General features: G+C 61.9%; 58 protein-coding genes and 3 pseudogenes (1 of these 61 cut by a window edge). 28 read left to right on the plus strand and 33 right to left on the minus strand.

The features are described from left to right. Positions 1–511, plus strand: a pseudogene (locus AC1ECN_RS01310) (hypothetical protein); the annotation flags it as partial. A 127-nt stretch (positions 512–638) separates the two neighbouring features. Here AC1ECN_RS01310 and AC1ECN_RS01315 read toward each other — a convergent pair. After that, entirely contained in the window at positions 639–884 is a 246-nt protein-coding gene (locus AC1ECN_RS01315) for a hypothetical protein (RefSeq protein WP_018069953.1), read from the minus strand. A 341-nt stretch (positions 885–1,225) separates the two neighbouring features. Here AC1ECN_RS01315 and xseA point away from each other — a divergent pair, with 341 nt between their 5' ends. Both xseA and AC1ECN_RS01325 read left to right on the plus strand, forming a co-directional pair. Then, positions 1,226–2,806, plus strand: a complete 1,581-nt coding sequence (gene xseA, locus AC1ECN_RS01320) for an exodeoxyribonuclease VII large subunit (protein WP_130665377.1) — start codon at positions 1,226–1,228, stop codon at positions 2,804–2,806. A 2-nt stretch (positions 2,807–2,808) separates the two neighbouring features. Next, positions 2,809–3,402 carry an NAD(P)H-dependent oxidoreductase gene (locus AC1ECN_RS01325; RefSeq protein WP_130673431.1) on the plus strand — a complete coding sequence of 198 codons (594 nt, stop codon included), beginning with the start codon at positions 2,809–2,811 and terminating at the stop codon, positions 3,400–3,402. Between the two features lie 245 nt (positions 3,403–3,647). On the opposite strand, the gene AC1ECN_RS01330 is transcribed toward AC1ECN_RS01325, so the two are convergent. Further along, positions 3,648–4,901: an aminopeptidase gene (locus AC1ECN_RS01330; RefSeq protein ID WP_075225603.1), complete on the minus strand. Its 1,254-nt coding sequence runs from the start codon at positions 4,899–4,901 to the stop codon at positions 3,648–3,650. A gap of 131 nt (positions 4,902–5,032) precedes the next feature. Further along, complete coding sequence (locus AC1ECN_RS01335) at positions 5,033–5,716, minus strand: glutathione S-transferase family protein (RefSeq protein WP_130725935.1); 684 nt, start codon at positions 5,714–5,716, stop codon at positions 5,033–5,035. 83 nt (positions 5,717–5,799) lie between these two features. Between AC1ECN_RS01335 and AC1ECN_RS01340 the strand changes: the two genes are divergently transcribed. Further along, positions 5,800–6,243: a MarR family winged helix-turn-helix transcriptional regulator gene (locus AC1ECN_RS01340; RefSeq protein WP_075225605.1), complete on the plus strand. Its 444-nt coding sequence runs from the start codon at positions 5,800–5,802 to the stop codon at positions 6,241–6,243. Positions 6,244–6,319: 76 nt separating this feature from the next. Here the strand turns inward: AC1ECN_RS01340 and ybaK are convergent, their stop codons facing one another. The 4 genes from ybaK to AC1ECN_RS01360 all read right to left on the minus strand — a co-directional run bounded on the left by ybaK (position 6,320) and on the right by AC1ECN_RS01360 (position 9,049). Continuing rightward, entirely contained in the window at positions 6,320–6,793 is a 474-nt protein-coding gene (gene ybaK / locus AC1ECN_RS01345) for a Cys-tRNA(Pro) deacylase (RefSeq protein ID WP_130673433.1), read from the minus strand. Between the two features lie 32 nt (positions 6,794–6,825). After that, positions 6,826–7,176 carry an ArsC family reductase gene (locus AC1ECN_RS01350; protein WP_130656803.1) on the minus strand — a complete coding sequence of 117 codons (351 nt, stop codon included), beginning with the start codon at positions 7,174–7,176 and terminating at the stop codon, positions 6,826–6,828. A 120-nt stretch (positions 7,177–7,296) separates the two neighbouring features. Further along, positions 7,297–8,358 (minus strand): succinylglutamate desuccinylase/aspartoacylase family protein, encoded by a 1,062-nt coding sequence (locus AC1ECN_RS01355; protein ID WP_075225608.1) that lies wholly within the window; start codon positions 8,356–8,358, stop codon positions 7,297–7,299. 91 nt (positions 8,359–8,449) lie between these two features. Continuing rightward, on the minus strand, positions 8,450–9,049 hold the full coding sequence (locus AC1ECN_RS01360; protein ID WP_075225609.1) for a 2'-5' RNA ligase family protein: 600 nt from the start codon (positions 9,047–9,049) through the stop codon (positions 8,450–8,452). A gap of 282 nt (positions 9,050–9,331) precedes the next feature. Between AC1ECN_RS01360 and AC1ECN_RS01365 the strand changes: the two genes are divergently transcribed. Further along, a complete protein-coding gene (locus AC1ECN_RS01365) occupies positions 9,332–9,895 on the plus strand; it encodes a methylated-DNA--[protein]-cysteine S-methyltransferase (protein ID WP_130673434.1) in 564 nt (187 codons plus the stop codon). Between the two features lie 112 nt (positions 9,896–10,007). Here the strand turns inward: AC1ECN_RS01365 and AC1ECN_RS01370 are convergent, their stop codons facing one another. From AC1ECN_RS01370 to AC1ECN_RS01380, 3 genes are read right to left on the minus strand one after another with little or no spacing between them, the layout of a single operon-like run. Continuing rightward, positions 10,008–10,742, minus strand: a complete 735-nt coding sequence (locus AC1ECN_RS01370; RefSeq protein WP_024322259.1) for an SDR family oxidoreductase — start codon at positions 10,740–10,742, stop codon at positions 10,008–10,010. Between the two features lie 57 nt (positions 10,743–10,799). Continuing rightward, a complete protein-coding gene (locus AC1ECN_RS01375) occupies positions 10,800–11,651 on the minus strand; it encodes an oxidoreductase (RefSeq protein ID WP_477951944.1) in 852 nt (283 codons plus the stop codon). A 58-nt stretch (positions 11,652–11,709) separates the two neighbouring features. After that, a complete protein-coding gene (locus tag AC1ECN_RS01380; protein ID WP_075225611.1) occupies positions 11,710–12,081 on the minus strand; it encodes an Atu4866 domain-containing protein in 372 nt (123 codons plus the stop codon). A gap of 107 nt (positions 12,082–12,188) precedes the next feature. On the opposite strand from AC1ECN_RS01380, the gene AC1ECN_RS01385 reads away from it, so the two are divergent. Continuing rightward, positions 12,189–13,091, plus strand: a complete 903-nt coding sequence (locus tag AC1ECN_RS01385; RefSeq protein ID WP_130673437.1) for a LysR family transcriptional regulator — start codon at positions 12,189–12,191, stop codon at positions 13,089–13,091. 145 nt (positions 13,092–13,236) lie between these two features. Here the strand turns inward: AC1ECN_RS01385 and AC1ECN_RS01390 are convergent, their stop codons facing one another. Beyond that, the gene (locus tag AC1ECN_RS01390) at positions 13,237–13,761 is read right to left on the minus strand and encodes a hypothetical protein (protein WP_130656811.1); all 525 of its coding nucleotides are present in this window, start codon (positions 13,759–13,761) and stop codon (positions 13,237–13,239) included. Positions 13,762–13,839: 78 nt separating this feature from the next. Between AC1ECN_RS01390 and AC1ECN_RS01395 the strand changes: the two genes are divergently transcribed. From AC1ECN_RS01395 to AC1ECN_RS01405, 3 genes are all read left to right on the plus strand, one after another. After that, a complete protein-coding gene (locus AC1ECN_RS01395; RefSeq protein ID WP_130673438.1) occupies positions 13,840–14,811 on the plus strand; it encodes a LysR family transcriptional regulator in 972 nt (323 codons plus the stop codon). 276 nt (positions 14,812–15,087) lie between these two features. After that, a complete protein-coding gene (locus AC1ECN_RS01400) occupies positions 15,088–15,942 on the plus strand; it encodes a helix-turn-helix domain-containing protein (protein WP_477951947.1) in 855 nt (284 codons plus the stop codon). Between the two features lie 38 nt (positions 15,943–15,980). Next, on the plus strand, positions 15,981–16,526 hold the full coding sequence (locus AC1ECN_RS01405) for a YbhB/YbcL family Raf kinase inhibitor-like protein (protein ID WP_130673440.1): 546 nt from the start codon (positions 15,981–15,983) through the stop codon (positions 16,524–16,526). A 105-nt stretch (positions 16,527–16,631) separates the two neighbouring features. Here the strand turns inward: AC1ECN_RS01405 and AC1ECN_RS01410 are convergent, their stop codons facing one another. Beyond that, the gene (locus AC1ECN_RS01410) at positions 16,632–17,123 is read right to left on the minus strand and encodes a GNAT family N-acetyltransferase (protein WP_130656813.1); all 492 of its coding nucleotides are present in this window, start codon (positions 17,121–17,123) and stop codon (positions 16,632–16,634) included. A gap of 288 nt (positions 17,124–17,411) precedes the next feature. Between AC1ECN_RS01410 and AC1ECN_RS01415 the strand changes: the two genes are divergently transcribed. Together AC1ECN_RS01415 and AC1ECN_RS01420 are read left to right on the plus strand one after the other, a co-directional pair. Next, positions 17,412–18,293, plus strand: coding sequence for an AraC family transcriptional regulator (locus AC1ECN_RS01415; RefSeq protein WP_130673441.1), 882 nt, complete (start codon positions 17,412–17,414; stop codon positions 18,291–18,293). Between the two features lie 204 nt (positions 18,294–18,497). Then, entirely contained in the window at positions 18,498–19,028 is a 531-nt protein-coding gene (locus tag AC1ECN_RS01420) for a dihydrofolate reductase family protein (protein WP_130673442.1), read from the plus strand. A 79-nt stretch (positions 19,029–19,107) separates the two neighbouring features. Here AC1ECN_RS01420 and AC1ECN_RS01425 read toward each other — a convergent pair. Next, a pseudogene (locus AC1ECN_RS01425) lies at positions 19,108–19,829 on the minus strand (LysR family transcriptional regulator). Between the two features lie 274 nt (positions 19,830–20,103). Here AC1ECN_RS01425 and AC1ECN_RS01430 point away from each other — a divergent pair. Both AC1ECN_RS01430 and AC1ECN_RS01435 read left to right on the plus strand, forming a co-directional pair. Next, positions 20,104–20,775 (plus strand): NADPH-dependent F420 reductase, encoded by a 672-nt coding sequence (locus tag AC1ECN_RS01430; RefSeq protein WP_130673443.1) that lies wholly within the window; start codon positions 20,104–20,106, stop codon positions 20,773–20,775. A 755-nt stretch (positions 20,776–21,530) separates the two neighbouring features. Continuing rightward, a complete protein-coding gene (locus AC1ECN_RS01435) occupies positions 21,531–21,935 on the plus strand; it encodes a GFA family protein (protein WP_018069976.1) in 405 nt (134 codons plus the stop codon). Positions 21,936–21,979: 44 nt separating this feature from the next. On the opposite strand, the gene guaA is transcribed toward AC1ECN_RS01435, so the two are convergent. Further along, positions 21,980–23,542, minus strand: a complete 1,563-nt coding sequence (gene guaA, locus AC1ECN_RS01440) for a glutamine-hydrolyzing GMP synthase (protein WP_477951950.1) — start codon at positions 23,540–23,542, stop codon at positions 21,980–21,982. Positions 23,543–23,826: 284 nt separating this feature from the next. On the opposite strand from guaA, the gene AC1ECN_RS01445 reads away from it, so the two are divergent. The 6 genes and pseudogenes from AC1ECN_RS01445 to AC1ECN_RS01470 all read left to right on the plus strand — a co-directional run. Further along, entirely contained in the window at positions 23,827–24,909 is a 1,083-nt protein-coding gene (locus tag AC1ECN_RS01445; RefSeq protein ID WP_018069978.1) for a substrate-binding domain-containing protein, read from the plus strand. Positions 24,910–24,993: 84 nt separating this feature from the next. Next, on the plus strand, positions 24,994–27,249 hold the full coding sequence (locus tag AC1ECN_RS01450) for an ABC transporter permease (RefSeq protein WP_018069979.1): 2,256 nt from the start codon (positions 24,994–24,996) through the stop codon (positions 27,247–27,249). Then, complete coding sequence (locus AC1ECN_RS01455) at positions 27,242–28,024, plus strand: ATP-binding cassette domain-containing protein (RefSeq protein WP_018069980.1); 783 nt, start codon at positions 27,242–27,244, stop codon at positions 28,022–28,024. The genes AC1ECN_RS01450 and AC1ECN_RS01455 overlap by 8 nt, the downstream gene beginning before the upstream one ends. Before the next feature lie 500 nt (positions 28,025–28,524). Further along, positions 28,525–28,842, plus strand: a complete 318-nt coding sequence (locus AC1ECN_RS01460) for a TetR/AcrR family transcriptional regulator (protein WP_245484734.1) — start codon at positions 28,525–28,527, stop codon at positions 28,840–28,842. Further along, the gene (locus AC1ECN_RS01465; RefSeq protein WP_245484735.1) at positions 28,797–29,051 is read left to right on the plus strand and encodes a TetR/AcrR family transcriptional regulator C-terminal domain-containing protein; all 255 of its coding nucleotides are present in this window, start codon (positions 28,797–28,799) and stop codon (positions 29,049–29,051) included. Before AC1ECN_RS01460 ends, AC1ECN_RS01465 begins: the two co-directional genes overlap by 46 nt. Before the next feature lie 118 nt (positions 29,052–29,169). Continuing rightward, positions 29,170–29,313: pseudogene (locus AC1ECN_RS01470) on the plus strand (transposase); the annotation flags it as partial. A gap of 73 nt (positions 29,314–29,386) precedes the next feature. On the opposite strand, the gene AC1ECN_RS01475 reads toward AC1ECN_RS01470, so the two are convergent. Then, a complete protein-coding gene (locus AC1ECN_RS01475) occupies positions 29,387–30,025 on the minus strand; it encodes a 5'-methylthioadenosine/S-adenosylhomocysteine nucleosidase (protein WP_003544703.1) in 639 nt (212 codons plus the stop codon). Continuing rightward, the gene (locus tag AC1ECN_RS01480) at positions 30,022–30,471 is read right to left on the minus strand and encodes a PaaI family thioesterase (RefSeq protein ID WP_003544704.1); all 450 of its coding nucleotides are present in this window, start codon (positions 30,469–30,471) and stop codon (positions 30,022–30,024) included. Before AC1ECN_RS01480 ends, AC1ECN_RS01475 begins: the two co-directional genes overlap by 4 nt. Before the next feature lie 279 nt (positions 30,472–30,750). Between AC1ECN_RS01480 and AC1ECN_RS01485 the strand changes: the two genes are divergently transcribed. Continuing rightward, positions 30,751–31,842, plus strand: coding sequence for a DUF2252 family protein (locus tag AC1ECN_RS01485; RefSeq protein WP_477951953.1), 1,092 nt, complete (start codon positions 30,751–30,753; stop codon positions 31,840–31,842). Here AC1ECN_RS01485 and AC1ECN_RS01490 read toward each other — a convergent pair whose 3' ends face one another. From AC1ECN_RS01490 to AC1ECN_RS01515, 6 genes are all read right to left on the minus strand, one after another. Then, positions 31,843–32,922, minus strand: coding sequence for a DUF1513 domain-containing protein (locus AC1ECN_RS01490; protein ID WP_130662690.1), 1,080 nt, complete (start codon positions 32,920–32,922; stop codon positions 31,843–31,845). Positions 32,923–32,926: 4 nt separating this feature from the next. Continuing rightward, on the minus strand, positions 32,927–34,027 hold the full coding sequence (locus tag AC1ECN_RS01495; protein WP_024322243.1) for an imelysin family protein: 1,101 nt from the start codon (positions 34,025–34,027) through the stop codon (positions 32,927–32,929). Continuing rightward, positions 34,027–35,565 carry a di-heme oxidoreductase family protein gene (locus AC1ECN_RS01500; RefSeq protein WP_027689506.1) on the minus strand — a complete coding sequence of 513 codons (1,539 nt, stop codon included), beginning with the start codon at positions 35,563–35,565 and terminating at the stop codon, positions 34,027–34,029. Before AC1ECN_RS01500 ends, AC1ECN_RS01495 begins: the two co-directional genes overlap by 1 nt. Before the next feature lie 47 nt (positions 35,566–35,612). Beyond that, positions 35,613–36,887, minus strand: coding sequence for an imelysin family protein (locus tag AC1ECN_RS01505; RefSeq protein ID WP_024322241.1), 1,275 nt, complete (start codon positions 36,885–36,887; stop codon positions 35,613–35,615). Between the two features lie 285 nt (positions 36,888–37,172). After that, a complete protein-coding gene (locus AC1ECN_RS01510; protein ID WP_130673446.1) occupies positions 37,173–38,462 on the minus strand; it encodes an RsmB/NOP family class I SAM-dependent RNA methyltransferase in 1,290 nt (429 codons plus the stop codon). A 143-nt stretch (positions 38,463–38,605) separates the two neighbouring features. Continuing rightward, positions 38,606–38,911 (minus strand): septal ring lytic transglycosylase RlpA family protein, encoded by a 306-nt coding sequence (locus tag AC1ECN_RS01515; protein ID WP_205931220.1) that lies wholly within the window; start codon positions 38,909–38,911, stop codon positions 38,606–38,608. Between AC1ECN_RS01515 and AC1ECN_RS01520 the strand changes: the two genes are divergently transcribed. Then, positions 38,811–39,146, plus strand: coding sequence for a hypothetical protein (locus AC1ECN_RS01520; RefSeq protein WP_245484752.1), 336 nt, complete (start codon positions 38,811–38,813; stop codon positions 39,144–39,146). The two genes, AC1ECN_RS01515 and AC1ECN_RS01520, sit on opposite strands and share 101 nt — an antisense overlap. 228 nt (positions 39,147–39,374) lie before the next feature. Here AC1ECN_RS01520 and AC1ECN_RS01525 read toward each other — a convergent pair whose 3' ends face one another. The 3 genes from AC1ECN_RS01525 to AC1ECN_RS01535 are packed head-to-tail and all read right to left on the minus strand — an operon-like array spanning position 39,375 to position 42,109. Continuing rightward, entirely contained in the window at positions 39,375–40,247 is an 873-nt protein-coding gene (locus tag AC1ECN_RS01525; protein ID WP_130673447.1) for an SDR family oxidoreductase, read from the minus strand. Then, a complete protein-coding gene (queG, locus tag AC1ECN_RS01530) occupies positions 40,247–41,404 on the minus strand; it encodes a tRNA epoxyqueuosine(34) reductase QueG (RefSeq protein WP_477951957.1) in 1,158 nt (385 codons plus the stop codon). The genes AC1ECN_RS01525 and queG overlap by 1 nt, the downstream gene beginning before the upstream one ends. 12 nt (positions 41,405–41,416) lie before the next feature. Further along, positions 41,417–42,109 (minus strand): glutathione S-transferase family protein, encoded by a 693-nt coding sequence (locus AC1ECN_RS01535; protein ID WP_477951959.1) that lies wholly within the window; start codon positions 42,107–42,109, stop codon positions 41,417–41,419. A gap of 232 nt (positions 42,110–42,341) precedes the next feature. Here AC1ECN_RS01535 and AC1ECN_RS01540 point away from each other — a divergent pair, with 232 nt between their 5' ends. Then, on the plus strand, positions 42,342–43,139 hold the full coding sequence (locus AC1ECN_RS01540; protein ID WP_024322236.1) for an undecaprenyl-diphosphate phosphatase: 798 nt from the start codon (positions 42,342–42,344) through the stop codon (positions 43,137–43,139). A gap of 642 nt (positions 43,140–43,781) precedes the next feature. On the opposite strand, the gene AC1ECN_RS01545 is transcribed toward AC1ECN_RS01540, so the two are convergent. The 7 genes from AC1ECN_RS01545 to dnaN all read right to left on the minus strand — a co-directional run bounded on the left by AC1ECN_RS01545 (position 43,782) and on the right by dnaN (position 49,268). Continuing rightward, complete coding sequence (locus AC1ECN_RS01545; protein ID WP_024322235.1) at positions 43,782–44,762, minus strand: complex I NDUFA9 subunit family protein; 981 nt, start codon at positions 44,760–44,762, stop codon at positions 43,782–43,784. Positions 44,763–44,874: 112 nt separating this feature from the next. Then, positions 44,875–45,162, minus strand: a complete 288-nt coding sequence (locus AC1ECN_RS01550) for a DUF1330 domain-containing protein (RefSeq protein WP_027689511.1) — start codon at positions 45,160–45,162, stop codon at positions 44,875–44,877. 29 nt (positions 45,163–45,191) lie between these two features. Further along, entirely contained in the window at positions 45,192–45,899 is a 708-nt protein-coding gene (gene pyrF, locus AC1ECN_RS01555) for an orotidine-5'-phosphate decarboxylase (RefSeq protein WP_027689512.1), read from the minus strand. 6 nt (positions 45,900–45,905) lie between these two features. Then, a complete protein-coding gene (locus AC1ECN_RS01560; protein ID WP_130673448.1) occupies positions 45,906–46,487 on the minus strand; it encodes a histidine phosphatase family protein in 582 nt (193 codons plus the stop codon). A 1-nt stretch (position 46,488) separates the two neighbouring features. Then, on the minus strand, positions 46,489–47,088 hold the full coding sequence (gene pmtA / locus AC1ECN_RS01565) for a phospholipid N-methyltransferase PmtA (RefSeq protein WP_017990040.1): 600 nt from the start codon (positions 47,086–47,088) through the stop codon (positions 46,489–46,491). Between the two features lie 95 nt (positions 47,089–47,183). Continuing rightward, positions 47,184–48,095 carry a DUF72 domain-containing protein gene (locus AC1ECN_RS01570; RefSeq protein WP_024322232.1) on the minus strand — a complete coding sequence of 304 codons (912 nt, stop codon included), beginning with the start codon at positions 48,093–48,095 and terminating at the stop codon, positions 47,184–47,186. A gap of 54 nt (positions 48,096–48,149) precedes the next feature. Next, the gene (gene dnaN / locus AC1ECN_RS01575) at positions 48,150–49,268 is read right to left on the minus strand and encodes a DNA polymerase III subunit beta (protein ID WP_018069998.1); all 1,119 of its coding nucleotides are present in this window, start codon (positions 49,266–49,268) and stop codon (positions 48,150–48,152) included. 93 nt (positions 49,269–49,361) lie between these two features. Between dnaN and AC1ECN_RS01580 the strand changes: the two genes are divergently transcribed. The 4 genes from AC1ECN_RS01580 (at position 49,362) to AC1ECN_RS01595 (ending at position 51,426) form a co-directional block, all read left to right on the plus strand. Then, positions 49,362–49,532 (plus strand): hypothetical protein, encoded by a 171-nt coding sequence (locus tag AC1ECN_RS01580; protein ID WP_165406142.1) that lies wholly within the window; start codon positions 49,362–49,364, stop codon positions 49,530–49,532. Beyond that, entirely contained in the window at positions 49,529–50,446 is a 918-nt protein-coding gene (rsmI, locus tag AC1ECN_RS01585; RefSeq protein WP_024322231.1) for a 16S rRNA (cytidine(1402)-2'-O)-methyltransferase, read from the plus strand. The genes AC1ECN_RS01580 and rsmI overlap by 4 nt, the downstream gene beginning before the upstream one ends. Next, positions 50,436–50,804 carry a YraN family protein gene (locus AC1ECN_RS01590; RefSeq protein ID WP_130673450.1) on the plus strand — a complete coding sequence of 123 codons (369 nt, stop codon included), beginning with the start codon at positions 50,436–50,438 and terminating at the stop codon, positions 50,802–50,804. The genes rsmI and AC1ECN_RS01590 overlap by 11 nt, the downstream gene beginning before the upstream one ends. 118 nt (positions 50,805–50,922) lie before the next feature. Continuing rightward, positions 50,923–51,426 carry a cupin domain-containing protein gene (locus AC1ECN_RS01595; protein ID WP_018070002.1) on the plus strand — a complete coding sequence of 168 codons (504 nt, stop codon included), beginning with the start codon at positions 50,923–50,925 and terminating at the stop codon, positions 51,424–51,426. 29 nt (positions 51,427–51,455) lie between these two features. Here the strand turns inward: AC1ECN_RS01595 and AC1ECN_RS01600 are convergent, their stop codons facing one another. Then, positions 51,456–52,466, minus strand: coding sequence for a LacI family DNA-binding transcriptional regulator (locus AC1ECN_RS01600; protein ID WP_130673451.1), 1,011 nt, complete (start codon positions 52,464–52,466; stop codon positions 51,456–51,458). Between the two features lie 335 nt (positions 52,467–52,801). Here AC1ECN_RS01600 and AC1ECN_RS01605 point away from each other — a divergent pair, with 335 nt between their 5' ends. Together AC1ECN_RS01605 and AC1ECN_RS01610 are read left to right on the plus strand one after the other, a co-directional pair. Beyond that, the gene (locus tag AC1ECN_RS01605; RefSeq protein WP_477951964.1) at positions 52,802–53,788 is read left to right on the plus strand and encodes a substrate-binding domain-containing protein; all 987 of its coding nucleotides are present in this window, start codon (positions 52,802–52,804) and stop codon (positions 53,786–53,788) included. Between the two features lie 179 nt (positions 53,789–53,967). Then, on the plus strand, positions 53,968–54,163 hold the beginning of the coding sequence (locus AC1ECN_RS01610; protein WP_130673453.1) for a sugar ABC transporter ATP-binding protein. It continues 1,325 nt past the right edge of the window; only the first 196 of its 1,521 coding nucleotides appear in the window; it begins with the start codon at positions 53,968–53,970; its stop codon lies off the right edge, out of view.

Below are 54,163 nucleotides of genomic sequence, written 5' to 3' on the forward strand. Positions count from 1 at the left end.
CGTCTATATCGTGACCGTGCTCGCCAGTGCTCCGGCCGCCTGGGCCGTCGGTGGCGGGTTTATCTCGTTGCAGATGGAGAATGCTGCGCAGAAGAAGGCGGCGAAGCCGGCAAAGGAAATTTCCTGCACATCGCAAGCGGCGCTGGCGCCGCTCGCCGGGCTACCGGCCGGACTGATCTCCGCGCCATCGGAAATGGGCGTGCCGATCCTCCGCTTCACGCAGAACCGGGTTCTCTCCGCGCCCTATCATCGCAATCAGGGCGGCATGCTGACTGAACTGCATATCGGCATGGCGGAGCCACAGGAGGCGGAAGCCTTCCTGAAGGGGACTGGCGTGACGGCGCTTGGCTTCTGCCCCGGCGACCTGCAGACGCGCGAGATCGCCAAGCTGAAGCCGGATGGCCTCTATGCGCAGCTCGGCAAGGGGAATATTCCGCCCTATCTGGAACCGCTTCCGAAGGCGGCGGACGTGGGCGTGCAGTTCTTTCGCTATCGGCCGGCGACGAATTGACGCCGGCTAATTTCAAGATGGAATAAAGCATGTCGCGCAAAACTATGCGGCGGTTTGGCGATAACGGCATGCGTTTGAGATAAGGACCTAAAGCGCGAGGAGCGATCTGAAAGATCGCGACGCGCTATCAGTGCGAGACACGCGTGGCGCGACGAAGGCGCTGATTGGCATAGAGCCCGATCACGAAGAGCATGAGGCCGCCATTATAGCCGAGCACGGCATAGACGAATGCCAGAAGGGACACCGGGCCGGGCGAGGTTATCGCCGCCAGCGCGAATGTCATTCCGATCAACGCGGCGACCAACGCGATCACGCCAGCCGAGCGCATTTGCCCGGCGCTGATGCCCAATGCTGCTGCTGTGAGAATAATCATTTCAGCACCTTCCCAGAGATAACGAGGGGAAGCATAGGAAGCGCCAACTAACAAAGATTTACCGGCGGTCCTCGCCGAAAAGCCTTTGTATTGCGGTGGTTAGCAATCCCTTTCGGGTAAAACGCACAATCTAACTATCCGTTCCGCAACAAAACGGATTTACTCGATTTTGTTGTTTGTTCGCCCGGCTGCAACGAGTGCATGTGCAGGATGCGTTGAGACGAGCGCGCTTGATGCAGTGGCGACGAACGCCTCCCACAACGATTTCAACGGCTGGGAAAACCGATCCCAAAGCCCCTGCCACCCTTCCTGTTTCCAGCGGATGGACATAGAAAGAGGGGATGAGCAACGTCTTCGACGGCGATTCGCCGACCAACCTTGCCGAATATTCGGTTTCGGAGCTTTCCGGCTCGATCAAGCGCACCGTCGAAACCGCCTTCGACCAGGTTCGCGTGCGCGGTGAGATCTCCGGTTACCGCGGGCCGCACTCCTCGGGCCATGCCTATTTCGCGCTGAAGGACGATCGCGCCCGCATCGATGCCGTCATCTGGAAGGGCACCTTCTCGCGGCTGAAGTTCCGTCCGGAAGAGGGCATGGAAGTCATCGCCACCGGCAAGGTCACCACCTTTCCAGGCTCTTCGAAATATCAGATCGTCATCGAGACGCTGGAGCCGGCCGGCGCCGGCGCGCTGATGGCGCTGATCGAGGAGCGCAAGCGCAAGCTCGGCGCCGAGGGCCTGTTCGATCCCGCCCGCAAGAAGCGGCTGCCCTTCATGCCGAGCGTCATCGGCGTCGTCACCTCGCCGACCGGCGCCGTGATCCGCGATATCCTTCACCGCATCTCCGATCGTTTTCCCGTGCATGTCCTCGTCTGGCCGGTGAAGGTTCAAGGCGAAGGGTCCGGTGAGGAGGTGGCAAACGCCATCCGCGGCTTCAACGCGCTGGAACCTTCAGGCGCCATCCCACGCCCGGATGTGCTGATCGTCGCGCGCGGTGGCGGCAGCCTGGAAGATCTCTGGAGCTTCAACGACGAAATCGTCGTGCGTGCCGCGGCCGAAAGCGAAATACCGCTGATCTCGGCCGTCGGTCATGAAACCGACTGGACACTGATCGATTATGCCGCCGATGTCCGCGCGCCGACGCCGACAGGGGCTGCCGAAATGGCGGTGCCCGTCAAGGCGGAGCTCGAGGCGCAGGCCGCCGCTCTTGCGGCACGCCTGCAGGGCTGCATGAACCGGCAGATGGATCAGCGGCGCCAGTCGGTGCGTGCTCTGATGCGGGCATTGCCGTCGCTCGATCAGCTTCTCGCCTTGCCGCGCCGGCGTTTCGACGAGGCGGCGACCGGTCTCGGCCGCGGGCTGGAGCTCAACACCATCAATAAGCGTCGCGGCTTCGAGCGCGTCGCCGCGCATCTGCGCCCGGATCTGCTGTCCGGCCGCATTGCCGAGCGCCGCCAGACGCTGAACGAGCGCATGGCCCGGGCCGAGCGCATGGTCGAACGGCTGATCGACCGATCGAAATCGCGCGTCGACCGCGCCGAGGCAATCCTCGCCTCGCTGCCTGCCCGGCTGAAGACGCAGACCGACCGCGGCCGCGAACGCCTTGGCAATCTTTCGCGCCATGCCGATACGGCGATCCGCCACCAGCTGACCCGTGCGCGCGCCGAACTTTCTTCGCAGGACCGCGTGCTGCAGTCGCTCTCCTATAAGAATGTGCTGAAGCGCGGTTACGCCGTCATTCGCGATGAGGATAACAGGCCGGTCTCGCAGGCTGCCCAGCTCTCCGCCGGCACGGGCATCGCCATCGAATTCGCCGACGGTCGTGTCGGCGCCATGACCACGGAAGGCGGCGCACCGCCGGCCGGTGCCAAGAAGCGCGGCGCAAAATCCGCAGAACCGCCGAAGCAGGGAAGCCTGTTCTGACGATGCGGATCCTGCTGGTGCTTGCCCATCCGCTGGAGGATAGTTTCGCCGCTGCCGTGGCAAGGACCGCACGTGACGCGCTGGAAGCGGCAGGCCACGTGGTCGACCTGCTTGATCTCTACCGCGAAGATTTCGATCCGCGTCTTTCGAAGGCTGAGCGCGGCGGCTATTTCGACCACCCCTACGATACCTCAGCCGTTGCCGATATCGTCGCCCGCCTGAAGGCTGCCGATGGCCTCATTCTCGTCTTTCCGCAATGGTGGTTCAATTTCCCCGCCATCCTCAAGGGCTTCTTCGACCGTGTCTTCGCCCCCGGCGTTGCCTTCAGCCATGATGCTGCCGCCGGCCGTATCGTGCCGCAATTGACCCATATCAGGCTGTTCTATGCGCTGACGACGACAGGCTCGCCCTGGTGGCTGGTGCGTCTCTATATGGGCGATCCGGTGCGCCGGCTCTTGAAGCGCGGCATCGCCGCCTTCTGCTCGAAGGGATTGAATTTCCGCATGCTCAGCCTGCACGACATGGACCGGGCCACCGATGCAAAGCGCAGGGCGCATCTCGATCGCGTGCGCAAGCTGCTATCGGCGATCCGCTAAAGCAATTCCAGCAAAAGTGTGCAGCGGGTTTGCGTTCAACAGAGCATGCTGCCGGGCTGCGCGATTTTGTTCTGAGGCGTGATCCACATCGCCTCGAAGGATCACCTGAGGCACGCGCACGCGCCAGCCTCATCCTGGAGGCGCCCCGCGGGGGTCTCGAAGAACGGGGCTGGCCGCCGCGCCGCTTCCAGCAATGGCCATGGTGCTTTTCGGCAGTTGGCTCAGTCAGCGCACGAGGATGCTGCTCAGGCCCATTCGCCCTGCCGCATCACCGGAACCCGCGAGCCATCCGGCTTGATGCCGTCGATATCGACCTTGTCAGAGCCGATCATCCAGTCGATATGGATCAGGCTGGAATTGCCGCCCTGCGCCTTGATCTGCTCCTGGCTCAGTGTCGCGCCATCGAGGAAACATTTGGAATAGCACTGGCCGAGCGCGATGTGGCAGGAGGCGTTTTCGTCGAACAGCGTGTTGTAGAACAGGATGCCGCTGGCCGAGATCGGCGAGGAATGCGGCACGAGCGCCACCTCGCCGAGCCGGCGCGCGCCCTCATCGGTATCGAGCACCTTGTTCAAGACCTCTTCGCCGCGCGAGGCCTTGGCCTCGACGATGCGCCCGCCTTCGAAGCGCACCTGGATATTGTCGATCAGCGTGCCCTGGTGCGAAAGCGGCTTGGTGCTCGAAACATGGCCTTCGACGCGCATCGCATGCGGCGTGGTGAACACTTCCTCGGTCGGAATATTCGGATTGCAGGTGATGCCGTTCTTGGCGGTGGACGCGCCGCCATGCCATTCATGCCCGTCGGCGAGGCCGATCGTCAGGTCGGTGCCCGGTCCCTGGAAATGCAGCGAGGCGAAGCGCTCGTCGTTTAACCAGGCGGAGCGCTTGGCAAGATTGGCATTGTGCTCGGCCCAGGCGGCGACGGGATCGCTGACATCGACGCGCGAGGCGGCAAAGATCGCCTTGGCGAGCTTGGCGATGGCGATCGGTTCCGGATCGTCGGGGAAGACCACCTTGGCCCAGGACGGGTTGGGATAGGAGACGATGTTCCAGTTGATGTCGAAATTCGAGATCTTCTCCAGCGCCGGCTTATAGGCGGTGGAGTTGGCGCGATTGGCGCGGCCGACCTTGCCGGCATCCTGCTCGGACAGCAGCATCGGATTGTCGCCGGCGATCGCAAGACGGGCCGCCCCATTGGCATAGGCCTTGGCCATGCCCTCGTAGAGCCAGCCGGAGGCGCGGTCGAAGCTCTCGTCGCTGCCATATTGATAGCGCGCCAGCGTCGTTTCCTCGTCGGAATAGAAGGCGCTCACCAGCCCGGCGCCGGCTTTATAAGCGTGCTTGGTGATTAGGCGAACGAGCGGCAGCGCCACGACAGGCGACGTGATCACCAGATCTTGACCCTTCTGCAGCTGCAGCCCGACCTTGACGGCAACTTCCGCAAGCTTTTCCAGCTTGACGGGATCAACGGTGTTCTGGCTCTGGGGCATGAAAGTCATGGTTCAACCTGCCTTCTGTCATCGACGGTGGGAGGCTGGAAGACTTAGACCCGTTTGCGGCGAAAATGAAGCGCTCCACTGCCGAATTGAAGCGGCCGGATTAGATGTCCGGCCGGCTGGGTGGGCGGGCTTTAAGCGGCGGCAGGCAGCCTGAGCAGGATCGAGTTATGTTTTTCGAGGAATTCCATCAGCCGCTGCGGGTAGTCTTCGCCAACGGCGGCCTTGACGCTTGCCCGCTCGGAGAGAGCCTTGCGCCAGCGCGTCACTCGCTCAAGCCCTTCGAAGATGTCGCTGTCGCCGAGCGTGTCGAAGAGATCGAAATACCGAAAGACCGGTGCAAAGACAGCGTCGACGAGGCTGAAGTCGTTGCCGGCGAAATACGGCCCATCCGTTAGCACGTTCTCGACAGTCGCGAACTTGGAGATAAGCGACTTGCGCTTGGCCTCGAGTTGCGCGGCATCCTGCGCCGTCTCGTAACCCCAGAGATCGGAAAGCACGGATGAGCCGAATTCCATCCAGCCGCGATGGCGGGCACGCGTCAGCGCGTCTTTCGGATGCAGCGCGACGCCCGGCTGCGTTTCCTCCAGATATTCGCAGATGACGCTGCTTTCGAACAGCACGGCCTGGCTGCCGTCTTCCTCCTCGATCCGCAGCAGCGGCACCTTGCCGAGCGGCGAGATCTGCAGGAACCAGTCGGGCTTGTCGGCAAGATCGATGTTGATGCGCTCGAAGGGCACGCCCTTTTCGAGCAGCGCGATCGCGGCGCGCTGCACATAGGGGCAGAGATGATGGCTGACGAGGGTAAGCTTGCTCATGGGGGTCTCCTTGGCAAGGATGATAGATGTAGGTGCATCTAATAGCGCTTGCGGCGAAATTCAAGATAGATGTAACTGCATTTATGTCTGAAAAACCGTCGAATCCGAGCGAAGCGGTCACCTCTGCCTGGACGAGCATCATGCGCGCCCGAGAGCGGTTGCTCGGCGCCATCGAAGCCGACCTGAAAATGGCCGGCATGCCGCCGCTTGCCTGGTATGACGTGCTGTGGGAATTGGCGCGCTCGCAAGACGGCAAGCTGCGCCCCTACGAGATCGAGGAGCGGACGTTGCTGGCGCAGTATAATCTTTCCCGCCTGCTCGACCGGCTGGAACGGGAGGGCCTGGTCCGGCGCGAGGTCTTCGCCGAGGATGGACGTGGCCGCTGGGTGGTGCTGTCAGATGCCGGCCGAAAGCTTCGCGAGCGCATGTGGATCGTCTATGCCAAATCGATCGACACTCATATCGGCTGCAAGCTTGCCGAAAACGAGGCGAAGGCGATCGCCGGCCTGCTCGACCGCTTTCTCTGAATCCTGTTCTCAATTGAAGAGTGAGAGCATGATGTCGTCGGAAAAACCGCTCAGACTTTTCGGCATCATGCTCTGATTAGGCAATCAGCGGCGCGGCGACAGCCTTCAGCGCCTTCAACGCATCCTTCGGATCGAGCCGCACCTGCAGCCCGCGCTGCCCGCCATTGATATAGACGAGCGGTTCGCCAAGCGCGGCCTCCTCGATCGCCGTCGGCACGGTCTTCTTCTGGCCGAAAGGGCTGATGCCGCCGACATGATAGCCCGTCAGCCGTTCGGCATCGGCAGGCTTCATCATGTTGGCCGATTTGCCGTGAAAGGCGCTGGCGAGCTTCTTCATGCTGACCTCGCGATCCGACGGCACGACGACGCAGACCGGTTTGCCGTCCACCTCCGCCATCAGCGTCTTCAGCACGCGATGCGGCGCTTCGCCCAGCGCTTCTGCCGCCTGCAGCCCGACGCGCTCGGCATTGGGGTCGTAGTCATAGGTATAGACCGTGAAGGCGATGCCCGCCTGCGAAAGAACCTGTGTCGCGCGCGTGGTCTTGGACATCTCTTTCCCTCGTGAATTCACTCGGCCGCCTGTCAGCCGCCGAAGGTACCGGCGTAAATCTCCGGCTTGAAGCCGATCAGCAATTTCCCCTTTGCCTCCAGCACCGGCCGCTTGATCATCGACGGTTGGTCGAGCATCAGCGCGATCGCTTTCTCCCGGGTGAGGTTCTCGCGCTCCGCATCGGGCAATTTGCGGAAGGTGGTGCCGGCGCGGTTGAGCACGGTGTCGAGGCCGGCCTGGTCGATCCAGGCTTCGAGATGGGTGCGGTCGATACCGAGCGCCTTGTAATCATGAAACTCATAGGCGACGCCGTGTTCTTCCAGCCAGTTGCGGGCCTTCTTCATCGTGTCGCAATTCTTGATGCCATAGATGGTGATGGCCATGCCCGATCGATCTCCCTGTGATGGCGCGAGATAACATGCACGAAGGCCGGCGCAAACGCCGTGCGACGTTTTATCCCCCGAGCGCGTCGACCATCGAGGCAGACAAAGCCGGCCTGTGGCTCAATTCTCCAGCGTGCCGGCCTTGCGCGAAGCCTTGCTGGGTTCGTCGCAGGCGATCTTCATCAGGTCGCCGCGCCGTCGCACCAGCCGGTCGGATGTTCGCGTCAGGATCAGCCCATCCTGCGGTGCGGTGAGCTCGATGCTGCCGCCCGGCTGTCCTGGCCGGGTGATGATCGTCGCGAGAAGGTCGCCTTCCGCAATCCTCTCGCCGATATTGCGATGAAAAAGCACGGCTCCGCCTTCCGGAGCGCGGATGATCTCGACATTGTCGAGCGGCACGGCCGGACCGGAAAACGCCGTTGCCGCCGGCTTTTCGTCACTGACGATCCCCCGTGCCGCGAGGAAACGCCAGAGCCCGTCGGCGTCCTTTTTCGCCAATACCGGATCGACGTCGCGCTTGCCGCGCAGCTCGACGGTGACGGAGAGTCTGCCGGGCAGCTCGAATAGGCGTTCGCCGGGAACGCCATATTTCCACGCAAAGCCGACGGCCTCCTCGAAGGCCGAGCTTTCGCCATCCGAAAGCAGCACGGCCTCCATGTCGAGTGAAGCGGCGAGATCGGCCGCCTCCGGCCAGAAGGCCTCGTCGATATAGGCATATTGCAGCGATTCATCGTCGCAATGCAGGTCGAGCACGAGATCCGCCCCGAGCGCCAAATGCAGCAGCTGCCGCTTCAATCTGTCGGTAGCCGGGTAATCATCGAGGTCTTTGATCAGCGTCGGGCGATCGGCCAGGGAGATCAGCGGAAAGTCCCGGTTGAAATTGGTGCGCGAACCCAAGTCGAAACGGCCCTGCAATTCGCCGAAATGCGATTGCGCCGCACCGATCGGATTGGCCTGCGGCACGATGGTGATGTCGCCCGCGATCTCTCCCTGGTTTTCTGCCTGCCGCAGCCTTTCGCAAAGGAAATGCAGCAGCACCGTTCCAGGCAGCTCGCCGGCATGCAGTGCCGCCTGGATATAGGTCTTCGGCGCCTTCGGATCGCCGCCCTTAAAGCGCAGCACCGGCAGCCGCCACTCCGTTCCCGATGTATCGCCGGGGATGATGATCTCTGAAACGTCCATGCTGATTTCGCTTCCCGTGTGCAACACCTGAACGAGCTTTATGCGCAGAAGCTGGGCAAGCGCAAGCCGCGGCCAAGGGCGTCAGCCTGCCTTAACCGAGCAGTGGCCAGCGATCGATAATCCGATGTTCGGTTTTTCCGACAACACTGTGGATGAGCAGGAATTCGGACGCCGTCCATGAAACGGGTGTGTCGAGGGTCGTCGGCGGCATGGCTTTGCGGTCGTAGAGCAGCGTCATATGTGGCGTGAAATCGCGGCTGATATTGTGCCGCAATCCGGCATTGTGCATGCCGACGCCCAGTTGGACATGCACCCGGGTGAGCGGTTTCCGTCCGCCCTCGCCGCAAAGCACAAGCGCTCGCGCCTGCGGGAATCGCATGATCCGGTCAAAGGTCATTGCGATCGGCGCACTCTCGACCGTGGCGCCGGCCTGCCGTGCCGCGAAGACCACATCCTCCGGCAGCTTCGGATAGTCGCCGACCCAGATGATCGACACATGCAATGTCGTCAGGCGCGGGATGCCGCAAAGGGAGAAGGCTCGACGATAGTCATCGGCGATTGCGGCCGCCTGCTGCTCGATGGCATCAGGAGGGCAGAGCGCAAAGAAAAGTCGGTGTCCGTTGACGTAGCTTTCGTTTCGCCGTCCGCGACCATTTTTGTCGTCTCCGAAGTCGAGGGGCATCTGGTTCATAGAATTTCAGGTCGTCATGACCCGCCTCGTCGTTTTCAAAACGCGACGAAGATACTCTGCAAGGAAGCAACAGCAAGAACAAAAAGAGAACATAATTTCCCGACATGCTCGGGGTCACACTTGTCCGGACCGTCGCTCAAGACCGGGTGAAGTGGATAGTCGGTCGACAATGCAGGGGCGCACCACAATATTTCCTGGAAGCCCGGCGCGCGCAAGAAACGGGTTGAAACAGCGGCCGTCCCATACGATTTTGAGGGTCATTGAAAACGCGGAGGCTGTGTCATGGCTGAGACCATACACCACTATCTCATCTTCGAAACCGCGGGTGGTTTCTGCGGCATCGCCTGGAGCGATGCCGGCATCACCCGCTTCCAACTGCCGACCAAGTCAGCGGAAGCGACCGAACGGCTGCTGCTGCGCCGCCTGCCGGATGCCGAACCCGGCGCGCCGACGCCTGCAGTGCTCGAGACGGTCGCCGCCGTGAAGCGCTACTTCCGGGGCGAGGAAACGGATTTTTCCGGCGTCGAACTCGATCTTGCCGGCCAGGATGCCTTCTTCCGGGATATTTATGCGGCGGCAAGGCGTGTCGGCTGGGGTCGCACCACCACTTACGGCGCGCTGGCCAAGGAGCTGGGCGTCGGGCCGGAAGCCGCCCGCGACGTCGGCCAGGCAATGGCGAAGAACCCTGTCGCTTTGATCATCCCCTGCCACCGGGTGCTTGCGGCCGGCGGCAAGATCGGCGGCTTCTCCGCGCCCGGCGGTTCGTCATCGAAGGCCCGGATGCTGGAGCTCGAAGGCGTCAACCTCGCCCCGCCGCTGCCCGCCCAGCAGTCGCTGGGGTTTTAGGCGGCGGAGGCTTTTTTCGTTTTCCGCAATTCCCGGCAAAATCGCTTCGCGCTTTGCCTGGCAAAACCGCTCAACACTTTTGCTGGAATTGCTTTGGCAGGGTCTCAGCCGATCAATGCGGGCTGGCTGTCGGCCGGATGATGATCTCGCTGACATCGACGTCGTCAGGCTGGCTGATGGCGTAGAGGATCGAATTGGCGATGGCCTCGGGGCTGATGGTGATCGCTCTGAAAGCCTTCATGGCGTCCCGCGCGGTCGGATCGGTGATCGTCTCGGCCAGTTCCGATGTCGTCGTGCCGGGAGAGATGACGGTCACCCGGATACGATCGGTCTCCTGCCGCAATCCGTCCGAGATCGCCCGCACCGCGAATTTCGTCGCGCAATAGACGGCCGCCGTCGGCGAGACGCTGTGGCCGCCGATCGAAGACAGGTTGATGATCTGCCCTGATCCCTGCGCCTTCATGATCGGAAGCGCCGCCGCGATGCCATAGAGAACGCCTTTGATGTTGACGTCGACCATCCGGTCCCACTCCTCGACCTTGAGAGCCTCGAGCGGCGACAGCGGCATGACGCCGGCATTGTTGATGATGACGTCCAGCCGGCCGAATTCGGACCTGGCAAAGCCTGCGAAGGCCTCCACCTGGGAACGATCGGTGACGTCAAGCTGTCGCAGGCGCACCGACCCGCCCTTTGCCGCGATGTCGCCGGCGAGTTCCTCCAGCCGCTCGGTGCGGCGGGCGCCGATCACGATATGGGCGCCTGCGGCAGCCAGCACCTTTGCCGCCGCCTCTCCGATGCCGCTGCTGGCTCCGGTGATGGCAATGACTTTTCCTTCGATATCAGACATTTCGAGCTCCATTATACGCCGCTCGCCTGGCGATGCGGCTGAGGGTTTTCTTGGTATTCAGCTCGGGAAATCGGCGCTGAGCGTCGTCTCCGCCCAGGCGTCGAAGTTTGCGCGCAGCGCATCAAGCCGTTCGCAGGCGAACTTCAGCGCAGGTGCGCCGAGCAGCAGGCGCAGCGGCGGTTCGTCCGCCTCGAACGCCGATATGATCGCGGTTGCCGCGCGCGCGGGATCGCCCGGCTGGTTGCCGGAGATCGAGCGGGTGGCCTGGCGTCGCTTGCCGGATGTTTCGGTATAGTCTTCGATGATCGTGCGGGATTCGACCATCGACCGGCCGGCCCAATCCGTGCGGAAGGCGCCGGGTTCGAGGATCGTCACATCGATGCCGAGCGGCCTGACCTCATGGGAAAGCGATTCCGATAGGGCTTCGACCGCAAACTTGGTGGCGTGATAGTAGCCGGTTGCGGCAAAGGCGACGAGCCCGCCAAGTGAGGAGACGTTGAAGATATGCCCTTGCCGGCGTCGGCGCATGCCCGGCAGAACCTGCTTGGTGACGGCGATCAGTCCGAAGACATTGGTCTCGAACTGGGCGCKTATCTCGGCATCATCGCCCTCTTCGATCGCCGAGAGGTAGCCGTAGCCGGCATTGTTGACGAGGACGTCGATCGCACCGAAATGCGTTTCGGCGTCACGAACTGCGCCGGCGATGGCCTTGCTGTCCGTCACATCGAGTGCAAGGGCAAGCGCGCGGTCCCTGTGCTCTGCCGTGAGATCTGCCAGGGTCTCGGGTCTGCGCGCCGTCATGGCGGCGCGCCAGCCACGGGCCAGCACGGCTTCGGCGAGTGCCCGGCCGAGGCCGGACGATGCGCCGGTGATGAACCAGATGGGTGTTGGGGAAGACATGATCGTCATCCTTTCCGGCCGGCAAACGCGGCCTTCTCCTGTGTGGTGTTGCCTTTCAGGCGGCACGTCATCTGCGCCGAAGCACCATGCCGCCATGATGGAGGGTATCGCCGTCGACGAAATCGCCGTCGGCTGTGAAGCCCGTGTCATCCCAATATTCGATGTGGCTTCCGGTGACGTCGTAGCGTCCCCGGTAGGCGCTTTCCCGGCTGCCACGGGCTTCGTCGTAACGACCATTGGGCAGAAGTTCGTGGCGGACGCGGCCATCATCCGTTACCCACATGCCGACATAGGGATGTTGCTGCATCGTGTTCTCGCTTGTTTGTTGCTGCTGATCTCGGTCGTTCACGGCATCGGTGGCGGACGAACTGGTCGCCGTGCCAGCCAGAGTGACCGCCGTGAAAAGCTGCAGGACCGGGCTTTTGAAAATCCTTCGCATTGCCTTGCCTTTCGAAGCCTTGCGTTGATCTCGACTTGAAAGATAGCGTGCCCATCTGCGACGATTAAGTTGCTAATCCAGGATGCCTTGGTTAGAAATGCTAACCAATGGTCGACGATCTCGAAGGCATTTCAGTCTTTCTTGCAGTGGCGGAGGCGCGGAACTTCCGGCTCGCCGGCGAGCGGCTTGGCGTCACCCGCTCCGCCGTCAGCCAGGCCCTGCAGCGCCTCGAGGATCGGGTCGGAGTCGCCCTGGTCCAGCGCACGACGCGCAGCGTCAGCCTGACCGAAGCCGGCGAAGTGTTCTTCGACGCGGTTCGTCCATCGCTCCGCCAGGTCAAGGATGCGATGCAGACGGTAAGGGAAATGCAGGCGCGCCCGAGCGGCCTGCTGCGGATCACCGTTTCCTCGATCGCCGAGAACTTCCTGTCCGGCACCTTGCTGGCCGGCTTCATGGAAGCCTGCCCCGACATCAAACTCGATATCACCATCACCGATGACGAATTCGATATCGTCGAAGCCGGGTTCGACGCGGGTGTCCGGCTCGGCGAAGTGATCGAACAGGACATGATCGCGATCTCCGTCTCCGAAGAGCAGCGACAATGCGCGGCGGCATCCCGCAGCTATCTCGAGCGCCGCGGCCATCCCCGCCATCCCCGCGAACTGCAGGGTCATGCCTGCATCGGATGGCGGCCACGCCCGGATACGGCGCCTTATCGTTGGGAGTTCACCGAGAATGATCGCGACTTCGACGTCTCCGTCGATCCCACTGTTACGACCAACGACATGGGAATGATGATCCGCATGGCCTGCGCGGGAGCAGGCATCACCTTCGGCATGGTGGAGACCTTCCAGCCCTATATCGAACGGGGCGAACTCGTGCCGCTGCTGGAGGACTTCTGCCCGCCCTTCCAGGGCTTCTATCTCTACTATCCCAGGCGCCAGCGACAGCCGCTGAAGCTGCGCGCATTGGTCGATTATGTGCGGAGATTTGACGGGCGCCAGATGTGATCCGTGCTTCTGGCAACGAACTGGTTCAGGCTTGCCGGCCTATCTCAAAGCCTGCGGCAAATAATTGCGTCATCACACGATCGCGATGAACGCCTCTCCAGTTGCGATCTTCGATCGCGAGGTGCGACGCCTGAGATGGCGGAGTTTAAGATACTGCCGCCTCGCCAGTGAGGACCCGAGCTGCCTTAGCCAGAGGGCGCAGCAGCAAATAGGATGCGAAGACGTGAGTGATCATCAGCAGGGGCACGTAAATGATCGGGATCGCATATGCGGCGCCCAATTCCCCCGCCCGCGCGGGAAGGCCGGCCTGGATCGCGTGATAGTAGTCGAGGACGAGGTCGCCCATTCCCACGAGATTGAAGGCGACGACGAACAGCCAGAAGACCGGACGCATCCTGATCGTGACGAGCGCCAGCACGGCGAGCAGCCCGGCCGCAAGGTCGCCAAAGGCAGCGAAGGTGGCGAAGCTGGCGGGCAGGTTGGGACCGACGACGCCTGGGAGAAGGAAGACGAGCCCGAAGAAGCGGAAGCTGTGCAGAGTGGCGATCGCGCGGTGCGCCCTGACCCTGTCCATCGACGTGAGCCAGGGCAGAATATAGGCGCCGAAGCAAATCAGCCACGCGACATAGCCTAGGACGAGATGAGTTTGGAAGATGGATTCCGTCGACATCGGGGCACTCCTGATTTGTGGGATCCAGATGTACGCCCGCTTCCCGCGGTCGACTATTCGCGATAATATCGATGCGGTATGAAGCAGAACTTCACAGTCAGGCAAGGCGCGCTCGATGGCGTTGAGGCGTTTCTGAGCGTTGCCCGGCACCGTAGTTTTCGCAGGGCAGCTGGCGAACTCGGAGTGACCCCATCGGCAATCAGCCAGGCCGTACGCGCTCTTGAGGAGCGTGTCGGCGCAGTGCTCTTCATCCGCACGACGCGCAGTGTCGGTCTGACTGAAGCCGGCGAGCGGTTCCTGACGCGCGCAAAGCCCGCTTTCGAGGAACTGGTCGCCGCAAGCGCGGTAGCGCGTGAGCTCGGGCAGAGACCGGCTGGACTGTTGCGTCTCACAGTGCCGCCGGCAGTGGTGCCGATCCTGCTGGAGCCACTGATCGCATCCTTCTGCCAGGCCTTTCCCGAGGTCGAGGTGGAGGTCTCCGCGAATGAGGAATTGGTCGATATCGCCGCCGAGGGATTTGACGCCGGTATCCGGCTCGGCCAGTTCATCGCAGCYGACATGGTCGCGGTCCGGCTGACGCCGTCCTTCCCGCTGGTGGTCGTCGGCAGCCCCGAATATCTGCGCCGGAGAGGGCGGCCCGAGCGTATCGACGATCTGCGTCAGCATGCCTGCATCCGCATGCGCCGCTCGAACGGCTCAATCGCGCCGTGGTCGTTTGTCAACGGCAAAGACCCGATCGAGGCTGTCGTCTCCGGCCCGCTGATCGCCCATGATTTCCCCACCATGCTGGGAGCCGCTGTCGAAGATATGGGGCTTGCGCAGGTGCCGGAGCCAATCGCCGCCGGACCCGTGAAGGCGGGAAAACTCGTCCGCGTCCTGGAGGCGTTCGCCCCGATGGCGCCGGGTGTGTTCCTCTACTATCCCAGCCGCCATCAAGTGATGCCGAAGCTGCGGGCCTTTATCGATCACGTGAAAGGCCGGGCGGATGCTGGCGACAAACCCCGAATTCACATCGATGACACGCAAACACCAGCCACGAAAATGCGCTGAGGTGGAAAGCGCTGACCAGAATAGATCCAAACACTTTGTGAAGCAGATCAACGATACGAGGCGACCGTTGTTGCGAAGATAATGCCGCATCCATTGATTTCGAACGCCTAGATGACGCTCAAGATTGCCCATCACACGCGGTTTTGATATTCCCGATCCTCAAGGGATCGGTGGGGCGAGGCGGGCGTCTTCATGCCGGTTCTACCGATCATGACTGCAGTCTCACGGCCCGGCAGCCGGAGCCCCACGATCATCCATCCTGTTGTCGGAGAACATATGCTCGACGAGGTCTTTCCCATTCCGACCAGGGCCTTGATCCGCCAGGGTGGGCGGGCCTGTTTTTATCGTCTCGTCAATACGAGCCCCTTGTTGATACAGGTGCAATCGGGAACGAAGATTGTCATGGCAGATGACAGGGCTTTGCGCCTCGAGGCGGGCGCCTATGGCTTGCTGCCCGACTACAGACCGTTGACGATGGAGAACATTCCCAAAGCGCCGCAGAAGTATCAGACCCTGGCGCTTCCCGTTCCGCGACCGCTCTTCGAGGAAGCCTATATCAGAATGGGATCGATCGCTGTTCCATCGAGGCCTGTGCCGGCAGGCACCTCCAGCCTGCCGGAGGAAGCCGAGGCATTGTTTGACTATTGCTGTCAGCCCGGCAATCTGACGAGGCTTCCCGGCGCGATTGCCAAGGCTCGCTTGATGGAACTGATCACCTGGTTTGCGCTCTGTGGAGCGGTGTTGGGTCAATGCCAAAGTCCTCGGCTCGAGGACCGGCTGCGGCAGATGATCGAAAGTGATACGGCCTTTGATTGGACGCTGGGGCACGCGGCGCGCTCGTTCAACATGAGCGAAGCGACGCTCAGGCGTAAGCTGGCTGCGGAGAATACCGGCTTCAGTGAGATCTTGAGCGATACAAGGATGAATCGCGCCTTGGGCCTCATCCAGACCACTACCCTGCCGATGGCGCAGGTTGCGCTTGAGGTCGGTTACGATTCACCGTCTCAATTCGCGGCGCGGTTCAAAGAGCGGTTTGGCGTCAATCCACGCCATGTGAKGGGCGGCTCCGAGCGTTTTGAGCGGATCGGGGCAGAAGTTGAGCGTAGCGGGGCAGATGCACATGCTCGGTGACGATAGTTTTCCTGCATAATCAACCGCAGGAAAACAGAATGCGTTTTATCACAGCAGTACTTCTCGCCACATCCGTCTTTGGCGCGACGGCCGCACAGGCCGAAATGAAGCTCACCTCGAAGGATTTGATCGCCGGCAAGTCCATGACCGATGCGCAGGTCTTCAACAGCTTCGGCTGCGCCGGCAAGAACATCTCGCCGGAGCTGACCTGGTCGGGCGCTCCTGAGGCGACCAAGAGCTTCGCCATCATGGCTTACGATCCGGATGCTCCCACAGGCTCGGGCTGGTGGCATTGGTCGGTGTTCAACATTCCCGCAGATGCCTCGGAGATCGCCACCGGCGCCAGCGGTAGCAAAAAGCTTCCCGCAGGCACTGTCGAAGGTCGCACCGATTTTGGCATGTCAGGCTATGGCGGCGCGTGCCCGCCGGCCGGCGATCAGCCGCACCACTACCAGTTCACCGTMTACGCGCTCTCGGTCGACAAGCTCCCGCTTCCCGAGACCGCGCCGGCTGCCATGGTTGGCTTCTATGTCAGGGCCAATACGCTCGCCAAGGCCTCCGTCGAGGTCACCTACGGCCGCTGAAGCCGGCTTCGGATCGTAGTCGTCATTCCCTTTATGACAACGGCCGGCCGAGGTGACTGAACCTCGGCCGACCGTTTCCCATGCGGGCTTCTCTGCCTATAAAACCTAGGCAGTCATTGCTTGCCAGCAGATCAACGGTCCGTCTTCAGCATCGACCCGCTCGCCGATTTGGACAAAGCCATTGCGTTCAAGAACACGCTGTGACGCGATGTTGTCGACCCCGGTCTCTGCGGAGATCAGGGCCACGCGAGGGTCGTTTCGCCCCCACTCCAGCAACTGACCTATGGCCCGCGTGGTGCATCCACGACCCTGGTGTGAAGGCGCAACCCCATAGCCGATATGGATGTTTCCATCTTGTGGAACCCGAACGATGGAGCAGAGGCCGACGATCTCGCCATCCTCCACGATCATCCAGGCCGACGGCGAAAATTCTGCGCCTATGTCAGCCGCGAGGCGGTTCAACATCGCCAGTACTTCAGGAGGCGCAATGGCGCTGTCTTGGACAAGGTGCAGATTTCGAGGCGCGATGCCCTTCAGCAGCGCTTCGAAATTATTAGTGGTTAGTTCGATGATCATAGTCTTCTCGACGTTAGACATGCGCCAGCATTGGGCGCGCTAAGGCCGAGCGATAGAGCGAGGATCAGCTCTCGGTCACGATGCCGTGCGCCTTCATCCCTACCGCCGCAGCCGGTGAGTTCTGGATCGTTGCGACGGCAAACAAAGGCATTCTCCTATAAGAAGGAAATGCGAATAACAGTGCCGGGCGAGGATCGCAAGATGCTCCGATCGGGCGGCACGCCGGCTGATCCATGCCAAACAGCAAGATCGGTCGAGCGCTGCGTTGCCGAAGGAATCTAGTTTGAGCTGCCACGGAGACCAAGACGAATGACCGCAGCGCTTCGGAACTATCATGAGCGAATGCAACGAGTGCTGGATTATGTCGATCGGCACCTCGATGACGATCTCGATCTTGACGTTGTAAGCGGCGTCGCAGCCTTCTCGAAGTTTCACTTCCACCGGCAGTTTATGGCGACCTTCGGATTGTCAGTGCATCGCTATATCCAGCTTGCCCGCATGAAGCGCGCTTCATACCGGCTGGCCTACAGGGACGAAGAACGCGTCACTGATATAGCGATGGATGCCGGTTACAACGCACCGGATGCCTTCGCCCGCGCCTTTCGGCAACGGTTCGGGCAATCGCCTTCGTCGTTCCGGAAGTCTCCCGAGTGGGAGCCGTGGCTTGCCGCCTTCGGGCCTCTCGACAATGCAAGGAGCAAGCTCATGCAGAAGACTCTTACCACTGACGACGTGATAATTCGCAATGTGCCCACCACGCCGGTGGCGATCATGGAGCATCGGGGCGACCCTGCGACGCTCCGCGCCACCATCCAGCGGTTCATCGCGTGGCGCAAGGCCGCTGGCCTGCACCCCAGGACAAGTCCGACCTTCAACGTCTGGCGATCCGAGCGGCGTCCTCAGTCGCCTGCCGATTATAGCGTGGACCTTTGTGTCGGGACCGACCAACCGATCGAGGCGAACGGCGAAAAGATCAAAGCTGGCGAGATCCCTGGCGGACGCTGCGCGGTGCTGCGCGTCGTCGGCAACGCCGACAATCTGGAGCCCGCCGCGCTTTACCTTTATCGCGACTGGCTTCCGGCCAGCGGCGAGGAAGCGCGCGACTTCCCGATCTATTGCCAGCGGCTGAGCTTCTTCCCGGAAGTGGCGGAGCATGAGGCGGTGGCGGAGTTGTTTCTGCCGCTGAAATAGCGCCCTGTGATGACGGCTTGTCCATTCTGATCGCTGGAAGCGGACAGGCCGTTGTCCACCCCAGGCCGGCCGGTTGGCGACCATCAGGTCGCGGATTTATGCGCAAAACCAATTGCGATATGAAATCAGTTGAGCTAACTTCCAACCGATTGCATTATGCAAGCAGACCTGTGCGGAAATGCCGTCTAAGGAAAGGAAGTGAGTATGGGTAAACTTGTGTTTGGAATGAACCAGTCCCTGGACGGCTACGTCGATCATATGGCGTTTGCGCCAGGCCCGACGCTCTTCCGCCACTTCATCGAAGAGGCTCAGCGGCAGGCGGGCAGTGTGTACGGTCGCCAGATGTATGAGGTCATGCGTTACTGGGACGACGAACATCCTGAATGGGATGCAGAGCGACAGGCCTTCGCGGCGGCGTGGCGGAACCAGCCGAAATGGGTCGTCTCGCGCTCGTTGACGTCGGTCGGTCCCAATGCCAGGCTCGTTGGGGAAGATCTTGAGGCTGCAATCCGCGAGCTGAAGGCGGAACGCGACGGGGAGATCGAAGTTGCCGGCCCCAATTTGGCGCGAAGCCTCACCGAACTTGGCCTGATCGATGAGTATCGAATCTACCTGCACCCCGTCGTGATCGGTCACGGCAAGCCATATTTCGCCGGACCCCGGCCGCCGCTCCGCCTGATGGCTCATGACCGGATTGGCGAGGATGTGATCAGGTTGACCTACGTGCCTGCTTGATCTCGCGACTTGCCAGATGAAAATCGCAGCGCGGCTTCCGACCGGATTACGGCAGGCGTCGCCGGCGACCTGCCGGGCGTCAGTCGCGCGATATGGGCAGCCCCGCGAGAAGCGGAGCGTATGCGGCGAGCCTGCGGGATACGAACTCCGTGAAGAGCCGCACGCGCTTCGTCTTGCGTGTCTCCCCCTGTGTGAGAAGCCAGAGCGTTCCGTACATGTGCAGGTCGATGCCCGGCACCCTCAACAGGTGGGGATCGGCATCTCCGACGAAGCAGGGCAGTGTCGTGATCCCGAGCCCTTGCCGTACAGCAACGATCTGCGCCTCGCCGTCCGTGGTCCTGAATGGAACCCCCGTGGTGCGAACCTCACCCTCGCTGGCCCAATCCGGAATGCCATGAATGCTTATGACGATCCACCGGATGGGATCAGGCGCGCCCGCACGCCAAGCGGCTAGTCGATTGCAGGACATGTAGACGCCGCCGAACAGCTCCGGTCCCTTCACGCCGTGAAGATTGAGCGGCAGGGTTTTGCGGTCGTAGACGACGMGGATCGCCACGTCGGCCTCCCGGTTGGTCAGATCGCTTCCATCTGGTTCGCGAGCTCGAGGACCTCCTCGCCCGCAGCCGTCAGGCGGTAGCCCGAAGGCAGCTTTTCGAACATCTGCGCCCCGAGGCGTTCCTCGAGCTGCGCGATGCGTCGCAGCACGGTCGCGTGATTGACCCCGAGACGCCCGGCGGCAGCCCGCACCGAGCCTCCGCGCGCCACGGCAAGAAAGTAGCGAATGTCATCCCAGTCGATCATGGTGCAATCCGGCACCGCGCGGTGCGCCTTCCCAAGCCAGTATCTAACGCGTCGTACAGCAGTGCGGGCGGTCATCATAACCTATGTAGGCAAGGACGGCCCGATTCCAAACGGCGGACACCGATCGTCGCGGCTGGCATCAGTCGTCCGGCGGATCGATTTTGCACCACCGATGTGCGCGCTTCCGCACTCAACAACTGATGCCGGCGGACCCATTTCGACGGTCTCGGGGGTGTCCCCGAATGACCAAAGGCAGAGCCTGTAAGGAGAAGTCATGGGAAAGCTTGAAGGTAAGGTTGCAGTCATCACGGGTGGGTCGAGCGGCATGGCGCTGGCGAGCGCCAAGCGGTTCGTTGAAGAAGGCGCCTATGTTTTCATCACGGGCCGGAGACAGGAATCGCTGGACGAGGCCGTCAAGCTGATTGGCCGGAACGTAACCGGTGTGCGCGGCGACGCGTCCAATCTCGACGACCTCGACCGCCTGTTCAATATAGTCAAACGGGAAAAGGGTAAGATCGACATCCTGTACGCGAGCGCCGGCACGGGCGAAGCCGTCCATCGCGAGGTTGCGAACGCCCTGCCGAGCTGGGAAGGCAAGACAGTCATTGACGCGACGAACGCATTTCCCGTCCCTGAAGAGCTGGACGGCCTCCCGTCCTCCGCCTTCGTCGCGAAGGCATTCACCGGCGCCAAGCTCGTGAAAGGGTTCAATCACCTGATTGCCGCCACCCTGGCTGCCGATCCGATCGTCGAGGGTGGCCACCGGGTCGTCTTTCTGTCGAGCGACGACGAGGACGCGATCGCTCCCGTGGCGGACTTGGCCAAACAACTCGGCTTCGCACCCGTCAAGCTGGGAAAGTCCGACGAGGGTGGCGCGCTGGTGCACGCACGCGGCCGCACTTGGGGCCAGCTCATCTTCCAGGATTTGTTCAAGAAGGAGCAGTAATCGATCTACGACCCATGTGATCGACGCCGAGAACTGGTCGCGCGTACTAGAGCAATTCCAGGAAAAGTGCGAAGCGGTTTTCTGTCCGGAATTGCGTGAAAACAAAAGGTTAGAGCGGTTCTGCGCTGCTGTGAAAAGTTGAACCACTCTAACGTCTTCGAGCAGCGCGCGACCGAATATTTGAAGGCCACAAAGTCGCAAAGGTTGGGGTGGCGCGATGCCGCCAGAGCGATGGCCGCCTGGATGCGAAGCATAGATGTTGTCGCGTCCCGGTGCCGTGTTGGCAGCGACGTGACCGATCCATTCGTCCGCGACAGCACGGCGGCAAAGCGGACCTGCAGCACCACCTTGACGACGCGGTAAATCTCCTCAGCCGTGGCATCGCCGGCCGTATTGGAACGTAATCGTTGGCTCCAATCACAGCATCCACTGCGAGGGGCGCAGTGGCGACAAGAACGCCGCCGCCGCCGCGCGGAAAAGCAAATGCGACGTGAGACGAGGCGATCGTCTTCGTCCTTTGGGGGACCGACAAGGGACGCAATCACTGCAGCCGAACGAGGCGGCGTCATCCCGCGTCAGATCCGCTGCAATTTGAGACATCGGGAGCGGTTCCTGTTCCACCGTATTGAGGCCGCAGCCGGCGACCAGGCGGGGCGGGCGTGGCCATGACGGTGCAGGGTGCCCCTCTATTCAGATGCTGTCGCGAGTGTCTATTTACACGGACCGCGTTCGACAAAGACTCGAAAGGAGTAGTCATGCTCAAGACATACACCGGCGGCTGCCATTGTGGTGCCATCCGATTCGAGGCCGATATCGACCTGGCGGCGGGCACTTGGAAATGCAATTGCACGATCTGCGCCAGGAATCGACTGTGGTCCTTCGAGGCCGGATCGCACGCCGTGCGGCTGCTGGCCGGCGCGGAATACCTGCAGGACTACAGCTTCAATGACCACGTCGCGCATCACTATTTCTGCAAGCGCTGTGGCGTCCATCCGTATGAGTTCGTCGACCTCCCAGCGGAGAACCGGCAGTACTACAACGTCAATGTGAACTGTGTGGAGGAACTGGACATGGACGCTGTGATGGCCGCGCCCATACACCATGTCGACGGCCTCCACGACCGATGGGACCGGGTGCCGGCAGAGATACGGCACCTCTGACCTCGGCGGCGGCCCGCCTTAGCACTCCGAAACACACTATCCCCTCACTCCCACTCGATCGTGCCGGGCGGCTTGCTCGTCACATCATAAACGACGCGGTTGATGCCGCGCACTTCGTTGATGATGCGGGTCGCGGCGCGGCCGAGGAATTCCATGTCGTAGTGGTAGAAGTCCGCCGTCATGCCGTCGACGGAGGTGACGGCGCGCAGCGCGCAGACGAATTCATAGGTGCGCCCGTCGCCCATGACGCCGACGGTCTGGACGGGCAGCAGCACAGCGAAGGCCTGCCAGATGGCGTCGTAGAGGCCGGCCTTGCGGATTTCGTCGAGATAGATCGCATCGGCCTCGCGCAGGATCTCCAGCTTCTCGCGGGTGATGCCGCCGGGGCAGCGGATCGCCAGGCCGGGGCCCGGGAAGGGGTGGCGGCCGATGAAGCTGTCGGGCAGGCCGAGTTCGCGGCCGAGCGCGCGCACCTCGTCCTTGAAGAGTTCGCGCAGCGGCTCGACGAGCTGCATCTTCATGCGCTCCGGCAGACCGCCGACATTGTGGTGCGACTTGATCGTCACCGACGGGCCGCCGGTGAAGGAAACGCTCTCGATCACGTCGGGATAGAGCGTGCCCTGGCCGAGGAAATCGGCGCCGCCGAACTTCTTTGCCTCTTCCTCGAAGGTCTCGATGAACAGCCTGCCGATGATCTTGCGCTTGGTTTCCGGATCGCTGACGCCCTCGAGTTCGCCAATGAAGCGATCGGCGGCATCGACGTGCAACAGGTGCAGATTGTAGTGCTMGCGGAACATGGCGACGACGCCGGCCGCCTCGTCCTTACGCATCAACCCGTGGTCGACGAGGATGCAGGTCAGCTGGTCGCCGACGGCCTCGTGGATCAAGAGGGCTGCGACGGAACTGTCGACGCCGCCCGAAAGCGCGCAGATGACGCGCTTGTCGCCCACTTGCGCGCGGATCTGCTCGACGGCCTTCTGGCGATAGGCCGACATCGACCAGTCGCCCTTGATGCCGGCGATGTTGTGAATGAAATTGCCGATCAGCTTGGCGCCATCAGGCGTATGCACGACTTCCGGGTGGAACTGCACGCCGTAATATTTGCGCTTCTCATCGGCGATGAAGGCATAGGGCGCGTTGGAGGAGGTGGCGACCACCTCGAAACCATCCGGCAGCGCGGTGACGCGGTCGCCGTGGCTCATCCAGACCTGATGGCGCGAGCCGGAGGACCAGAGGCCCTCGAACAGCTGGCAGTCCCTGTCGACCTCGAGGAAGGCGCGGCCGAATTCGCGGTGATGGCCGCTCTCGACCTTGCCGCCGAGCTGCATGCACATCGTCTGCTGGCCGTAGCAGATGCCGAACACCGGCAGGCCGCTGTCGAAGATGATGTCAGGCGCTCGCGGCGATCCCTCGTCCACCGTGGAAGCCGGGCTGCCTGATAGGATCACGGCCTTCGGCTGCAGGCGGTGGAAGCCCTCTTCGGCCGATTGGAAGGGAACGATCTCGCAATAGACGCCGGCCTCGCGCACGCGTCGTGCGATGAGCTGGGTCACCTGGCTGCCGAAATCGACGATGAGAACGGAGTCGGGATGTGCTGTCTGGGTCATGGCGAGGCTTTAATGAAAAGCGCATCGCCTTGCAATCCAGGAAATCGGCGGCATCGGGTTTTTATTGTTCCAATTGTCCCGACCCCACCAACCTGTCACCTGCCATTCAAAAACGGTTATCGGACGCTTCCAAAAGCGAAAAATTCACAAGTACGATGGGTTTGCGGTTTACTTGAACCAGAATTGCGCGGAATATTAGAAAATGGGAAGATAAGCCTTCGGCCCCACTCTCGAACATTGCGCCCGAACGGCTTTCCTCCCGTGGTTTCAAGGGAGGACCAATCATGAGGCGGATATTGTTCTACGCGGCATCGGCCGCGGTACTATCGCTCGGTGTCTCGCATGCATTTGCGCAGTCGGGCAGCGTCGAGAAAGCGGTTGGCGGCTACAACTTCGAAGAAGCCGCAAAGGAGGCCCCCGGCACGAAGGATTTCCATTCGGCTGACGGTCATTTGACCTTCGCGATCGTGACGCACACGGCAGGCAATGGCTTCTTTGACCCTGTCTATGTCGGCGCAACCGTCGCCGGCAATATGATCGGTGCCAAAATATTGCTGCTCGGCTCGGAATCGCCTGTGGACGACCCCGCCCGTGAGATCGAAATCCTAAACCAGATCGTTCAGGACCCGACCATCGACGGCATCATCATGACGACGCCGCAGGTCGGCGCATATAACGACATCGTCAAGGCTGCCGAGACGGCCGGCATCCCGGTCGCGACGACCAACTCGTTCGACGGCACCATTCTGCACCGGAACGCGATCAGCCATACCGGCCAGGACGCGTCGGCCGCGGCAATCGGCGGCGAGGCGCTCGCGACTTGCGTGCTTGGCAGTGGCGCGGCCAGCGGCTCGATCGTGCTGCCGTCCTCCACCGCGATGGGCAACATCGAGGTGAACAACCGAGTCACCGCCGCCTTCAATGCCATCGTCAAGACGTTGAAGGACGCCGGCAAGCTCGATGCCTTCAAGGTTGACGCCGGTCCGGAGAACGTCGGCATCGACACGAACCCGAACGACCCTGTCAACGCACTTGTTTCGCTCTTCGAGTCCCGTGGAGACGTGGTCGGCGCCTTCACGGCCAACAACGTCTTTACGCCGCCGCTCGTCAAGGCGGTTGCCCAGATGGGGCGGACCGGCAAGTTCTGCGCTTACGGTTTCGATCTCGGCCCGGCGCAGCAGGAAGGCATCGCAGCGGGGAATCTGACCGGCTCGCTCGGCCAGCAGCCCTTCCTGCAGGGCTTCTGGCCTGTCATGCAGCTTTATCTGCAGATCGATCGCGGTATCGCGGCTGCCAATCTCGATACGCGTGCCCAGCTTGTGACGAAGGAAACGGTCGCCAACGTCGGCAAGCGCTTCGAGAACTGACTGCCGTTCGAAACGCCTGAAATCAAGGCGGGAGGGCGCGAGCCGTCCCGCCACGCGACAGCAAGGATCGGTCGGTAAAAACTCATGGAGCCCGCCACGACGACATCGCTCGGCCGTGCGCCGCCCCAGCTCGTCGGCGGCTGGGAGGCGGGGCTCCTCATGTTCCTTGCGCTGCTCTACTTCGGCGGGGCCCTCGTCAATCCGACCTTCTTCGGATCGACAGAGGCCCTTCACGCGCTTTTGCGCGATACGTCCCGTGTGGGGATCATCGCGGTAGGAATGACTTTCGTCATCGCCAACAGGGACCTCGATCTTTCGGTTGGCTCGACCTACGGTCTGGTCGCGGTGGTCTTCGCCAGGCTTGTTGCCCCGAGCTTTCTCGATTTCGGCGTCATCCAGTCGGCGATCCTCTGTGTGCTGCTGGGCACGGTGATCGGCCTCGTCAACGGCGTGCTCGTCACCGTCTTGAAAGTGCCGGCCTTCATTGCGACGCTGACGATCCTCTTCATCGGTCGCGGCTTCGTGCTCGCGCTGACGCATGGTCAGGCAATCTATTACTCCGAAAAGGCGAAAGACTATCCGCTGTTCTTCCACCTGGGCGAGACGAACGGTCTCGGCTTCAACAACCAGATCGCGATCTTCTTCTTCATCGCCATCGTTGGGGCCTATATGCTTGCCAAGACCCGCTGGGGCTATGAGACTTTCGCCACCGGCGGAAACGAGCAGGCGGCGGCCTATGCCGGCATTCGCACACGCTGGGTGCGCATTCGCGCCTATCTGCTCTCCTCGCTTTGCGCAACCCTGGCGGCTCTCCTGTCGGCCGCGCAGGACAAAGGCGTGACCCCTCTCTATGGTGTCAGCTGGGAACTCACCGTTATCGCATCTGTCGTCATTGGCGGAGCATCGATCCTTGGCGGTCGCGGTCGCGTCATCGGGTCTTGCCTAGGTGCTGCGGTCGTTGTCCTGATTGACAAGGTGCTGCGTGAGGGATGGCCGATCACGCGCATCGTCGTGATCGACGGTGAAAGCATCGCAGTCGGCGCCAAGTTCACCCTGCCCGCAGGCGCCGTGCTGGTTTTCCTGGGCCTCCTTCTCGTCATCGCCGTGCTTATCGAGCCCTTCCTTATCAGGCGCCAGATTGCGGCCCGGCTATGGGCTTGGCTCCGCGGCCGGCCGCCGCCGCCTGCCTATGAGATCGGCGGCGTGGCGATTGAAGGTGTCCAGACCAAGGGGGCGATGGTGACCGACACGGCGCTGTCTGCCACCGGGCTTGGCAAGTTTCTCGCCCGTCGCGACGCACTTGCCATCATCCTGACCGCCGTGTTGTGGCTGACGGGGCTCGCGCTGAGGCCGGACTACTGGTGGAACCTGCCCAACACCTTCGCTATCCTGCTCAACTATACGGAACTGGCCCTCATCACGGTCGGGCTCACCTATGTCATCGCAGCCGGCGATATCGATCTTTCCGTAGGCGCGGTGCTCGCCCTTGCCGGCAGCACCGCAGCCTATTTCTTGAAGGTGCTCGGCGCCGACCCGCTCACCGCCGTGACGATGGGCCTGCTCGCGGGGATGACCGCCGGAGCCGTCAACGCTGCCGTCACAGTCGGCTTCAAACTGCCTGCCTTCATCGCCACGCTCGGMATGTTCTACATTGCCCGGGGCCTCGCCGCCTGGCTCGTCGCAGGGCAACAGCTGACCGGCTGGCCCGAGGGTTACAACCTGCTCGGACGCAAGGTGAATGACGTCCTCCTTCATTTCGGCCTTTCGCTACCGTCGGGGATCATTCGCACGGTGGCCGAGGTCGTCAGCATCCAGACGATCTGGATGTTTTTCGTTGCCGTGATCGCCGGCATCGTGCTCGCCTATACACCGTTCGGGCTGAAGGTCTGCGCCGCCGGCGGCAACGTCCGCGCCGCTGCCTATGCCGGCATCAACACCAACCGCGTGCGCTTCATCTCGCTCATGCTGTCGGCGCTCTGCGCGAGCATGGCGGGGATCATCAACGTCGCTTACTTTCGCAGCTTCAACCCCGTTGCCGGCCAGTTTCGCGAGCTCGACGCAATCGCCTCCGTGATCATAGGCGGCGGATCGATCTTCGGTGGCTACGGCACCATGATCGGCGCGCTTGCGGGAGCGGCCTCGATCACGCTCGTCCGGGCACTCCTGCAACTCAACGTGCAGGGATTCAGCATGCCGCAGCACTGGATCAATGTCTTTATCGGCATCATCCTGATCGTGGCGGTGCTGATCGACATATGGGTGCGCCAGACCAACATTTTCGGACGCCTGCGAACCCGCCTCGCAAGGCGCGCGCCAACACGGGACAGTAGTCATGGCTGACGCGACACCATCCGAGCCGATCGTGAAAATGCGGAGCATCGAAAAAGCCTTTGGAGCCGTGCAGGCGCTTCGCAAGGTCGATCTCACGCTTTATCCCGGTGAGATCCTAGGCCTGGTCGGCGACAACTCCGCCGGCAAATCGACGCTCATGAAGATCCTGACCGGTGCCTATCAACGCGATGCGGGTGATATCCTCGTTGCCGGGCAACCGGTGCGGTTCAAGAGCCCGCACGAGAGCCGCGATGTCGGCATCGAGATGATCTACCAGGATTTCGCGCTCTGCGGCAACATGGATGTCGGCCAGAATATCTTCCTTGGCCGCTGGCCGCTCAAAGGCCCCTTCGTCAATCGGCGGAAGATGTATTCGGAAGCAGACAGCGTGCTGAAACGGCTGAAGGTCGACGTGAACTCCGTCTATCAGAAGGTCGAAAGCCTTTCGGGCGGCCGCCAACAATCTGTTGCGATTGCCCGCGCGATCTCGTTCGAGCCGCGCGTCGTGATCCTCGACGAGCCGACCGCCAACCTTTCCGTGATGGCGACAGAACGGCTGCTCGAAACCATGTTGGAGCTGAAGAAGCAAGGCGTTGCCCAGATCATCATCTCACACCGCCTCGTCGACATTTTTGCCGTGGGTGATCGCGTCATGGTTCTCAAGCGCGGTGAGTATGTCGGCGACCGCTACATCAGGAACACGGACGAGCATGAAGTGCTGGAGATCATCGTTTCGGGCACGCGAGAGAATGCGCTGACAGCCGATGAGGCAAGATCCATTTGAACAGCCATTGTGAATCAGAAGCGAAGGTTGACTCCGGTCTGGTGAAACGCATCATATTGATTCTCAATCATAATTCGACGCGCAGGTGGGGTCACGACCGGCGCCGATGGAGCATCATGTCAGCCCGGAACGCTCGCGGCCCTGAAGAGGTTCACAGCGCAAACACGTTCCTGAGCAAGCGCCGGTCAGAAACGGTTTGCTTCGGAGAGGCGTGGCTGGCGAACACCCAGGGTAACATCGCACCGATCTCAAGCCTTCCTACTGGACTGCAGCGCTACGATGACTCGTTCAGCCATTGATGGCATGCGGAGCGCTTGCATCCGCCTGCGTGGCACGTGCCATACACTATAAATGCACTCATTGGTGCAGAGGAATTGCCTGTGGACGTTCGCCGTGGTTTAAACGAAGCTGGCCCGAGCCGGCATGGCGGGTCGCGGGGGGGGCCATCGTCCAGGCGGCCGGGCGCTAGTTCCTGGAGCGTGGCTTCGGCTTGGTGCAGTATGCACGACCTCGCTAAGACGGCCGGCGTAGCCCGCCGGACGCTTTACAACCAGTTCGCAACGAAGGAGGACATTTTCCGCGAGATGCTCCGCGGGGTGTCGGGACAGCTCAAGGATGCGTTTCCGCCCGGCATCGAGCCCGACGGCGACGGCGAAGACGTGCTCCGTGTTGTCGCGAGGAGGATCCTGGAGCTGCACAAGCAGCCGGAATACTGCGGGTTTCTGCGAATGGTGGTGGCTTTCCTTGGATTGCAAAGGAGTTTGCTGCGGTCATGGAGCCCCAAACTGAGAGGCTGGTGCAATATCTCGCCCATATGACCAGCCTGGGCATTCTGAATTGCCGCAATCCTTTGCTTGCGGCTCACCAGTTCATGGGGATGCTGAACGAGCCATCTCTGTGGCCCTGGATGATCGGTCGCGAAGGCCTACCCTTAGCCGCTGAGGACGTTGTGGAGACGCTCCGGACGTTTCTGCAGCGATATCGCCTCCCACAATCGAAGGGCAACAGTAAGGACGACGCGCGATAGCGAGTGGGACCACCGCGGCGAGCGTCTTTCGCAGTCGGGTACTCACTTTCGGGAAGGCGCCCGCTTTAGCAGTGTGCTTTTTGTCAGCTCTTGAAATGCAGGGATGTAACCGAGTTGATTGTCCCGTCACTTCGACAACCGGCGCCAAGTTGCCGCCTATGCAGGGTTGGCACCGACACCCTGGCAGAGCGGGAAAGTCGATCACGAGCAGGGAGTGTCGAAATCAGGCAATCCGAGGCTGCGCTCGACGCTCGTTCAGATCGTGTCCCCGGCACTCGGCTTTGCTATCTCCCGCCACCTTACACCACCTGCCGGGACACGATCCATTCAAGGGCTCAGAACCAGAAAACCCCGTCCTCCAGCGCCGTGAACAGGCTGTCGACGCCATAGGAGAGCTTGCGGTCGACGATGTGCAGATATTCGGTCCAGCCGGATATATGCTGCAGCTCGACAGCGCCGTCGGAAATGCCGCGAAGGCCGATCAGCGGCAGCTTGTAGCCCTGGCAGGCCCGCAGCACCGCATAGGTCTCCATATCGACCATGTCGGCGTCGATGCCTGTATAGGCGGCGCCCGAAATGATGTTGCCGCCGGTGGAAAGGCTTGCTTCGGCAATGCCGGGAATGCGCAGCGGCAGCTCGAGCGTTGCCGGCAGGTCGAGAAAGGGTGTCTTGCCCTTTTCAAAGCCGAGCGGCGAGGCGTCCATGTCGCGGTAGGAAACCGAGGTCACCTGATAGATTTCGGTCTGCTCCAGTTTCGCGGAGCCGGCCGAGCCGAGGGACACGACGAGATCGGGCAGGTCGTCGACGGCATCCAGCCGCGCCAATGTCTTGCTCAGCGCGATGGCTGCCTCGACCGGGCCGACGCCGGTCATCAAAGGTTCGATGCGCGAACGCAGGAAGGGACCGTATTCGGCCTCCGCCGCCATGACGAAAAGGATGGATTTCCCCGCGACCGATTTCAGTTCGAACTTCATCCTGTAATGCCCTCTCTACCGCGGATCACCATCATCGTTCCGGTCATGGAGGCGATGAGTTTGGCCGGCCCGTCGCTGATCGCGTAGCCTCGTCCGTCGGCGACGATGATGGTGGAGCCGGGTTTGGTGATTTCCCCGCGAAACAGGAAACGATCGCCGCGCCCCGGCGACATGAGGTTGACCTTGAACTCGATCGTCAGGATCGAGGCTTCCGGGTCGATGACGCTGTAGGCGGCAAAGCCGCAGGCCGAATCGAGCGCTGCGGAAATGATGCCTGCGTGCAGGATGCCGTGCTGCTGTGTCAGTTTGACGTCGAAAGGCAGCTCGATCTCGACGACCCCGTGCTCGACGCGCGTCAGCTCCGCGCCGATCGTCTCCATCGCCGCCTGCCGCGCAAAATTACGGCGGATTCGCGCGCGGAAATCGCCCCTGTCAGTCTCGCTCATGTCTGCCCCTCTTACAGCCGCGAAAGTGGCATGGCGCGCCGCATTCGACAAGCTGGACATTGCTGAAATCGGTCCGGGCGCCGATGGAAACCCGGGACCGTGTCGCCGGGGCAACCTTTCACCTTCCGTCGCCGTACAAGCCGGTACAGCCGGCCGGTACCGCTGGCCAATACCGCTGGCCAGTACCGCTGGATTGTGGCGATCCGATGCGAAGGCGATTGCAGCTTCGCGCGGTGCGCGTATTCTCCGCATCAGGTCGCGAAATGATGGAGCGCCAGCATGACGACGATATCGCAATCGGTCCGCAATTTCGAGACCTGGCTGGCCGGCGAACTCGGCGACGATCTCGTCAAGGACGATCTGCGGGAGAAGCACGAGAAGATGCGAAGCGGCGATTTCGTCTTCCTGCGCGCCACCTATTGGCGCTGGTGCGAGATCATCCTCGATATCTGCCCGGAACTCACAGGCGCGCCAGAGGTGCTGGCGATCGGCGATACGCATCTGGAGAATTTCGGCACCTGGCGCGATATCGAGGGCCGGCTCGTCTGGGGCGTCAATGATTTCGACGACGCGGCGGTGATGCCCCATGCATTTGATCTCGTTCGCCTTGCGACAAGCGCCGTCTTGGCGCGCGGTGACGACGGTCCCTCGGTTCGCATGATCGGCGAGCTGATCTTGAGCGGCTATCGCAGGGGCCTTGAAAGTCCGCTGCCCGTCATCCTCGAGCGCGACCATAAATGGCTGCGCAAGGCGTTGATTCTGCCGAATTCCGGACGCCGGGAATTCTGGKGGAAATACGAAATGTTGCTTCCCGGCAGCAAACCGCCGCCATCAGCCTACGTCAAGGCGCTCGCCGCCGCGCTGCCGTCCGGGGCAGGACCCTTCGTGCCGAAGCCGCGCAGCGGCGGCACCGGCAGCCTCGGCCGGCCGCGTTTCGTCGCCTATGCCGAATGGCAGGGTGGGCCGGTGCTGCGCGAGGCAAAGGCGCTGCTGCCGTCCGCCTGGTCGCTTCGCCACAGGCCGCAGGACGCGGTGATCCATGCAAGCGAGATCGCCAATGGGCGGGCGCGCTCAGCCGATCCGCACTACCGGGTTTCCGGCCGCATCCTCGTGCGCCGCCTCTCGCCGAACAGCTGCAAGATCGAAATCGACCGGCACCCCGAGATCCTGCTTTCGCCGACGATGCTCGAACTGATGGGCTTCGAGATCGCCAATTGCCATTCCGACGATGCGGCGGCGGTTGCAGTCATCCTGAAGGATTTAGCGGCGCGGGGAAACGAATGGCTGCACGAGGCGGCAAGGGCCGCGGCATCGAGCGTCAGCGCCGAGCAGAAAGCCTATTCGCGTGCCGCTAAAACTCCACTTCCGTGATTAGATCCGTACGATGTGCTGATCCCAGGCGACGTCGCTGCGGGTCGACAGGAAATCGCCATCATAGGAGGAGACGGCAAAGCCGTTTCTTGCCGGCGCGATGCCTGCCGCCTCCGGAACGGAAGTCTCGGCCAGCATCTTGCCCGTCCTAGCGTCGATGGTCACCGAGGCGCCGCCCTTCGGCGAGGTGATGCCGACGAGACCTTCGCTGCGATTGACCGCGATCGCCCCGACGTAATTGGCAAGCCTGCGCGTCGTCTCCTCCGGCAGGTCGATGAAGGAGAGATTCTCGCCTTTGGCGAAATGGCCGACGAGCGGCGGCAAATCCTTGCGGTGACCTTCATACTGGCAGGCGAACCAGATGCGGCCCTCGCCGTCGAGATCGACGTGGCGGGTGGAGAGTTCCGCCCATTCCGCCGGCAGCACATGTTTTTCGATCAGCGCCCCGGTCGCCGCATCGATCAGCGCCAGCGATGGCTGCATCTCGCCGAGATTGAGCTTGGTGCGGCCGAAATCCGGATGCGTCTCGATGCCGCCATTGGCGACGATGAGAAGGCGTCCGTCGTCAGAAACCGTCATGTCGTGCGGACCGATGCCGTAGGTCTCGAATTCGCCGATGCGGGTGAAGCGGTTGGTGGCGTCGTAAAGACCGATCATGCCGCGATTGCCGTCGAAGTCGTTCTCGCTGGCATAGAGCAGACGACCATTGGGAGAGAAGGCGCCATGACCGTAGAAATGCCGGCCCTCTGGCGAACTGATGGCGATCGGCTCGCCCTTGTTCCGGGGATCGAAGATCATCGCAAAGGTGCCCGGCCGGCGCGCGAAAGCGACCGTCTTGCCGGTGCTGGCGCTGAAGGCCATGCCGTGGGCGCGGGCGGGAAGCGTCATCTGATCGACGATCTCACCGCGCTCGGTCACGGTCGCAACGGCAAAGGAGCCGTCGGCTGCTCGAATGCCCGAGGCGTAGACCGCATCGGTCCGCTCCAGTGCCATCAGCGACCTCGGCGCCAAGGCTGCAAGGAAGCCGAGGCCGGCCGCCTTGACGAAACTGCGTCGGTCGATCTCGGCACTTCGCATCATCGTCTCAATCTCCGTCCGAAAAGGAAAAGCCGGCCGAAAGGCCGATCGCCGCGCCATATTCGTCGCTGATCCGGGTGATCAGGTCGCGGCTGTCGGCAAGCAGCGTATCGAGCTTGGCCTTCTCCGCATCGCTGGTGGCGACGTCGATGTCAGGATTGAGCTTCGGCACGCTGTCGAGCAGTGATTTGAAGTCCTCGTCGATCGCGGCGGCAATCGGCTGTTTGTCCGGCGGCAGAAGCTCGGCCATGCCGGCCTTCTGCCAGAGCGTGCGCAGGCCTTCCAGATTGGCGGCCATCGATTTCCAGGTATTTTTGGAGCGCCAGTAGATCGCCATGCGCGGCCGTGGCGCGGTGTCCTTGCCCTTGTAGAACTGCTCCAGCCGCTGGTCGCGGACATTCTCCGCACCATGGACGAGAATGCCGAGCAGCGCCGTCACCGCTTCCTTGTTGTCCATGAAATCGTTGCTCTGCGGGCCTGGATGTTTCCAGCTCGCCTGCACGCCATCGGGCTTTTCCCAGGCGGCGACGACTTCGCCGGCTTCGCGTTGGATATTGCCGGCGACCGCCTGGCCGTAAAGGCAGCGGAAACTGCCTTTCTGCCCGACGAGATCGTCGGAGCCATTGCCGTAAAGCACGTATTCCAGCGCCGTCAGGCCTTGCAACGCAACACTCTTGCCGGCGATCGCGTCAACGGTCGCGTCGTTCGGATCGGCCTTGGTGATCAGCGCCTGCACCTGCTTGAGGCCGACGCCCTTGCGGTCGGGATAAAACAGGATGTGCTCGAAGAGATTGTCCTGGATGACAGGCCCGGTCTGGACGATCTCGATGATCGACCAATAGCGGATCGTATCGTCGAAGGTGGACTTCGCCTTGTCGAGCGTCTGCTGCGTGCCGTCGGCGCAAAGATCCTTCATCGCCGTCGTCAGCCGGGCGGCCGATTGCTGCATGTTGCGATAGCCGGGACGGATCACCTCGTCGACGGCGCGCTGCATGACGGCGGGAACGGCATCCTCGTTCAGCCCTGCCGGCGGAGTGGTCGTCTGGGCGGCCGCGGATGTGGCGAGGCCGATCAGAGTAAGGCAGAGCAGGGGGTGCCAAAGGCGCATCAAAGTGACTCCAGGAATGTAATCAGGGCCGCCCTGTCGTCTGTCGACAGGGAGGAGAAAGCGTTGCGGGCCTTTTCAGCTTCGCCGCCATGCCAGAGGATCGCTTCGGTGAGGCTCCGCGCACGGCCGTCATGCAGGAAAAAGCTGTGTCCGCTGACAGTCCGGGTCAGTCCTATACCCCATAGCGGCGGCGTGCGCCATTCACGTCCACTTGCAAGACCGACCTGCTGTCCGTCGGCAAGCCCGTCGCCCATATCGTGCAGAAGAAAGTCGGAATAGGGCCAGATCAGCTGGAAGGACTGTGCTTTTTCAGGCGTATCCCGCCGGGTGACGAATTTCGGCACATGACAGGAAATGCAGCCGCTTTCGTAGAAGATCCGCTTGCCCTGCAGCGTCTCGGCGAAGCTCGCCTTGCGCCGTGCGGGAACGGCGAGATTTTCGGAATAGAAGGTGACGAGGTCGAGAATGGGACCCGGCGCTTCTTCTGCGCCCAGCCGTTTCTGCACCCCGGTCGGCATATCAAGGCATTTTTCTTCCGCCTTGGTGCAGTCGCCCTGCGCATTCGGCTGATCGGGCGTCGAGATGCCGATATCGTTGGCGAAGGCATCTGCACTCTGGTCGCGCACCGTGGCGTTCTGCGCCTTCCAGCCGAACCGTCCGAGCGCAATCTTGCCGCTGCGATGGTCGCGCACGATCGCAGCCTTCCCCGAAATGCCGTCGCCATCGGCATCATCCGGATCGGCATGGGCCAGGATATCGGCTTCGGGAATGGCCTCGATCAGTCCGAGGCCGATCATCGCCGAGGCGACACGCGGCGAAATCGTCGTCGCGGGATCGAGCGGTCCATAAGCGGGATTGACAACTGCATAGCTCGGCCGGCGCAGCGACACGATCTCGCCGTCGCCGAGCGTCACCCTCTCTTCGTGGTAGCTGATCGCCATCTTCCCCTCGGCAGCAAGGCCGGGAACGGCGAGGTCCTGCAGCTGATGGCCGTAAACCGGATCGGGAAAATTGACGACATCAGCACTCGCAACCGCCTTTTCTTCCTCCGGCGTCCTGGCCGCACGCGAAAGCCGCAGCAACATCGAGGTGGCGCTCGGGCCTCCCTCCGGCGGTCTGCCGCGGCCATCATTGACATGGCAGCTCATGCAGGAGCGGGCGTTGAACATCGGCCCGAGACCATCGGAGGCCTGCGTCGAGGAGGGAGCGGAAACCCAGAGCTTGCGGAAGAGCGCGTTGCCGAGCTTGAAATTCTGCTCTTCCTCGAAGGGGATATTGGCCGAAATATGCGAGAAGCTGTCCTCGGTGACGGGGTCGATCGAGGTCGTCGCTCCTGCCTGCATCGCTTCGTATTGTTCGGCCTTGGAAAAATCCGCCGTCGGCCGGGTGACGTCGGCGACACGTTGCAGATCGGCTTCGGAAAGGTCGGTGCGTTTCGTCGGCAGATCGAAACCGGCGGCGATGCTGACGGAATAACCGGCAAGCGTGGCGCAGAGCGCTGCGCTGGCGATCAATCGGCGGGCCGGGGCATGCGACATTTCAGGGTCCGGGCCGCTCCGGCTTTCGAAGCGGCCCGCCTTTTTGCTTATTTGAAGACGGCGTTAGGATTATCCAAGCTGTCGGAACCTTCAAGCTGAACCGTACCGAGATCGAGTGCGGCAATAACGCGCTGCACCGATTTCGTCTGGTCGATCAGCCCGTCGATGGCGGCCTGGACGACCGCATTGCCTTCCTTGTTGCCCTCGCCGATCATCTGGTCGTACTTCTCGACCGTCTCGCCGCGCTTTGCCATGGCGTTCATGGCATCGAGCGTCTTGTTGAGCTTGCCTTCCACTTCGGCATCGAGCGCCTTGTCCTTGGCGGCCACCAGATCGTGCAGCGACGGACCGCTGAGCTTGGTGCCGTCGGCGCGGGTATAATTGCCGGTATAGGCGGCAGCGATGCCGATCGCGTCGTTGAGATGCGAGTTATAGGTATTGTCCGAGAAGCAATCATGCTCTTCTTCCGGATCGTGCAGCAGCAGGCCGAGCTTCATGCGCTCGCCGGCAAGCTCGCCGTAGGAAAGCGAACCCATGCCCGTCAGGATCGCCACGAGGCCGGCCTTCGGATCGGCTTCGACGTTCTTCGTCGCCGCACCGTCCGGCGTCCAGTTGTCGGTCATTTCCTGCAGGTCGGAAACCAGCAGGGTGGAGGCGGACTTCAGATATTCGGCGCGCCGGTCGCAATTGCCGTGCGTGCAATTCTTGAGGTCGTAATCGGTTGCCGGGCGATCGCCGGCGCCGGGACCCGTGCCGTTCAGATCCTGGCCCCAGAGCAGGAATTCGATGGCGTGATAGCCGGTCGCGACATTGGCTTCGATGCCGCCGGCCTCGGCCAGCGTGCCCGAGAGGAATTCCGGCGTCAGCTTGGAGGCGTCGACATCCTTGCCGTCGATCTTGATCGTCTTGTTGGCGATGACATTTGCCACGTAGAGGGAATTTTCGTCGCTCTCGGTGCCGTAGGAGGCATCGACATAGTCGATCAGGCCTTCATCGAGCGGCCATGCATTGACCTTGCCTTCCCAGTCGTCGACGATCGGATTGCCGAAGCGATAGACTTCCGTCTGCTGGTAGGGAACACGCGCCTTTATCCATGCCTCCCTGGCGGCCTTGAGCGTCGCGTCGGTCGGCGCCTTCAGGAAGGCGTCGATCGCGGCGTCGAGCGCCTTGGCCGTCGTCAGCGAGTCTTCGTATTTCGCATGCGCCACGTCGGCATAGTGTTTCACCACGGCGGCGGCATCGGTCTCGGCATGCGCGGGAAGGGCGAGCAGGGCGGCGGGGGCAATCGCCAGCACGGCTGCGCGGAATGTGTTGAGCTTCATGATCCTCTCCTGTGACGGGATTTTCCGTCTACCGCATCGGCCCGAAAATCGGAATCGATTTTCGGAAAGCACGATGCGTCGATTCAAAGTGTTACAGCGTCCTTTGCGCGTCTGATAAGACGCGCGGCGCTGTAATCGGGCTCCGTCTCTTCGCGCAAAAGCAAACTGGTGTCAAACACTCCAGTTTGGAATGATTTTAAGAATGGACAGGCGCGGCTAACCGGTCATTTTTGAACGGCATTTGCTTGAAAAACCGGCAGTTGCGGAGGCCTCCGCTAGGTCGCGTCAGCCCTTCCGCTGCATGCGACAGAAGAAGAAGCCGTCTGTATCGGTGGAGGCGGGGGTCAAAGTCACCGACAGCCCGTCGGAAGAGTGCGGACGCGGGGCGTCCTTTCCGAACAGCTGATCCCAGGCAGGCAGGGCACTGACGATCTGAAAATCAGGATTGGCGGCCGTGAAGCGGCGCGCCTGTTCCTCGTTCTCCTGGGGCAGGACCGAGCAGGTCACATAGATCAGATCGCCGCCGGGTTTGACGAAGCCGCTCGCCTGCGCCAGCGCGTCCTGCTGCTGGGCGGTGCGCTCGTCGAGGTTCTTCGCCGTCAGCCGCCATTTCGTATCGGGACGGCGGCGCCATGTGCCGGTGCCGGTGCAGGGCGCGTCGACCAGCACCTTGTCGCAGCGTCCGGCAAGACCGGAGAGCGCCCTGGCGTCGTCATGCACCTGGACATTGCGCGTGCCTGCCCGCTTCAGCCGCTCGATGATCGGCGCCAGCCGCTTGCGGTCAGCGTCGTAGGCGTGAACCTGTCCCTTGTTTTGCATCGCCGCGGCCATGGCGAGCGTCTTGCCGCCGCCGCCGGCGCAATAGTCGAGAACCTGTTCGCCATCGCTGGCCAGCACCAGGTCGGCGACGATCTGCGATCCCTGGTCCTGAACTTCGAACCAGCCTTTTTGGAACGAAAGCTCGGCTGTCACGTTGGGGAGACGCGAGGCGCCTTCGCCAGCGGCAATCCGGATGCCGTAGCGGGCGATCTTCGCTGCATGCGCGTTGGCTCTTTCGAGCGCCTTGACGACCTTGTCGCGGGAGGCCTTGAGGCTGTTGGCGCGCAGATCGAGCGTCGGGCGGGCGGCGAGCGCCTGTGCCTCGGCAAGCCAGGCGGCACCGAAGGCCTGTTCGAAGGAGGGTTGGACCCATTCGGGAATATCGCCGCGGATATGCGGAGGCGCATCATCGAGCGAGCGGCTTTGAAAGGCCGCAACAGCGTCGGCTGAAAGTGGCGCCGGCGCAAACTTGTCGTCCGCCAGCTCAGTGGCAAGACTGTCAGGTGTGAAACCCCATTGGCGGAACATGACGGCATGGGCAATGGCAGCAGGACTGTCGTCATCCATCAGCCAGGCATGGGAAAGCCGCATGCGCAGTGCGTCATAGACGATATTGCCGATCGCAGCACGATCGCCGGAGCCGGCGAAGCGGTGCGCGAGGCCCCAGTCCTTCAGCGCGTCGGCGACGGGCCGCTTGCGGGCATCGATGTCCGCGAGCACAGAAATCGCCCCTTCGAGGCGGCCGCCCAGACGCATTCACATGTCTCCTATTGCCGTGGCGTGTGAACGATCAGCGCAAACGCGAGTGTCACGCAGTCGTTGTTCACAAGTCTCAACCGGGTGGTAACCGCGATTGACGGCAAGAGCAAGCGCCGCTTCCGGCGCAGTCAATGGCGGCCTCAGCTGACGACCTGGTAGCAGACCTTCGCAGTGCCGGAGCTGACCATGCCGATATTCTGCGCGGCGGCGCGCGACAGGTCGATCACGCGACCACGGATGAACGGACCACGATCGTTGATACGAACGACGACGGTGCGGCCATTGTTGCGGTTGGTGACCTTCACCTTGGTGCCGAAAGCAAGCGAACGATGTGCGGCAGTCAAGATGGCAGGATTCATACGTTCCCCGGAAGCAGTTTTGGAGCGAAGTGCGTACCATGAAGCACCGCCACAACCATTGCCAGCAAAACCTTCCGCCGGAAGCATGGAAGAACAGGCTGCAATAGTTACAGCGGCGATAATAGAACGACGTATTTTCTTCAAAACAGAGTATCCCTCAACTATTGAACTCACGCCCTTGCAGGCGGCGGGGCTTAAATCTGTGAAAAAGTGGCGAAAAAGTGCCGAGTCAGTTCACGGAATATTACAATCTGCAACATTCGTGAGTGTGGTGTCGGGATTCCAAGAATGCGCGCCGCGCCAAAGCGTGGAAAAAACCTAATAAAATCAGTTAAAATCAGAACGAATTTTCCGAAGGGATGGTTAACGCCATAGCGTTCACGAAAATCGCGAAAATATTTTTCTGATTTCGCCATATTTACTGCCACATTTGGGCAAATTCAAAGGCCGTTAACCATAAGATGCGGCGAAAATTGTCCGGCCAAAGCGGGAAAGTAGGAATTTCCTACTCATTTTGGGTGAGCGTATCCGTCGCAAACAGGACTGAGTTCTACTCCCCACGCCAGCGTCCATCCTGCCACAATTGCGCAAGCGACATAGGATAGTTCGGGAAGGAGAATGCGAAGCCGGCCGCCTTCAGTTTCGCATTCGAAACCCGTTTGTTCTCGCCGTAGAAAGTGCGCGCCATCGGCGTCAGTTCGGCGGTCTCGAACGCCTGCTCCGGCGGCGGTTCGACGCCCATCAGGCGGGCTGCCTCGACGATCACATCCTGCGGCGGGCCGGGCCGGTCGTCGGTGACATTATAGATGCCGCCGAGGCCGTGCTCCGACAGGAAGCGTGTCGCCGCACCGATATCCTCGACGCGGATGCGGTTGAACACCTGGTCCTTCTTGATCAGCCGTCGCGCCGTGCCCTTGTCCAGATTGCAGAAGGCGTTGCGGCCCGGCCCATAAATGCCGGAAAGGCGCAACACCGCCGCCGGCACGCCGCGCTCCCGGCCCATCGCCAGCCAGCCCTCTTCCGCCTCGAGCCGCTCCGTCGACCGCCCGGAAACGGGCAGGCACGGCGTTTCCTCGCTCACCCAGGCGCCCTGGTGATCGCCATAGACGCCGACGGTGGAGAGGTAACCGATCCATTCGAGCTTCGGCAGCAGGCGTGCGCCGTCTTTACCGAGCAGCCGCAGCAGCGGGTCGGCCTTTCCAGGGGCGATCGACTGCACCAGATGGGTGACGCCGTCCAAAGCCCGGCGCAGCCCCTCTTCCATGCTCTCGCCGTCGAAAAGGAATGCTTCGATGCCGTTTTCGCGGAGCGCATCGATCTTGTCAGGCGAGCGCGTGGTGCCGGAAACCCGCACGCCGTCGCCGGCAAAGGCCTTGGCGATTGCCGTGCCGGAATAACCGCAACCAAAGATCATCACATGCATCAGCCCACTCCCGCCAATCGCCATTCGTTCAATACGTCGTCGTCTCTCTCGTCTGCCCTTTGTGCGGCAAAGGCCGCAAATTCGCCAGCCTCCATCAACCGTGAAAGCGCCCAGACCGCCATGCCGCGCACCACGGGTGAGGGATCCTCCGAAAGCCCGCGACAGCGCCCGATGAGCGCCTTGTCGCCGGAATTGCCGGCGGCGATCAGCACGTTGCGGATAAAGCGGTCGCGGCCGATCCGCTTCACCGGCGAGCCGCTGAAAAAGGTACGGAAGGCGGCATCGTCGAGTGTCAGCAGAAAGGCGATCGACGGCTCCTTCAGATCTTCCCGCGCCTTGAGCTTCATCTCGGAGGCAGAGCTTGCGAATTTGTTCCAGGGACAGGCGGCAAGACAGTCGTCGCAGCCATAGATGCGGTTGCCGATCAGCCCGCGCAAATCGGCGTCGATCGGCCCCTTGTGCTCGATGGTGAGATAGGAGATGCAGCGCCGCGCGTCGATCTGGTAAGGCGCCGGAAAGGCATCCGTCGGACAGATGTCGAGGCAGGCGCGGCAGGAGCCGCAATGATCGGTTTCCGCTTCATCGATCACGAGATCCGCGGTGGTGAACATCGTGCCGAGGAACAGCCAGGAACCGTGCGTACGGCTGACGAGATTGGTGTGTTTGCCCTGCCAGCCGAGCCCGGCTGCCTCCGCCAGCGGTTTCTCCATGACAGGCGCCGTATCGACGAAGACCTTCACATCGGCGCCCGCCCGCGCCGCAAAGCGCGTGGCGATCTCCTTCAGCCGGCCCTTGATGACATCGTGATAATCGCGGTTGCGGGCATAGACCGAAATCGCTGCCTTATCCGGCTTGTCGAGGATAGCGCGGGGATCTTCTTCCGGGGCGTAATTGAGGCCGAAGACGACGACGGAGCGCACCTCGCTCCAGAGTGTGCTCGGATCGCCGCGCCGGTCGCGCGTCTCCGCCATCCAGTCCATCGTCCCGTGGCGCCCGGCATCGATGAACTGGCCGAGACGCTCCTTCGCTTGCGGGATCGCATCCGGGCGCGTGATGCGGCAGAGATCGAAGCCCTTGGCGGCAGATTCCGCCCGGACGAACTCGGTCAAATTGTCGCGGCGGYGGCGCTCTTTGTCGTCATTATCAGGTTCGGGCATGAAGAGCCCTCGTCAGAAATCCAGATCGGCATAGTGTGAAACCGGTGTCAGGCCGCGCACGCGCTCGGTCAGCATCGGCCGGAAGGAGGGACGCGACTTCAGCCGCTGGTACCAGTCCTTGACGACGGGCGAATCCGCCCACTCGATCTCGCCGAGATAATCGAGGATCGAGATCGAGGCCGCGGCGGCAAGGTCGGCATAGCTCATCCRCTCGCCCGCCAGCCACTGACGCGAACCGGCAAGCCAGGTGAGGTAGCGCATATGCTGGCGAATATTCGCGCGGGCCGTGCGCAAAACCTTCGAATCCGGCGCTCCGCCGCCCTGATCGGCGGTCATCTGCAACTTGTAGACACGCTCGCGGGCGAGCGGCTTGGTCACGTCGTTTTCCATCTTCTGCATGAACCATTCGGTCAGCCGGCGGATTTCCGCCCGCTGGAAAGGGTCCTCGGCGAGCAGCCGCCGGTCGCGCTTCAAGACGCCATGCGTCTCGTCGAGATATTCGGAAATGACGCTCGCGCCGCAGAGCGCGCGCATGCTGTCGTCGACATAGACCGGCAGCGTGCCGGCCGGATTGAGCGCCAGGAAATCCCGGCGCTTCTCCCAAGTCTGCTCTTCGATCAGATCCGCCTGATAGCCGTATTCTGCCAGGATCAGCCGGACGAAGCGAGATGCGGATGACATGGGATGATGATAAAGCGTGGGCATCGATACTCGGGCTTTGTGATTGCTGTTACAGGACTGTGTGGCAGCTCGATTATAGCGCCCTAGTCATGACTCATTGGTTGAAGCTATAGGAGCTTGGCCCCGCCAATACAAGCGAATCGGATTTTTCAGGCCATCTGATAATGGCGAAACACGGTCTAACGAACGAATGGAAGCGGCAGCCTGATCGGCCCAAGCGCTCAGGCCCGACCGAACTTTAAACCGGAGACAATGTATGGATTATATAAATGCTGCAATTCTCGGCGTCATAGAGGGGATCACCGAGTTCCTGCCGATCTCGAGCACCGGCCACCTAATCATTGCGGAGCAATGGCTCGGACATCGGTCGGATATGTTCAACATCGTCATTCAGGCGGGCGCCATCCTCGCCGTCACCATCATTTACTGGCGTCGTCTGCTGGATCTGGTGCTTGGCTGGCGCGATCCCGTCAACCGCGATTATGCCGCCAAGCTGATCGTCGCCTTTCTCATCACCGCCATTCTCGGACTGGTCGTCAAGAAGCTCGGCTTTGAACTTCCGGAGACCGCAACACCGATCGCCTGGGCGCTCATCATCGGCGGTATCTGGATGATCTTTGCCGAATGGGCCGCCGCCCGCAGACCGCCCCATAAAGAGATCACCTGGCTTGTCGCCATCCTGGTCGGCATCGCCCAGATCGTTGCCGGCGTCTTCCCGGGAACCTCGCGCTCCGGCGCCACGATCTTCGTCGCTATGCTGGCAGGCACCGGCAACCGTGCTGCGGCGACGGAATTCGCCTTTCTCGTCGGCATACCCACAATGTACGCCGCCAGCGGCTATGAATTGCTGAAGACATTCAAGGATGGCGGAGCGGCGGGCGAAGACTGGACTGCGCTCGGCATCGCCTTCGTCGTCTCCACGATCGTTGCCTTCATCGCCGTCAAATGGCTGCTTGCCTATATCAGGAGCAACCGGTTTACGCTGTTTGCCATCTACCGCATCATTCTCGGTGTCTTGCTGCTCGGCATGGCCGCGACCGGTTTGATTGCCTGAGACATCCGTCCCGCATTGCATTCGCGCAACTCACGGCGCGAATGCAAATGCCCCGTCGGACCGCACAAACAGGCATCCGATCACCGGCAAGGCGCCGATCATTCAGTTAGTCATTGAGGGGATACGCTCGAGGCGCCCTGTTTCAGGCGATCCGATCGACTGCTTGCTTGAAGCAGGATGCCGGCGCAGGCGCCGGGCTTTTCGTCAATGGATGATCGAAGCCGTAGAGCAAGGATCGACGCCGTAGGCCGGCGAGCAATCGCCCTTTACCGCCGCGACCGAACCGGGCGCAACGAAAGAGCCTGCAAGGATAACCAGCGCCGCACACGCAAACAGGAGCGCGATTGACTTGCCCATCGAGAAATGCCTTTCACAGTGATTGCCGCACACGACCGCAGGCGTTGAGTCCGTTGGAAGACGCGCGGGTTTGGTAGTCAGTGGAATGACAAATAGCAATAATCGTTCCTGCTAAATTTGGCGTTAATTCMACAAAATTTCCGATGCGTCTTTTATGCAACGCTGCTGAATATGCCGAGCACCAGAACACTTCAAACTTGCGCCGGGCTTTGCGGGACACGGCAACGTCAAAAGGCCGCCCGCGGCATCCGCAGACGGCCAAGTCTTATCGTCTGGAAAAGATGCTCAGGCGGCCTTGCCGGTGCCGGTGTACTGGCCGTGCGGACGATAGTGCACGAGATAGGAGCCGAGCACCGATGCCACCATGGTGGGCGCAATGCCGAGGCCCTTCAGCGTGCGGCCTTCCGCCTCGGCTTCCCTGGAGACGATGTTGTCGCGCTTCAGCAGGCGCACCTGATCCGGCGTGATCGGCGGCGTTATGAAGGGGATCATCGAGGCGATGCTGCCGATCATCGARGCGATGCCAAAGGGCAGGGATACCAGCGGGTTCTTGCGGCACGTTACCTTCAGCATCGTCTCGAGACATTCGCGGAAGCTCAGCACCTCAGGCCCGCCAAGCTCATAGACCTTGCCGCCGGCGACCTTGCCGTCGACGGCGCGGGCGACGGCCTCGGCGACATCCTCGACATAGACAGGCTGGAATTTCGTCTTGCCGCCGCCGACAAGCGGCAGGATCGGCGACATGCGCGCCATCTCGGCGAACTTGTTGAAGAAGCTGTCTTCCGGTCCGAAGACGATCGACGGACGGAAGATCACCGCATCGGGCTTGACCGAGAGGATGGCCGTTTCGGCGCGGCCCTTGGTGCGGCCATAATCCGAATCGGATTTCGCGTCGGCGCCGATTGCCGAAATATGGGTCAGCGTCGCACCTGCGCCGCGCGCCGCTTCGGCAACCGCGCGACCGCCGAATTCCTGCACGGCGTCGAAGGTGTTGCGGCCGGTCTCGTGCAGAATGCCGACGCAGTTGACGACGTGGCTCGCACCGTCGACGGCGCGGTCGATCGAGCTTCGATAACGCAGGTTCGCCTGGACGAAGGAAATCTGGCCGACATTGCCGAGCGGCTGCAGGAAGCCGGCGAGATCGGGACGGCGCACGGCGACGCGGATGTTATAACCGCGCTTGGCCAGCGCCCGAACCACGTGCCTGCCCACGAAGCCCGACCCTCCGAACACGGTAACGAGCGGTGGCAGGTTGGCAAGGGTCATGGCAGGCTCCTCGAAAGGCTTTGCGGGATGCTTGATTGGCTCTCGTCTTAGCCGAATCCCGGCGCGACGGGAAGGCCCATCACGCCGTCAGTTTTTTGGGATGTGACGTCGCTCAGACGCCTTCGACGACGACCATTTCCGCATCCGCCACTTCCTGGCGGATTTTCGCGGCGATCTGGTATTCCGGCGAATTATAGCAGTCGACCGCATGCTGCATCGACGGGAATTCGATCACTACGTTGCGGACGCGCGCCTTGCCCTCGAGTTCGGTGAAGGCGCCGCCGCGCGCCAGAAAATTTGCGCCATATTTTTCGAAGGCCGGCTTGGCCGCCGCCACGTAATCCTTGTAGCGCTCGGTATCGCGAACGTCGACGCGGGCGATCCAGTATCCTTTGGCCATGGTCTTCTCCCTTTTGTCGTTGAATGCGGTCAGCGATTTGCCGGCCAGAGTGCGCTCACCATCTCGCTGAGGATCGCGCGGGCGGCCTCTCGGGGATCCGGCGCCTTGACGACGGGCCGGCCGACGACGAGATGCGTCGCTCCCGCCTTCAGTGCGTCGAAAGGTGTCATCACCCGCTTCTGGTCGCCCTTGTCGCTACCATCAGGGCGAATGCCGGGGGTGACGATCGCCATGTCGGATCCGACGATTTCGCGCACCGCAGCCGCCTCCTCCGCCGAGCAGACGATGCCGCCCATGCCGGCTGCGCGCGCCTGTTCGGCGCGGCGCAACACCAGGCTGTGCGGATCCTGGCTGTAGCCGGCCTCGGCAAGGTCACCGGCATCCATCGAGGTCAGCACGGTCACGCCGAGCAGGCAGAGGCCGGAGCCGGCCGCGGCCTCGACCGCCGCCTTCATGGCTTTCGGATAGGCATGCAGCGTCAGCATCGACATGCCCATCTTGGCGATGTTCTCGACGCCGGAGGCGACGGTGTTGTCGATGTCGAGCAGTTTCATGTCGAGAAAGATCTTCTTGCCACTTGCGGCAAGATCGCGGGCGAATTCCAGGCCGCCGGCAAAGACCAACTGATAGCCGATCTTATAGAAGAGAATGTCGTCGCCGAGCGCGGAAACCAGTCTTTCCGCCTCATCGATCGTTGGAACATCCAGGCCGACGATCAACCGCTCGCGTGCGTCCATCTGAAGTCACCCCTGCCAGTCTTCGATGGGCGTCCAGTCGCATGTTAGGCCCCGATCCGCAAGACCGAAAGCATAGAGATTGCCGCCGCCGCCCGGCTGGTCGCGGTCGCGCGCGATCGGGCTGCCCGCCAGATGGCATTTGAGCAGCGTGCCGACGCCGCCATGGCCGACAAAGGCGATCGGCGACGTCGCATCATGCGTGGCAAGAACGGCGTTAACAGCCTCGACGATGCGGGCCTGGGCATCGACGGCGCGTTCCCAGCCTTTGAAGCTCTGCTCCGGATGGGCAAAGAACCAGTCGGCAGCTTCTTCGAATTGCGGCGGCGGCAGGAAGCCAGTGGCCGAGCGGTCGTTCTCGTGCATGGCGTGAACGACCTCGACGGGCACGCCGGAAGCTTCCGCCAGGATTTCGGCCGTTTCGATCGCCTTCGTCTCGTCGCTAGAGACGATGCGCCGCAATTGCCTGGCCCAGCTGCCCTCTGCCGCTTTGCGGGCGCGCGCCGCACCGATATCGGAAAGCCCCCATTTCGGCACGGGCACGTTCGGATCGATCCTGACTTGCGGATGAGTGATGTAGATCCCGAACATCTCAGCCGCGCTTATAGATCCAGAGCTGCGCCGGCGGAATATTGCGCATGACGAAGTCGAAATGCTGGATATGGTAGCGGTCGGGATTGGCGGCGATCGGCGAGATCGCGCCGTAGGAAATCTGCACCATCGGCCGGCCGGCCGGCAGTCGATCGAGTAGGCTTTCGAGCAGCGAGATGCGCTTCGCCATTGGGAAATTCAGAAGCGGAATGCCCGAGACGACGGAATCGAAGGTGAGACCGCTGAAATTGCCAAGGGTGGCCTGAAGATCGAAGGCATCGCCGTTGATGAAGTGCACGCCGGGATAGGTCCGCTGCAGATGCTTATGAAAATCCGTCGAATATTCGATTGCGACGAGATTTTCCGGACGGACGCCGCGGCCGAGAATGGCCTTGGTGATGGCGCCCGTGCCCGGTCCGAGTTCAAGCACCGGCAGCCCGGAATGGATATCGACGACGCTTGCCATGCGCTTCGCCGTGATCGAGGAGGTCGGCACGATCGAGCCCACCGTCTTCGGCCCCTGCATCATGCCCCGGAAGAAGCGGATCTCGTCGTCGAACCTCTTCCCGAACCGTTCCTTCACCTTGACCCGTAAGCTCATTCTCCACCCATCCGCATGTTGATCGAATGCCTTAATATGCCGCTTGTCGCTTAAGGGACAAGGATTTTCGCAACAAGGACATCGACATCAACAGCTCATGCGGCTTTCGACGCTGAACCCGGCATGAGATCGGCAAGCCTTTCGGCCAGGTGATCGGCGTCGACAGGCGCGCGCAGCTTCACGTCGGTATTGTCGAAGTAGAGATAGACGTCTCGGCCCTTGCTGCGCGCCGCTACGGGCGCCAGCACCCGCGTCGCATTCTCAGGTTCTCCGCCCGTGGCCCAGACGCGGATGCGTTGCGCCCATATATCGAGGGCTTCGTCCTCGTAGCCGCTGACATAGAGCTTTTCGGAGCCATGCAGGCGGCAATAGACGAAATCGGCGGTGATATCCATCAGCAGCGGCCATTTCACCGTATCGGCGCAGACGAGAGCGACCTTGTGACGCCTCAGCATGTCGATGAAGATAGGTGAGCGGAAGCTCTCGTGGCGGATTTCGAGCGCATGACGGATCGGCTGGTGCCCGTCGCTTTTAAGCCAGGCCGGTCCCTTGATATGCCAGTCGTGCTGCTTCGCAAGCGCTATCGCCGCGTCGCGGTCATGCGGCAGCAGCGACAAAAAACTTTCGAAAAGGGATGGGTCGAAGGCCATGTTCGGCGGCAATTGCCAGAGGATCGGCCCGAGCTTGGGGCCAAGCCGCAGCAGGCCCGAGGCGAGGAAATTGGCGAGCGCCGTCTGGATATTCTGCAGCCGCAGCATATGGGTGATGAAGCGCGGTCCCTTGACCGCGAAGACGAAATCATTCGGCGTCTCATCGCGCCAGCGGCCGAAGCTTTCGGGCCGCTGCAATCCGTAGAAGGTGCCGTTGATCTCGATCGACCGGAAGTGCCGGGCGGCGAAGGAAAGCTCCTGCTTCTGCGGCAGGTCCTTTGGGTAGAATTGGCCGCGCCAGGGCGCATAGGTCCAGCCGGATATACCGATGCGCACCGTTCCCGCCTTTTTGGTCATGGGATCCTCCGTTTTGACAGGAGGAAAAACGGCAAGCGGTCGCCTTCGTTCCCCTCAGACGCGCATCGGCATCAGCACGTAGAGCGCATCGTCGCCGGCCGTGTCGCGGATCAGTGTCGGCGAGCCGGCATCGGCAAGCAGGAAGATCGCCTCCTCGCCGGAAAGCTGGGCGGTGATGTCGAGCAGGTATTTGGCGTTGAAGCCGATTTCCATCGCATCGGTGTCGTAGCCGACGGCGACTTCCTCAGTCGCACTGCCGGAATCGGGATTGTTGACGGTCAGCATCAGCTGCCCCTCGGAAAGCGCCAGCTTGACGGCGCGTCCGCGCTCGGAGGAGATGGTCGAGACGCGGTCGACGGCCTGTGCGAAGGTCGTGCAGTCGACGCGCATTTCCTTGTCGTTGCCGGTGGGGATGACGCGCTGATAATCCGGGAAGGTGCCGTCGATCAGTTTCGACGTCATGACGATCGAGCCGATCGTCAGCCGGATCTTGGCGTCGGAGACCTCGACGGTCACCAACGTTTCGGGATTGTCGACCAGCTTCTGCAACTCGCCGACCGTCTTGCGCGGAATGATGATGCCGGGCATGCCCTCGGAACCGGAGGGCGCATCGACATCGGCGCGCGCCAGCCTGTGGCCGTCGGTGGCAACCGCCCTGAGTTTCAGCTCGCCATTGCTCTCGATCGTGTGGAAGAAGATGCCGTTGAGATAATAACGCGTCTCTTCCGTCGAGATCGCGAACTGGGTGCGGTCGATCAGCATTTTCAGATCGGTCGCCTTCAGCTTGAAGCTATGCGTGAAGGTGCCGGCGGTGAGATCAGGGAAGTCCGATTCCGGCAGGCACTGCAGCGAGAATTTCGAACGGCCGGACTGCACGGTCATCGCGCCGCCGTCAGTGCTGGTGGCAAGAAGTACTTCCGAGCCGTCGGGAAGCTTGCGCACGATATCGTAGAGAAGATGCGCGGGAACGGTGGTGGCGCCTGGCTGTTCGACGCTTGCCGGTGTCGCCTCGGTAATTTCAAGGTCGAGGTCGGTCGCCTTCATGTCGAGCTTCTGGCCGTCGGCTTTTAGCAATACGTTGGACAGGATCGGGATCGTGTTGCGACGTTCGACCACGCGGTGGACGTGGTTCAGCGATTTCAACAGGTTTGACCGCTCAATAGTAATACGCATGGGATGCTACCGCTTTCGACCGTGACTGTCCGGGCGCGTCGAGCACCCGAAGAATGCTGTCCCGGCTTGAGGCCGGGGGAGTGGACGGGCAAAATGGCAGACTTCAGCATTGCTTTGCAAGAGGCATGGACGTCGGCACCCCTGCATTTGCGGTTTTCCAGAGCAATGCTCACAGAAATCCGAACCCTTGCCGAAGCGGTGCGGCTCGACCATAAAGGCTTCGATGCCGGCCAAGAGCCGGCGGGACGAAAGCAAATGGCATGAATGAGGAAACGACAGCGGACGCCGCCAGCCGGCGAAGCTTCCGCCTGCACAATGCAACGGTGCCGGCGCGGCCGCTGGAGCCGGCGCTCTATCTCGTCGCCACCCCCATCGGCAATCTTGGCGATATCACCCTGCGGGCGCTGGAAACGCTGGCCGGCGCCGATGTGCTTGCCTGCGAGGATACACGTGTCACCCGCGTGCTGCTTGACCGCTACGGCATCCAGAACCGCCCCTTCGCCTATCACGAGCACAATGCCGACGAGGCCGGTCCCAGGCTGCTGCAGGCGCTCGAAGCCGGGCGCTCGGTGGCGCTGGTTTCCGATGCCGGCACGCCGCTGGTCTCCGATCCAGGCTATCGGCTGGCGCAACAGGCGATAGCGGCAGGTTACCGCGTCATTCCCATTCCCGGCGCCTCCGCGCCGCTCGCAGCCCTTGTCGGCTCCGGCCTGCCGAACGATGCCTTCCTTTTCGCCGGTTTCCTGCCGGCCAAGGAAAAGGCTCGCCGCGACCGTTTGGGTGAACTTGCCGCAGCACCCGCGACACTGATCTTCTTTGAATCGCCGCATCGCATCGGCGCAACGCTTCTGGCCGCTGCCGATGTGCTCGGAGCCACCCGGCCCGCCTCTGTCTGCCGCGAGCTGACCAAGACCTATGAGGAGTTCCGCCGCGGCACGCTTGCCGACCTTGCGGCGCATTATCAGCAGGTGGAAAACGTCAAGGGCGAGATCGTCCTTGTTATCGGTCCGCCGGAGCCGGTCGAGACGGATGAGGCCGATGTCGAAGCCATGCTGGCCGACCTGTCGAAGTCGATGCCGACTGCCGGCGCTGCCACCGAGGCCGCCCGCCTCACCGGCCTGCCGCGCAAGGTGCTCTACCAGCGCCTGCTGGAGATCAAGAACGCCGATGGGCGATGATGATCTCACCGCCATCAGGAGGAAGGCGCTGCGCCGGGGCCGCATGTCGGAATATATCGCGGCCGCCTTCCTGATGCTGAAGGGCTACCGCATCCTGGCGCTGCGCCACCGCACCCGGCTCGGCGAGATTGATATTATTGCCCGCAAGGGCGATCTCGCCGTCTTCGTCGAGGTCAAGGCCCGCCGTGGCGAGGCCGCGGCGGTCGATGCCGTCTCTGTCGCCGCGCAGAAGCGCATACGGGCGGCAAGCGATCTCTGGCTCGCCAGCCAGGCGGATCAGGCCCGCCTTTCCCAACGCTATGATATCGTGGCGATCATGCCCGGCCGGCTGCCGCGGCACTTTATTGATGCCTTCTGACCCCCTTTCGACCCATTGGATTTCCGGATCGTTAAACTTTTAGTCCCCGCGTGAACCAGGTTCTTACGACTCTCTGCTACGTCAAATCTCGGTAGGGATAACAATTGGGGATTGTTTCATGGCCTGGAAGCTGATGCTTGCAAGTGCGGTCGCCATGGCCGCGCGCTCCGCGCCTTATGTCGTGGCGAAGCCGGCCGGAAAATCCTTCGTGGCGCATGCGAGCGACCTGCTGCCATTGAAGCCGACGCCGATCAATCCGGACTGGATCGTCAGCGGCAATCCGCAGGCTCGCACCGCCGAACATTCGCGCGGTCATGACGAAGCATCGCTAACGGCGATCTGGGACTGCACGGCGGGCGAATTCCGCTGGCGCTTCGGCTGGGACGAGACGGTGATGATCCTCGAAGGCGAGGTCCATATCACTGCCGAGGACGGCACGGAACGAACCCTGCGTGCCGGCGACGTCGCTTTTTTTGCAGGCGGAACCTGGGCGAGCTGGCGGGTCGACAATTACGTCCGCAAGGTCGCCTTCCTGCGAAAACCCTTCCCGAAGCCCTTGGCGATCGCCTACCGTCTCCGCAACATGCTGCGCAACAGCGGCAACCAGGGCATCGCCGCCTGAAGATCGACTTCGATGCTCGGGCCTATGCGCTAATCGGGCTGAGGCGGGGCGGTTGTTTCGCCCTTCAAGATCTCGCAGCCGAATAGGATCGGATTGTCGAGGTCGGGCGCGGTTTGCTTGTTCAACAGAACGGCCACCGCGGCTGCGGCTATGTCTTGAATCGGCTGTTTCACCGTCGTCAGTCGTGGCGTGGTCATGCTTGCGAGCGGGATGCCGTCGAAGCCAAGGATCGAAAGGGCTGCCGGTATCGGGATTCCCAGATCATGGGCTGCCCGCATGCAGCCGATTGCCTGCTGGTCCGAACTTGCAAAGATCGCCGTCGGCCGCTCGTTTCGCGCGCGGGCCAGAAGATAATTTCCCGCGGAACGGCCGCTCTCATAGTCGAAAGCCGCCTCGGCGATCAGCGGTGGCCCCGCCATTGGCGTTCTGTCATCCGCCTGCTCGATTGCATCGAGATAGCCCCTGAGGCGATCGTTGGCGGGGACGGAGTGCCCTGGCCCCGAAATGAAGCCGATGCGGCGATGGCCGAGCTGCAAAAGATGCTCGACGCCAAGCCGAACCCCATTGCGGTGATCGGCGGCTATGCCGGAATATCCCGGCATGAGACGGTCGACGACGACGATCGGCAATCCCTTCGGCAGTTTGAGTGTGTGGAAATCATTGCTGGGAACGAGCATGATGCCGTCGACCTTTCGGCTGGTCAGCTGCTTGATGCGGTCGGCCTCTTTGGCCGCGTGATCAAACGACGTCATGACGATGATATTATAGCCGTGATTTGCCGCCGCCTGTTCCGCCGATTGGACAAGCTCCGCGAAGAACGGATTGGTCAGATCCGGAATGACGATGCCGATGAGCCGGCTGACCTTGCCGCGCATGCTTCTCGCCGACGCGTCGGGCGTATAGCCGAGGTCTTTGATGATCGCTGTGACGCGCGCCCGCAATTCCTTCGTCACGGAGGGATGATCATTCAAAACCCGCGAAACGGTCCCGGTGGAAACTCCCGCAAGCTTGGCAACCTCTCGAATCCCGACCTTTGACATAACGGAAACAGTGGCCCTTTCTCTACGCCTTCGGAAGACACCGAAGGGCGCCTGATCGAAGCTTCCAGCTAATGGTCTTTACCGCCCTCGTCAAAGGGCTGCATCTCAATTTTGACCGCCAGTCTGCATAGCACGAGCGCGGGCCAACGCTCAATGGAAACGGTTCATCGCATGCGCACCGATACAGGCCAAACCTGGGAGCCAATGCCGACATTCGGCTCGATTTCGGCAGCTTGACAATTTTTAAGGGCGTGCTACCCAGATGGCGTTGGAAACGGTTCATTGCCGCCGGCAACTCAGGTGGAGCTGAGCCCAGGGCCGTTCGGGAGGAAAAAATGTCCAATTTTATGAAGCGTGAATCCGTCTTGATCAATGCGCCGCGCCGTGCGGCATTGAAGCTTGGGCTTGCCGGCACCTTGGTGCTCKCGCTGTCCTGTGGCGTGTCGCCCGCCTTTGCGGCCGGTAAGCCGAAGGTCGGCCTGATCATGAAATCCTTGTCCAATGAGTTCTTCAAGCAGATGAAGGCCGGCGCCGACAAATATGCGGCCGAGAACAAGGACAAGTTCGACTTCAAGGCCGTCGGCATGAAGGACGAGCGAGATTTCGCGTCCCAGGTCGATGCCGTCGAAAACTTCGTCACGCAGAAATACGATATCATCGTTGTTGCGCCGGCCGATTCAAAGGCCATGGCAACCCCGCTGGCAAAGGCAGTCAAGGCCGGCGTCAAGGTCATCAACATCGACGTGCCGCTCGATGCCGATGCGAAGAAGAAAGCCGGTATCGATCTCGCTTTCTTCGGGCCTGACAATAGGGGCGGGGCGACGCTTGCGGGCGACGCGCTTGCCAAGGATCTGGGACCCGGCGCCAAGGTCGTCATCCTCGAGGGTAACCCCGAGGCCGACAATGCCAAGGAGCGCAAGGAAGGCTTCATGGACTCCGTCAAGTCTGGCAAGCTTGAGCTTCTCGACAGCAAGACGGCCCATTGGGAGACGGAAGAAGCCAATACCGTCATGACGAATTTCCTGACGAAATATAAGGATATTCAGGGCGTTATGGCAGCCAACGACTCGATGGCTCTCGGCGTTGTCAAGGCGCTCGATGCGGCCGGCCAGAGTGGCAAGATCAAGGTTGTCGGCTTCGACAACATTCCGCCGGTTCAGCCGCTGATCAAGGATGGCAAGATGCTTGCCACTGTCGAACAGTATGGCGCGCAGATGGCGGTCCTCGGCATCCAGTATGGCATGCGTGAACTTGCCGGCGAGAAATTCACCGGCTGGGTCAAGACCGACATCAAGCTGGTCACCGCAGCGGATCTCAAATAGTCGGGATCGCCCGCATCGCGCGTCTGAAAGACGCGCGGCAGTGTACAGGAAGCGCCGGCTGCGGCCGGCGCTCACCGCTACCAACCGATTGACGCGTTGATCGCTTCAGGTGAGGCTCGCTTCCGAGCCGCTGGGATGCGCACTGCGCGGAGTTCGAACAGAGCGTGCATGAGGTCGCCATGTCAGACGCAGCAGATGACGACATTTTGAGGCTGGAAGGGATCGGCAAGCGCTTCCCGGGCGTCGTGGCGCTCAAGGATGTCTCCATGCGGATCGGCCGCGGCAAGGGGCACGTTCTTCTGGGCGAGAACGGTGCTGGAAAGTCGACCCTGATCAACCTGCTCGGCGGTGTCTTCAGGCCGGATGACGGTCACA

The sequence above is a fragment of the Rhizobium sp. 01N447_2 genome, from assembly GCF_056399245.1.

What these genes read in the sequence shown, in the direction of transcription:
- AC1ECN_RS01315 (WP_018069953.1), bottom strand. Translation starts at nt 884, where the DNA reads ATGATTATTCTCACAGCAGCAGCATTGGGCATCAGCGCCGGGCAAATG.
- xseA (WP_130665377.1), top strand. Translation starts at nt 1,226, where the DNA reads ATGAGCAACGTCTTCGACGGCGATTCGCCGACCAACCTTGCCGAATAT.
- AC1ECN_RS01325 (WP_130673431.1), top strand. Translation starts at nt 2,809, where the DNA reads ATGCGGATCCTGCTGGTGCTTGCCCATCCGCTGGAGGATAGTTTCGCC.
- AC1ECN_RS01330 (WP_075225603.1), bottom strand. Translation starts at nt 4,901, where the DNA reads ATGACTTTCATGCCCCAGAGCCAGAACACCGTTGATCCCGTCAAGCTG.
- AC1ECN_RS01335 (WP_130725935.1), bottom strand. Translation starts at nt 5,716, where the DNA reads ATGAGCAAGCTTACCCTCGTCAGCCATCATCTCTGCCCCTATGTGCAG.
- AC1ECN_RS01340 (WP_075225605.1), top strand. Translation starts at nt 5,800, where the DNA reads ATGTCTGAAAAACCGTCGAATCCGAGCGAAGCGGTCACCTCTGCCTGG.
- ybaK (WP_130673433.1), bottom strand. Translation starts at nt 6,793, where the DNA reads ATGTCCAAGACCACGCGCGCGACACAGGTTCTTTCGCAGGCGGGCATC.
- AC1ECN_RS01350 (WP_130656803.1), bottom strand. Translation starts at nt 7,176, where the DNA reads ATGGCCATCACCATCTATGGCATCAAGAATTGCGACACGATGAAGAAG.
- AC1ECN_RS01355 (WP_075225608.1), bottom strand. Translation starts at nt 8,358, where the DNA reads ATGGACGTTTCAGAGATCATCATCCCCGGCGATACATCGGGAACGGAG.
- AC1ECN_RS01360 (WP_075225609.1), bottom strand. Translation starts at nt 9,049, where the DNA reads ATGAACCAGATGCCCCTCGACTTCGGAGACGACAAAAATGGTCGCGGA.
- AC1ECN_RS01365 (WP_130673434.1), top strand. Translation starts at nt 9,332, where the DNA reads ATGGCTGAGACCATACACCACTATCTCATCTTCGAAACCGCGGGTGGT.
- AC1ECN_RS01370 (WP_024322259.1), bottom strand. Translation starts at nt 10,742, where the DNA reads ATGTCTGATATCGAAGGAAAAGTCATTGCCATCACCGGAGCCAGCAGC.
- AC1ECN_RS01380 (WP_075225611.1), bottom strand. Translation starts at nt 12,081, where the DNA reads ATGCGAAGGATTTTCAAAAGCCCGGTCCTGCAGCTTTTCACGGCGGTC.
- AC1ECN_RS01385 (WP_130673437.1), top strand. Translation starts at nt 12,189, where the DNA reads ATGGTCGACGATCTCGAAGGCATTTCAGTCTTTCTTGCAGTGGCGGAG.
- AC1ECN_RS01390 (WP_130656811.1), bottom strand. Translation starts at nt 13,761, where the DNA reads ATGTCGACGGAATCCATCTTCCAAACTCATCTCGTCCTAGGCTATGTC.
- AC1ECN_RS01410 (WP_130656813.1), bottom strand. Translation starts at nt 17,123, where the DNA reads ATGTCTAACGTCGAGAAGACTATGATCATCGAACTAACCACTAATAAT.
- AC1ECN_RS01415 (WP_130673441.1), top strand. Translation starts at nt 17,412, where the DNA reads ATGACCGCAGCGCTTCGGAACTATCATGAGCGAATGCAACGAGTGCTG.
- AC1ECN_RS01420 (WP_130673442.1), top strand. Translation starts at nt 18,498, where the DNA reads ATGGGTAAACTTGTGTTTGGAATGAACCAGTCCCTGGACGGCTACGTC.
- AC1ECN_RS01430 (WP_130673443.1), top strand. Translation starts at nt 20,104, where the DNA reads ATGGGAAAGCTTGAAGGTAAGGTTGCAGTCATCACGGGTGGGTCGAGC.
- AC1ECN_RS01435 (WP_018069976.1), top strand. Translation starts at nt 21,531, where the DNA reads ATGCTCAAGACATACACCGGCGGCTGCCATTGTGGTGCCATCCGATTC.
- AC1ECN_RS01445 (WP_018069978.1), top strand. Translation starts at nt 23,827, where the DNA reads ATGAGGCGGATATTGTTCTACGCGGCATCGGCCGCGGTACTATCGCTC.
- AC1ECN_RS01455 (WP_018069980.1), top strand. Translation starts at nt 27,242, where the DNA reads ATGGCTGACGCGACACCATCCGAGCCGATCGTGAAAATGCGGAGCATC.
- AC1ECN_RS01460 (WP_245484734.1), top strand. Translation starts at nt 28,525, where the DNA reads ATGCACGACCTCGCTAAGACGGCCGGCGTAGCCCGCCGGACGCTTTAC.
- AC1ECN_RS01465 (WP_245484735.1), top strand. Translation starts at nt 28,797, where the DNA reads ATGGAGCCCCAAACTGAGAGGCTGGTGCAATATCTCGCCCATATGACC.
- AC1ECN_RS01475 (WP_003544703.1), bottom strand. Translation starts at nt 30,025, where the DNA reads ATGAAGTTCGAACTGAAATCGGTCGCGGGGAAATCCATCCTTTTCGTC.
- AC1ECN_RS01480 (WP_003544704.1), bottom strand. Translation starts at nt 30,471, where the DNA reads ATGAGCGAGACTGACAGGGGCGATTTCCGCGCGCGAATCCGCCGTAAT.
- AC1ECN_RS01490 (WP_130662690.1), bottom strand. Translation starts at nt 32,922, where the DNA reads ATGATGCGAAGTGCCGAGATCGACCGACGCAGTTTCGTCAAGGCGGCC.
- AC1ECN_RS01495 (WP_024322243.1), bottom strand. Translation starts at nt 34,027, where the DNA reads ATGCGCCTTTGGCACCCCCTGCTCTGCCTTACTCTGATCGGCCTCGCC.
- AC1ECN_RS01500 (WP_027689506.1), bottom strand. Translation starts at nt 35,565, where the DNA reads ATGTCGCATGCCCCGGCCCGCCGATTGATCGCCAGCGCAGCGCTCTGC.
- AC1ECN_RS01505 (WP_024322241.1), bottom strand. Translation starts at nt 36,887, where the DNA reads ATGAAGCTCAACACATTCCGCGCAGCCGTGCTGGCGATTGCCCCCGCC.
- AC1ECN_RS01510 (WP_130673446.1), bottom strand. Translation starts at nt 38,462, where the DNA reads ATGCGTCTGGGCGGCCGCCTCGAAGGGGCGATTTCTGTGCTCGCGGAC.
- AC1ECN_RS01520 (WP_245484752.1), top strand. Translation starts at nt 38,811, where the DNA reads ATGGCAGGATTCATACGTTCCCCGGAAGCAGTTTTGGAGCGAAGTGCG.
- AC1ECN_RS01515 (WP_205931220.1), bottom strand. Translation starts at nt 38,911, where the DNA reads ATGCTTCCGGCGGAAGGTTTTGCTGGCAATGGTTGTGGCGGTGCTTCA.
- AC1ECN_RS01525 (WP_130673447.1), bottom strand. Translation starts at nt 40,247, where the DNA reads ATGCATGTGATGATCTTTGGTTGCGGTTATTCCGGCACGGCAATCGCC.
- AC1ECN_RS01540 (WP_024322236.1), top strand. Translation starts at nt 42,342, where the DNA reads ATGGATTATATAAATGCTGCAATTCTCGGCGTCATAGAGGGGATCACC.
- AC1ECN_RS01550 (WP_027689511.1), bottom strand. Translation starts at nt 45,162, where the DNA reads ATGGCCAAAGGATACTGGATCGCCCGCGTCGACGTTCGCGATACCGAG.
- pyrF (WP_027689512.1), bottom strand. Translation starts at nt 45,899, where the DNA reads ATGGACGCACGCGAGCGGTTGATCGTCGGCCTGGATGTTCCAACGATC.
- AC1ECN_RS01560 (WP_130673448.1), bottom strand. Translation starts at nt 46,487, where the DNA reads ATGTTCGGGATCTACATCACTCATCCGCAAGTCAGGATCGATCCGAAC.
- pmtA (WP_017990040.1), bottom strand. Translation starts at nt 47,088, where the DNA reads ATGAGCTTACGGGTCAAGGTGAAGGAACGGTTCGGGAAGAGGTTCGAC.
- AC1ECN_RS01570 (WP_024322232.1), bottom strand. Translation starts at nt 48,095, where the DNA reads ATGACCAAAAAGGCGGGAACGGTGCGCATCGGTATATCCGGCTGGACC.
- dnaN (WP_018069998.1), bottom strand. Translation starts at nt 49,268, where the DNA reads ATGCGTATTACTATTGAGCGGTCAAACCTGTTGAAATCGCTGAACCAC.
- AC1ECN_RS01580 (WP_165406142.1), top strand. Translation starts at nt 49,362, where the DNA reads ATGGCAGACTTCAGCATTGCTTTGCAAGAGGCATGGACGTCGGCACCC.
- rsmI (WP_024322231.1), top strand. Translation starts at nt 49,529, where the DNA reads ATGAATGAGGAAACGACAGCGGACGCCGCCAGCCGGCGAAGCTTCCGC.
- AC1ECN_RS01590 (WP_130673450.1), top strand. Translation starts at nt 50,436, where the DNA reads ATGGGCGATGATGATCTCACCGCCATCAGGAGGAAGGCGCTGCGCCGG.
- AC1ECN_RS01595 (WP_018070002.1), top strand. Translation starts at nt 50,923, where the DNA reads ATGGCCTGGAAGCTGATGCTTGCAAGTGCGGTCGCCATGGCCGCGCGC.
- AC1ECN_RS01600 (WP_130673451.1), bottom strand. Translation starts at nt 52,466, where the DNA reads ATGTCAAAGGTCGGGATTCGAGAGGTTGCCAAGCTTGCGGGAGTTTCC.